Source organism: Bacillus sp. FSL R5-0585 (assembly GCF_038004545.1).
Taxonomy (GTDB): Bacteria; Bacillota; Bacilli; order Bacillales; family Bacillaceae_G; genus Bacillus_A; species Bacillus_A cereus.
Genome location: NZ_JBBORJ010000001.1, coordinates 4,162,501 through 4,219,070, shown reverse-complemented (window position 1 = coordinate 4,219,070; position 56,570 = coordinate 4,162,501). Strand labels below are relative to the sequence as shown.

Genomic DNA, 56,570 nt, shown 5'->3' with positions numbered 1-56,570 from the left:
AATCCGAAGAAGATATTATTGCAGATTTAAAGAGTGTCATGCAGCAAATTATACAACAAGAAAAATTGGCCAGAGAATTAATTGTACAAAATTCGAGTATTGAGCTTGAAGATAAGGTTTATCGTTCTTACGGTATACTAGCAAACAGTCGTTTAATTCAATCTGCAGAAGCGGCAACTTGCTTATCGGATGTACGACTTGGTATTGATCTAGGATATATAAAAGGTATATCGAGAAATATTTTGACTGAGCTAATGGTTCTTACGCAACCTGGTATTTTACAACAATACGCAGGAGGACCTTTAGGACCAGAAGAAAGAGATTATCGAAGAGCAACCTTAATCCGTGAGCGATTACGTATTGAAAAAAACTAAGCGCAAGTAGGAGGCGATTTCTATGATGTTTGGAAGATTTACAGAAAGAGCACAGAAAGTATTAGCTTTATCTCAAGAGGAAGCAATTCGCATTGGGCATAATAATATTGGAACAGAACATATTTTACTTGGGCTTGTACGCGAAGGTGAAGGAATTGCAGCAAAAGCGTTAATTGCTCTTGGATTGAGCCCGGAGAAAGTGCAAAAAGAGGTAGAAGCGTTAATTGGACGTGGAACAGAAGCTTCTCAAACTGTACATTATACACCTCGTGCTAAAAAAGTTATTGAATTGTCTATGGATGAAGCGCGTAAGCTAGGACATTCTTACGTTGGAACAGAACATATTTTACTTGGCTTAATCCGTGAAGGTGAAGGTGTAGCGGCACGTGTTTTAAATAATTTAGGCGTCAGCCTTAACAAAGCAAGACAACAAGTGTTACAACTTCTTGGAAGTAACGAGGCAAGTTCAGGTCATCAAGGTGGTTCATCGACAAATGCCAATACACCGACACTAGACAGTTTAGCGCGCGACTTAACAGTTGTTGCACGTGAGAATCGTTTGGATCCTGTTATTGGACGTAGTAAAGAAATTCAACGTGTAATTGAAGTGTTAAGCCGTAGAACAAAAAACAATCCAGTGTTAATTGGAGAGCCTGGTGTAGGTAAAACAGCAATTGCTGAAGGGTTAGCACAGCAAATCGTAAATAATGAAGTTCCTGAAACGTTAAGAGATAAGCGTGTTATGACACTAGATATGGGAACAGTGGTAGCTGGGACGAAATATCGTGGTGAGTTTGAAGATCGTTTAAAGAAAGTAATGGATGAAATACGTCAAGCAGGGAATATTATTCTATTTATTGATGAACTTCATACATTAATCGGTGCAGGTGGAGCAGAAGGTGCAATCGATGCATCAAATATTTTAAAACCATCTTTAGCACGCGGAGAATTACAATGTATTGGTGCGACAACTTTAGATGAGTATCGTAAATATATTGAAAAGGATGCAGCTTTAGAGAGACGTTTTCAGCCAATTCATGTTGATGAGCCGAGTCTAGAAGAATCAACTCAAATCTTGAAAGGTTTACGCGATCGTTATGAGGCCCATCACCGTGTGTCTATTACAGATGATGCAATTGATGCAGCTGTGAAACTTTCAGATCGTTATATTACAGATCGTTTCTTACCAGATAAAGCAATTGATTTAATTGATGAAGCTGCTTCAAAGGTTCGCTTACGTTCTTATACAACACCACCAAACTTAAAAGAGCTTGAAGTGAAGCTTGAGGAAATTCGAAAAGAAAAAGATGCGGCTGTACAAAGTCAAGAGTTTGAAAAGGCTGCTTCCTTACGTGATATGGAACAACGCTTACGTGAGAAATTAGAAGATACAAAGCGTCAGTGGAAAGAACAACAAGGAAAAGAAAATTCAGAGGTTACGGTAGAAGATATTGCAAATGTCGTTTCTACATGGACACGTATCCCTGTTTCTAAACTTGCACAAACAGAGACTGATAAATTATTAAATTTAGAATCCATTCTTCATGATCGTGTCATCGGCCAGGATGAAGCGGTAGTGGCTGTAGCGAAAGCTGTTCGTCGTGCAAGAGCAGGACTGAAAGATCCGAAACGTCCAATTGGTTCATTTATTTTCTTAGGACCAACAGGTGTAGGTAAAACAGAATTAGCAAGAGCGTTGGCAGAATCTATGTTCGGTGATGAGGATGCAATGATTCGCATTGATATGTCTGAGTATATGGAGAAACATTCAACTTCTCGCTTAGTTGGTTCTCCTCCAGGATATGTTGGGTATGAAGAAGGCGGACAATTAACAGAGAAGGTTCGTCGTAAGCCTTATTCAGTTGTCCTATTAGATGAAGTAGAGAAGGCACATCCTGATGTATTTAATATTCTACTACAGGTATTGGAAGATGGTCGTTTAACTGATTCTAAAGGACGTACAGTTGATTTCCGTAATACGATTGTTATTATGACGTCTAACGTTGGTGCTGAGGCGTTAAAACGTAACAAACATCTTGGATTTAACGTACAAGATGAAAGCCGTGATTATTCGGATATGAAAGGTAAAGTAATGGATGAGCTGAAAAAGGCATTTCGTCCAGAATTCTTAAACCGTATTGATGAAATTATCGTATTCCATATGCTTGAGAAAAAACATATTCAAGAAATTGTGACTCTTATGGTAAATCAGTTAGTGAATCGCTTAAAAGAACAAGAAATTGAATTGCAATTAACAGAAGGGGCGATTGCAGCTATTGCTGATAAAGGGTTTGATCGTGAATATGGTGCTCGTCCACTACGTAGAGCAATTCAGAAGCATGTAGAAGATAGACTATCGGAAGAACTTTTAAAAGGTGCTATTGAGAAAGGGCAAAAAGTTATCTTTGATGTAGAAGGGGAAACATTTGTCATTCATAGTGCTGAAAAGGTAAAATAAGTATAGACAAACTAAGAGGGCTACGAGATAGCCCTCTTTCTTGTACGAGAAGGTCAAATGTTTATAGATGAAAGCGAAGTGAAATATAAAAAGATATGGCTAAAAAGAAAACAAAATTCACATGTCAAGAGTGTGGTTATCAATCACCAAAATATATGGGTAAATGTCCGGGGTGTGGTCAATGGAATTCGCTTGTTGAAGAGATGGAACCAGTTGTATCATCCAGACGCCTAAATTATGCAAATGCAATTCAAACAGAAGTAACAAAACCAAGACGTCTTACAGAAGTAGAAACAAAGTCTGAGGCACGTATTGAAACAAAATTTCAGGAGTTTAACCGTGTACTAGGTGGCGGAATTGTAGATGGATCTTTAGTACTTATTGGTGGGGACCCTGGGATTGGAAAATCAACGTTATTATTACAGATTTCCTCGCAATTAGCAGATGCTTCATATGATGTATTGTATATATCAGGTGAGGAGTCAGCAAAGCAGATTAAACTTCGTGCAGATCGTTTACATGTAAATGGTAGTAATCTATTTGTTGTATCAGAGACAGATTTACAGCGTATTGCAGCACATATTGAAGAGATGAATCCTGCTTTTGTTGTTATTGATTCTATTCAAACGATACATTTACCTGAAGTGACATCAGCTCCTGGTAGTGTGGCGCAAGTACGTGAATGTACAGCAGAATTAATGAAACTTGCAAAAACAAAGGGAATCCCAATTTTCATCGTAGGGCATGTGACAAAAGAAGGGGCAATTGCGGGACCGCGTATGCTAGAACATATGGTCGATGCAGTTCTTTACTTTGAAGGAGATCGACACCATACATATCGTATTTTACGAGCTGTAAAGAATCGTTTTGGTTCTACGAATGAAATGGGTATCTTTGAAATGAAAGAACTTGGCCTTGCAGAAGTCTTAAATCCTTCTGAAATTTTCCTTGAGGAAAGACCAGTTGGAGTTGCAGGTTCAACAGTAGTTGCCTCAATGGAAGGAACAAGACCAGTTTTAGTAGAAATACAGGCATTAATTTCCCCTACTAGTTTTGGAAATCCTCGAAGAATGGCGACAGGAATTGATCATAATCGTGTCTCGCTTATTATGGCGGTACTAGAGAAAAGAACAGGTTTACTATTACAAAATCAAGATGCGTATTTAAAAGTAGCTGGTGGTTTGAAATTAGATGAACCGGCAATTGATTTAGCTGTTGCCTTAAGTATAGCTTCAAGTTTTAGAGATAAATCTACGGCACCAACTGATGCGGTAATAGGAGAAGTTGGATTAACTGGAGAAATAAGAAGAGTATCAAGAATTGAACAACGTGTACAAGAAGCAGCTAAATTAGGATTTCAACGTGCTATCATTCCTAGAAAAAATTTAGGGGGGTGGACAATTCCAGAGGGGATTGAGGTTGTAGGTGTTTCTAATTTAGGAGAAGCGCTTCGTTTGACATTAGGAGGCTAGGCTATGGAAGAAAATAAGCAACGTGTCAAAAGTATAATTAATATTTTACAGCTCGTGGCCCCGGGAACACCACTGCGCGAAGGGATAGATAATGTACTTCGTGCACAAACAGGGGGACTAATTGTTCTTGGGTATAATGAGCAGATTAAAAGCATTGTTGATGGTGGTTTTCATATTAATTGCGCATTCTCTCCTGCTAGTTTATATGAATTAGCAAAAATGGATGGAGCACTTATTTTAAATGAAACTGGAAGTAAAATTTTAATTGCAAACGCACAGTTAGTTCCGGATTCATCTATTGATTCTATTGAAACAGGTATGCGTCACCGAACAGCAGAGCGTGTAGCAAAGCAGACGGGCAGCCTTGTTGTGGCCATTTCACAAAGACGTAATGTAATTACGCTATATCAAGGGAACTTACGTTATACATTAAAAGATATAGGTGTCATTTTAACAAAAGCAAATCAAGCAATTCAAACGCTAGAAAAATATAAGGCTGTATGGAATGACGGCATTACGAATTTGGGTATTCTAGAATTTGAAGAGGTCGTTACAATGTCCGAGGTGGTTCACGTTTTACATAGTGTTGAAATGGTGCTGCGTATTAAAAATGAAATATTGAGCTATATTCATGAGTTAGGAACAGAAGGTAGGTTAATTCGTTTACAGCTTACAGAATTACTAGCTGATTTAGAGGCAGAGGCAGCATTGTTAATTAAAGATTATCACCAGGAGAAAACACAAGACCATCATCAAATCTTGAAAAAGTTACAAGATCTTGCAAATACACAACTTTTAGAGGATAGTGATTTAGTTAAATTGCTTGGCTATCCAGGACAAACAAGTTTAGAAGAAAGTGTGACACCTAGAGGGTACCGAATCACAAGCAAGATTTCTCGTGTTCCACCACTTATTATCGAGAATTTAATTAATCGATTTAAAACATTGCAAGGTGTTTGCCGAGCAACTATTAATGAATTGGATGATGTGGAAGGAATTGGAGAAGTGAGAGCGAAGAAAATACGAGAAGGTCTAAAAAGAATTCAAGAGCATCTCTATATGAGTAGACACAATTAAGAATATTACATTGATTCTATAATATAACGACACTAGAACATTTTTGGTATATGATATGATATATTGGTAAATAAAACTATTTACAAAAAAAACACGTCCGCTTTTGCATTCGGCGTTTTGATTAGCGAAACAATGGTTAATAATGAGTAGGAGGTGGTTGGATGTTAAAACGGATTGTACAGCTCTTCTTTTTAGTGATCGGGGGAGCGTTAGGGATTTACTTAATCCCCAAAATTATTAATGTATTAGATATCGGTGCGGTTCCTTTGTTGGAAGGATCGTATGTTCGTGCAATTATTGGTGCAATTATTTTATTTTTAACAACATTTTGGCTTGTAGATTATATTGTTCAACTTATTAAGCATATTGAAGAGGCTCTTGTAAAGGCGCCTGTAGCAGATGTTTTATTTGGTACATTAGGATTAATCTCTGGTCTTATTGTTGCATATTTAATTTTGATACCAATTCGTGAATTTACAATTCCAGTTATTAGTACGGTGTTGCAAGTGTTCTTCACCCTTTTACTTGGATATTTAGGATTCCAAGTAGGATTTAAAAAGAGGAATGAATTGCTAGGATTATTTACATTACCCCAACGCGGAGGTAAGAAGAAAAACAATAGTGAGAATGAAGAGGTAGAGGTCGAAGCAGAAAAATCTACGACTCATTGGAAAATTCTCGATACGAGTGTAATTATTGACGGACGTATTGCAGATATTTGCCAAACAAAGTTTTTAGAAGGAACAATTGTCATTCCGCAATTCGTATTAGAAGAGCTTCAGCATATTGCCGATTCTTCAGATGCTTTAAAGCGTAATCGTGGCCGCAGAGGGCTAGACATTTTAAATCGTATTCAAAAGGAGATGCCAATTCCGGTAGAAATTTATGAAGGCGATTTCGATGATATCCAAGAAGTAGATAGCAAGCTTGTAAAGTTGGCAAAAATCACTGGTGGAACTGTAGTAACAAACGATTTCAATTTAAACAAAGTTTCTGAATTACAAGGGGTTACGGTGTTAAACATTAATGATTTAGCTAATGCGATTAAACCAGTCGTACTCCCTGGTGAAGAATTAAGTGTTTATGTTGTGAAAGATGGTAAAGAACAAAATCAAGGTGTTGCATACTTAGATGATGGTACGATGATTGTAGTAGAAGATGGTAGAGAGTATGTGGGTTCACAACTTGACGTACTTGTTACTAGCGTATTACAAACATCGGCTGGTCGTATGATTTTCGCAAAACGTAAATTGCTAGAAAAAGCATTATAAGTAGAGGATTATCAATATGTATACATTAATTATTCCGGCAGCGGGCCAAGGAAAACGAATGGGTGCTGGTAAAAATAAGTTATTTTTACTTATAGATGAAGTACCAATTATTGTGCACACATTGCGTGCTTTTGAAAAAGATAAAGCGTGCAAAAGTATTATTATGGCAATTAACGAAGAAGAACGCCCGTATTTTGAAGAGTTAATGCAGAAGTACCAGATTGAAAAGCACGTACAATTCATTCAGGGTGGAGCCGAAAGACAAGATAGCGTCTATAACGCACTTCAGTATGCGAGTGGTGTCGAATATGTTCTTGTGCATGACGGGGCGCGCCCGTTCGTAACGAATAAAGTGATTCGCGATGTATTAACTGCAGCAGAAAAATATGGAGCTTCCATTTGTGCAGTGCCAGTAAAAGATACTGTTAAGAAAGTAGAGAAGGGTGTTGTTGTAGAAACGGTAGAGCGATCTCAACTTAACGCTGTACAAACACCACAAGGATTCTCTGTTTCTCTTTTGCTAGAAGCTCATAGAAGCGCAAAGCAAAGTTGTTTTCTTGGCACAGATGATGCAAGTCTCGTAGAACGTGTTGGGAAGCAAGTAGGTGTAGTAGAGGGGAGTTACTATAATATTAAAGTGACGACTCCGGAAGATCTATTAATTGCTGAAAGTTTCCTACGTGTTCAGAAGAAATAACATTGATGACGTGTTAATAAAGAAAAGCTCGGCAACAGCCGGGCTTTTCTTTATAAGGATAGCGATATAATATAGAGTCATAAAGCTCAGTAGTTTAGCTTAAGGAGGAAGTAAGGATGTTTCGAATTGGACAAGGTTTTGATGTACATGAATTTGCGGAAGGGCGCCCGTTGATTATCGGTGGAATTACAATTCCACACGAGAAAGGATTAATCGGCCATTCAGATGCAGATGTATTGTTACATACGATTGCTGATGCATGTTTAGGTGCGATTGCAGCAGGAGATATCGGAAAGCATTTCCCTGATACAGACCCAGCTTTTAAAGATGCAGATTCAGCTGTATTGTTACAAAAAGTTTGGGAATTTGTGCGTGAACAAGGTTACGAGTTAGGAAATTTAGATTGTACAATTATTGCTCAAAAACCAAAAATGGCACCACATATTGAGAGTATGCGTAAGCGCATTAGTGAACTGTTAGAAACGTCTATCGATAACATTAATGTAAAGGCAACAACAACAGAAAAATTAGGATTTACAGGTAGAGAAGAAGGGATTGCTTCTCAAGCGGTTGTTTTATTACAGAAAAAATAATGGTTTTTAATTCGTAAGATGGATAATCACATTTTTTTGGTGTACAATTATAGAATGTGTTGACATTAAGAATGGAAGGTGTACCAATTATGGAAAAGCAAGTGAGAGTGCGCTACGCGCCAAGTCCAACAGGACACTTACATATCGGAAATGCGCGTACGGCATTATTTAATTATTTATTTGCTCGTCATTTAGATGGCAAATTTATTATTCGTATTGAAGATACTGATGTAAAACGTAACGTGGCTGGTGGAGAAGAAAGCCAATTAAAATACTTGAAATGGCTCGGTATGGACTGGGATGAAGGTGTTGATGTTGGTGGTGAATTTGGACCATATCGCCAAACAGAGCGTTTAGATATTTATAAAAAATTATATGAAGATTTATTAGAGCGTGGTCTAGCTTATAAATGTTATATGACAGAAGAAGAGCTAGAAGCAGAGCGTGAAGGACAAATCGCTCGCGGTGAAACACCTCGTTACGCAGGTAACCACCGTGAATTAACTGAAGAACAAGTGAAAGAATTTGAAGCTGAGGGACGTATTCCAAGTATTCGTTTCCGTGTACCAGCTGATCGTGACTACACATTCAAAGATATTGTAAAAGATGAAGTTGCGTTCCATTCAAATGATTTCGGTGATTTTGTTATTGTGAAAAAGGATGGAATTCCAACTTATAACTTTGCAGTAGCAGTAGATGATCATCTAATGGAAATTACACATGTACTTCGTGGTGATGATCATATTTCAAATACACCGAAACAAATGATGATTTATGAAGCTTTCGGCTGGGATATTCCACAATTCGGTCATATGACTCTAATTGTTAATGAAAGTCGTAAAAAGTTAAGTAAGCGTGATGAATCTATTATTCAATTTATTGAGCAATATAAAGAGCTTGGGTATCTTCCAGAAGCAATCTTTAACTTTATTGCACTACTAGGTTGGTCTCCGGTAGGAGAAGAAGAAATCTTCTCTAAAGATGAGTTTATCAAAATGTTCGATGCAGCTCGTTTATCAAAATCACCTGCATTATTTGATTCTCAAAAACTAAAATGGATGAACAACCAGTATATGAAAAAGCAAGATTTAGATACGGTTGTAGAGTTAAGCTTACCGCATTTAGTGAAAGCTGGACGTGTGGGAGAAACTTTAAGCGAACAAGACCAAGCTTGGATTCGTGATGTAATTGCTTTATACCATGAACAAATGAGTTTTGGAGCTGAAATTGTAGAGCTTTCTGAAATGTTCTTTAAAGATCATGTTGATTATGAAGAAGAAGGACAAGAAGTATTAAATGGTGAACAAGTACCTGAAGTACTTCGTGCATTTGCTGGTCAAATAGAAGCTCTAGAAGCAATGGAGCCAGCAGCAATTAAGGCAGCGATTAAAGCAGTTCAAAAGGAAACAGGACATAAAGGTAAAAATTTATTTATGCCAATCCGTGTTGCAACTACAGGACAAACGCATGGTCCAGAGCTTCCGAATGCTATTGCACTTCTTGGAAAAGAAAAAGTTTTAAATCGTCTTCAAAAAGTAATTGGTTAACATTTTCTAGGTTTAGAAATATAATAAGTATACCTAAAACCTAATAAGGAAAAGCGACGAGAAGGAGAAGTAGAAAATCAGGCTTTTTACAGAGAGAACCACCTTTAGGCTGGGAGTGGTTTATAAGCGGATTTTTGAAATGCCCCTTCGAGTCTTCTGCTGAACAGCGAATTGCTTCGTGGGATGTCTTAGGCCGCAAAGTAAGCAGAAGCGGTGTACACCGTTATCATGGATGAGTTTGAGGCTTTTTTAAGCCTAAACAGAGTGGAACCGCGCTTAAAAGGCGTCTCTGTCAATATGACAGAGACGCCTTTTTTTTATACCCTGTAAATAGGTATGAATATAGAATTTATCTCCTTATATAAAGAATTAGGGGAGAAGTGATGAGTTAGGGGAGTTAGTTCGTTCGACAAAAAAGCAGCCCATAAAGGGGAGGGAACACCGATGTTTAAGAGGCTTCGGGAAGATATTGAAGTCGTTTTTGAACAGGATCCAGCGGCAAGAGGTTATTTCGAAGTCATTTTAACTTACTCTGGATTACATGCAGTTTGGGCCCATCGAATTGCACATGCTTTTTATAAAAGAAATTTTTTCTTTCTTGCACGTTTTGTTTCACAAGTGAGCCGCTTTTTTACTGGCATTGAGATCCATCCAGGAGCAACTATTGGTCGACGCTTTTTTATAGATCATGGAATGGGAGTTGTAATTGGAGAAACTTGTGAAATTGGTGATAATGTAACGATTTATCAAGGGGTTACATTAGGTGGTACAGGAAAAGAAAAAGGGAAGAGGCACCCAACAATTCAGGATAATGTATTAATTGCGACGGGTGCTAAAGTTCTTGGGTCTATTACTGTGGGAGAGAATTCTAAAATCGGAGCAGGGTCTGTCGTATTAAAAGAAGTTCCTGCACATTCTACAGTTGTAGGTATACCTGGCCGTGTCGTTATTCAAAATGGAGTAAAGATTGGTCAAGAATTAAATCACTCTGACCTTCCAGATCCGATTTTTGATAAATTAAAGGCTATGGAAGTAGAACTTGATAAATTGAAGAAACAATTGGAATTAAAGGTAGAAAGGAAGGATAAAAATGACTATTCACATTTATAATACGTTAACACGTCAAAAAGAAGAGTTTGTTCCATTAGAAGAAAATAAGGTAAAGATGTATGTATGCGGACCTACAGTTTATAACTACATTCATATTGGGAATGCAAGACCTCCTATGGTATTCGATACAGTGCGTCGTTATTTAGAATACAAAGGATACGATGTGCAATATGTATCTAACTTTACGGACGTAGATGATAAATTAATTAAAGCGGCAAATGAATTAGGTGAAGATGTACCAACGATTGCTGATCGTTTTGTTGAAGCGTACTTTGAAGATGTAACAGCACTAGGTTGCAAACACGCAACAGTTCATCCTCGTGTAACAGAAAATATGGATATCATTATTGAATTTATTCAAGAACTTGTGAATAAAGGGTATGCATATGAATCAGAGGGTGATGTGTACTTTAAGACGAAGGAATTCGAAGGTTACGGTAAATTATCACATCAACCAATCGCAGATTTACGTCACGGTGCTCGTATTGAGGTAGGGGAAAAGAAACAAGACCCTCTTGATTTTGCTTTATGGAAAGCTGCGAAAGAAGGAGAAATCTTCTGGGAAAGCCCTTGGGGGCAAGGACGTCCAGGATGGCATATTGAATGCTCAGCAATGGCGCGTAAGTACTTAGGGGATACAATTGACATTCATGCTGGTGGGCAAGACTTGGCGTTCCCGCATCATGAAAATGAAATTGCGCAGTCAGAGGCATTGACTGGAAAAACGTTTGCACGTTACTGGATGCATAATGGATATATTAATATTAACAATGAGAAGATGTCTAAATCGCTGGGTAACTTTATTTTAGTTCACGATATTATTAAGCAATACGACCCGCAGTTAATTAGATTCTTTATGTTATCAGTACACTATCGTCACCCGATTAACTTTAGTGAAGAGTTATTACAAAGTACGAATAATGGACTGGAAAGAATTAAAACAGCTTATGGAAACTTAAAGCATCGTATGGAGAGTAGTACGGATTTAACGGACCATAATGAGAAATGGTTAGCTGAAATAGAGAAATTCCAGACTGCATTTGAAGAGGCAATGAATGATGACTTTAACACTGCAAATGCAATTACCGAATTATACAACGTAGCAAATCATGCAAATCAATATTTACTTGAAGAGCATACATCTAAAGTTGTGATTGAAGCATACGTAAAACAACTGGAAACGTTATTTGATATTTTAGGATTAGAATTATCAAAAGAAGAATTACTGGATGAAGAAATTGAAGAACTTATCCAAAAGCGCATTGAAGCTCGTAAAAATCGCGATTTCGCATTGTCTGATCAAATTCGTGACGATTTAAAAGAACGTAATATTATTTTAGAAGATACCGCTCAAGGTACAAGATGGAAAAGAGGATAAGGATGATTGATGCAAAGCAATTAAACAGCTTGGCGTTAGCGTATATGGGTGATGCGGTATATGAACAATATATCCGCTATCACCTCCTTCAAAAAGGAAAAGTTCGCCCTAATCAATTACATCGCTTAGGGACGAGCTTTGTTTCAGCAAAAGCACAGGCGAAAGTTGTTTATCATTTATTAGAGACGGCATTTTTGACAGAGGAAGAAGAGGCGGTATTAAGAAGAGGGCGTAATGCAAATTCAGGTACAGTTCCGAAAAATACGGATGTACAAACATATCGACATAGTACAGCCTTTGAAGCACTAATTGGTTATCATCATTTATTAAATAATCGTGAAAGATTAGACGAAATTGTATATAAGGCAATTGCAGTTTTAGAAGAAAAGGAAGGGGGCACATCATCATGACTAGTGAATATATTATCGGACGTAACCCTGTAATTGAAGCGTTAAGATCAGGGAGAGATATTAATAAAATTTGGATCGCAGAAGGTGCTGCCAAAGGACAAGTACAAATTGTACTAGCGTTAGCGAAAGAAAATAAGATTATTTTACAACATGCACCAAAGAAAAAGTTAGATCAATTAGTTGAGGGTAATCATCAAGGTGTAATTGCTCAAGTAGCTGCATATCAGTATGCAGAGTTAGAAGATTTATTCAAAGTGGCAGAAAAACGTAATGAAGCTCCGTTCTTCTTGATTTTAGATGAGATTGAAGATCCGCATAACCTAGGTTCTATTATGCGTACTGCTGATGCAACAGGAGCTCATGGAATTATTATTCCGAAGAGAAGAGCTGTGGGACTTACCGCATCAGTTGCGAAAGCATCAACAGGAGCGATTGAATACATTCCTGTTGCGCGCGTAACAAACTTATCTCGTACAATTGATGAATTAAAAGAGCGTGGACTTTGGATTGCTGGTACAGATGCCAAAGGGAAAACGGATTACCGTAATTTAGATGGTACAATGCCGATTGGATTAGTAATTGGTAGTGAAGGAAAAGGTATGAGTCGTATTATTGGTGAAAAGTGTGATTTCTTAATCACTCTACCGATGGTTGGTAAAGTTACATCCTTAAATGCTTCAGTAGCCGCAAGTTTGTTAATGTATGAGGTATATCGTAAACGTCACGAAATTGGTAAATAAAAAATGAACGATATTTTAATCGTTGACGGTTACAACATTATCGGAGCTTGGGGAGATTTGAAGAAACTGCGGGATGTAGATTTACAATCATCAAGAGATGCGCTTATTGATAAGATGGCGGATTATCAAGGTTATACAGGTACAAAAGTGATGATAGTCTTTGATGCCTATACAGTCCATGGTATTGAAAAAAAGATGAAACAATCTCGTGTAGAAGTAATATTCACACGAAAGAATCAAACTGCAGACGAAAAGATAGAGCAACTTGCGATAGAGCTTAGAAATATAAATACACAAATATATGTTGCGACGTCTGATTATACAGAACAATGGGTTATATTTGGGCAAGGTGCCCTTCGAAAATCTGCGCGTGAATTAGAGTTGGAAGTACAAGCGATGGAACAACAAGTAAGAAGGCGCACAAAAGACACGAAAGAACAGCAGCCCGCCATGCGAAAGATATTTAGTAAAGATATTACAGAAAAATTAGAAAAATTAAGAAGAGGAGAGCGTTGAAGCATTGACGCTCTTTATCTTTTTACTGTATAATATTGCTAAATAAATAGCGGTCGGAGGGATCAAGGTGGAAGCAGGCTTCGTAAGTATAGGCGACGTTACATTTCGTGATTTAGAGGATGAGGCAATCGTTGAGTTAGTTCGAAAAGGTAATACTGACGCTCTAGAATATTTAATTCACAAGTATAAGAACTTTGTTCGTGCGAAATCAAGATCTTACTTTTTAGTGGGTGCCGATCGAGAAGACATTGTTCAAGAAGGTATGATAGGGTTGTTTAAAGCAATTCGTGATTATAAAGAGGACAAGCTGTCTTCATTCAAAGCATTTGCTGAACTATGTATCACTCGACAAATTATTACCGCTATTAAAACGGCAACAAGACAAAAACATATTCCTTTAAATTCGTATGTGTCTTTAGATAAGCCGATTTACGATGAGGAATCTGATCGAACGTTATTGGATGTTATTTCTGAAGCGAAGGTGACTGATCCTGAAGAGATGATCATTAGCCAGGAAGAATATACAGACATAGAATCAAAAATATCTGAATTATTAAGCGATTTAGAAAGGAAAGTGCTTTCTTTATATTTAGATGGTCGTTCTTATCAAGAGATTTCAGAACAGTTAAACAGGCATGTGAAATCTATTGATAACGCTTTACAAAGAGTAAAGAGAAAATTGGAACGATATATGGAAATGAGAGAAAGTACAACTTTAAATTCATAAGAAGTAACAAGTGCTACAGGTGTAAAATAAATCACCTGTTTTCTTTTGTAGAGAGTACAAAATGCATGTCATTGACATTGTCTTTTATTGTATGATACATTTTTAGGGACATAATGTTACAAGGTTGGTGTAACTAATGAGGAAAAAAGTTGTACTCTCATGTGAAGAGTGTAAAAATCGAAACTACTCTACTATGAAAGATACGAGCTCAATAGAGCGACTTGAAATAAAAAAGTTTTGTAAAACATGCAATCAGCATACAGTTCACAAGGAAACAAAATAAATAATTGAAATAATACACTGGAGGTCCCGCAGATGCGTTTAACGAACTTTTTCGGCGATGTAGGTCGCGAAATGAAAAAAGTAAGTTGGCCTAAAAAAGATGAATTACTCCGCTCAACAGCGACTGTTGTTGCTACAGTTGTGTTCTTTGCGATTTTCTTCGCAGTAGTTGATATGGGCATTTCTTCTTTAATTCGGTTAATTCTTGGTTAATTCTTGAATAAGAAGCACTTATCCATGATATAATGTTATTTATAAGAACTGTGTAAAAGCCCGGTGAACGGGTTTTTTCATTTGCGCAAAAAAATGTACGTCAGGGAGGGAAGGACGCTCGTCCTAAATGAATGGAAAAAAGTTGGTATGTTGTCCATACTTATTCTGGATATGAAAATAAAGTAAAAGCAAACCTAGAGAAACGTGTAGAATCAATGGGTATGCAAGATAAAATTTTCCGTGTTGTTGTCCCGGAAGAAGTAGAAGTAGAAATGAAAAACGGAAAAGAAAAATTAATGAAAAGAAAAGTGTTCCCAGGTTATGTATTAGTAGAATTAATCATGACTGATGACTCTTGGTATGTTGTACGTAACACGCCGGGTGTAACTGGGTTCGTTGGTTCTTCTGGTTCTGGATCTAAACCATCACCTCTATTAGAAGAGGAAGTTGTTACCATTATGAAACATATGGGAATGGATAACGAAGTGGTTGATTTCGACTTTGAACTTCATGAGACAGTACGTGTAAATGAGGGACCATTCGCAGATTATACAGGTGCTATTGAAGAAATTGATGTGGAGAAGAAAAAGGTTAGCGTGCTTGTGGACATGTTTGGTCGCGAGACTCCAGTTGAACTTGACTTCCATCAAATTGAAAAATTATAAAATGAAACTTGAAATGAATTGTAAAAAGTGATAATATCTTTTAAGTCAGTACGTCTTCGTTATCGGAGACGTTTTTTGAAAGATTTTATCCTTACAGATAAAATATGACGTGGGAGGGCAAATCACTGTCCAATTGACCACATCACGGACTTAAGGAGGTGTGTCTCGTGGCTAAAAAGGTAATTAAAATGGTAAAGCTTCAAATTCCTGCAGGTAAAGCTAACCCAGCTCCACCAGTTGGTCCAGCATTAGGACAAGCAGGTGTTAACATCATGGGCTTCTGTAAAGAGTTTAACGCTCGTACAGCAGATCAAGCTGGTCTTATCATCCCTGTTGAAATTACGGTATTTGAGGACCGTTCATTCACTTTCATTACTAAAACTCCTCCTGCTGCTGTTCTTCTTAAGAAAGTAGCTGGTATTGAGTCTGGTTCTGGTGAACCAAACCGTAATAAAGTGGCAACTGTTAAGCGTGATAAAGTACGCGAAATCGCTGAAACTAAAATGCCTGACCTAAACGCTGCTAGCGTAGAAGCTGCAATGCGTATGGTTGAAGGTACTGCACGCAGTATGGGCATCGTTATCGAAGACTAATTCGATTTGTTTTTAAAAAAGGTTGCGGGTCTGGAATTCCAATTCGCAACCTTTATTATCGTAAATGATTATCGTTTTTAAATAAATGGATGGCGCTCATCCTCAGGTTATACCTGAAAACAGGCGTAAACGTGGGAGGTTATTCCGCTAAAACCACATTCGAGGAGGAAATAAAAATGGCTAAAAGAGGTAAAAAGTACGTAGAAGCTGCAAAGCTTGTTGATCGTGCAGCTGCTTACTCTGCAACAGAAGCAGTAGAATTAGTAAAGAAAACAAACACAGCTAAATTTGATGCAACTGTAGAAGCTGCATTCCGTTTAGGCGTTGACCCTAAGAAAGCTGACCAACAAATCCGTGGTGCAGTTGTTCTTCCACACGGTACTGGTAAAGTACAACGTGTATTAGTATTTGCTAAAGGTGAAAAAGCAAAAGAAGCTGAAGCTGCTGGAGCTGACTTCGTAGGCGATACTGATTACATCGGTAAAATCCAACAAGGTTGGTTCGATTTCGATGTAGTAGTAGCAACTCCTGACATGATGGGTGAAGTTGGTAAACTTGGTCGCGTATTAGGACCTAAAGGTTTAATGCCAAACCCTAAAACTGGAACAGTTACTTTCGATGTAACTAAAGCTGTTAACGAAATCAAAGCTGGTAAAGTTGAATACCGCGTTGATAAAGCTGGTAACATCCACGTTCCAATCGGTAAAGTATCTTTCGAAGATGCTAAATTAGTAGAAAACTTCAAAACAATTGCTGACACTTTACAAAAAGTTAAGCCAGCTGCTGCAAAAGGTACTTACATGAAGAACGTAACAGTTGCTTCTACAATGGGACCTGGCGTACGTGTAGACGTTTCTACATTAGCGTAAATTTTGGAAGTTGACTTCATAAAGAAGTTTTAATATAATCATTTATGTTGTGAATTTAATTAGTGTACCGTAGACAGTAGGTGTCAATAGACTTAATTTCCTACCTAGGTGTTAATATACGAAGCGGAATCTTTTTTCTGTGACTATATGCCTCCATGTCTACAAGTTGGGCATGGAGGTTTTTAGTGCACTTTCGGTACATCTTCTATATAATCTACAGGAGGTGTAATAACATGAGCAAAGTAATCGAAACTAAACAACAAGTTGTAACTGAAATCGCGGACAAACTTCGCGCTAGTAAATCTACAATCGTTGTTGACTACCGTGGTTTAACAGTTTCTGAAGCAACAGAATTACGTAAGCAATTACGTGAAGCTGGCGTTGAGTTCAAAGTTTACAAAAACTCTCTAACTCGTCGTGCTGCAGAATCTGCTGAAATGGCTGAGTTAAATGAATTCTTAACAGGACCAAACGCAATCGCGTTCAGTAACGAGGATGTAGTTGCTCCTGCGAAAGTATTAAACGACTTCGCTAAAGATCATGAAGCTTTAGAAATTAAAGCGGGCGTAATCGAAGGTAAACTTGTAACACTTGATGAGGTTAAAGCAATCGCTACTCTTCCATCACGTGAAGGCTTACTTTCTATGCTTCTTAGCGTTCTTCAAGCTCCAATCCGTAACCTTGCACTTGCTACTAAAGCAGTTGCAGACCAAAAGGAAGAGCAAGGCGCTTAATTTTTTAAAAGATAATTACGTATTATCGATAAAACAATACAAACCTATTTAAGGGAGGATATTTACAATGACTAAAGAACAAATCATTGAAGCAGTTAAATCTATGACTGTATTAGAACTTAACGACTTAGTAAAAGCTATCGAGGAAGAATTCGGCGTAACTGCTGCTGCTCCTGTAGCTGTTGCTGGTGGCGCTGGAGAAGCTGCTGCTGAGAAAACTGAATTTGATGTGGAACTAACTAGCGCTGGTGCACAAAAAATCAAAGTTATCAAAGTTGTTCGTGAAATCACTGGTCTTGGCTTAAAAGAAGCTAAAGAATTAGTTGACAACACTCCAAAAGTAATCAAAGAAGCTGCTGCTAAAGAAGAAGCTGAAGAAATCAAAGCTAAACTTGAAGAAGTTGGCGCTGCTGTAGAAGTTAAGTAATTAACTTTTGATGCTTTAAAAAAAGCTCGCTCTCATGCGAGCTTTTTTTTTAACTGTAAAGAAAAGAGGTGGCCATATGGCAGACCATTATTTTTCTAACGACCCTTCTAGTAAAAGTGATCGTAAGCGATGGGAGTTTGCCCTTCGTGGATCTCGATTTACTTTCTTATCTGACCATGGGGTGTTCTCGAAAAACGAAGTGGACTTTGGTTCCCGTCTTTTAATTGAAGCGTTTCAAATGCCAGATATTAAAGGTGATATATTAGACGTAGGTTGCGGATACGGTCCTATTGGTTTGTCGTTAGCGAAAGAGTTTCAAGGTCGTGAAGTTCACATGGTGGATGTGAACGAGAGGGCACTTGGGCTTGCGAAAGAAAACGCCGCTAATAACAAAATCGAGAATATACGTATTTTTCAAAGTAGCGTCTATGAAAATGTAGATGGTAAGTATGCTGCTATTCTATCTAACCCTCCAATTCGTGCGGGTAAAGATATTGTACATGAGATTTTAGAAAAAGCTGTGGAGTATTTAGTTCCAGGTGGAGAACTTTGGATTGTTATTCAAAAGAAACAAGGTGCACCGTCTGCGCTAAAAAAACTAGAAGAAGTATTTTCTGAAGTTGAGGTTGTAGAAAAGAAAAAAGGATATTATATCATAAAATCAAAAAAACGTTGACGGTTATTTTTGGCTATGTTAACATTATACAATGCCAATATATGATTTTCTGCGTTGAGAAAGATGTATATTTTTGTTTCTCTTGGAAAAGATAGTAAAATCAGTAGATTATGAAACAGAATGATGGTTTTCTTATAGAAGCCATTTTTCTTTTTTGAGCAGGTAGAAAGACTCAACGTATTTATCTTTAAGAGAAAGAGACTACGCTAATAGCAGTAGTTGTATTTATTTGTGATTTTGCACAAATTTTTTTGTGCATTTATAATACTCATGATTTGAGGGGTGAAGCAGTTGACAGGTCAACTAGTTCAATACGGACGCCACCGCCAACGAAGAAGTTATGCCCGTATTAGTGAAGTATTAGAGTTACCAAATCTTATCGAAATTCAAACCTCTTCTTATCAGTGGTTTCTTGATGAGGGTTTGCGAGAAATGTTCCAAGACATTTCTCCGATTGAAGACTTTACGGGAAATCTATCGCTTGAATTTATCGACTACAGCTTAGGTGAACCTAAATACTCTGTAGACGAATGCAAAGAGCGTGATGTGACGTATGCAGCACCACTTCGTGTAAAAGTGCGTCTAATCAACAAGGAAACTGGTGAAGTAAAAGAACAAGATGTGTTCATGGGAGATTTCCCACTCATGACAGAGACTGGAACATTCGTAATTAACGGTGCAGAACGTGTTATCGTTTCCCAGTTAGTTCGCTCTCCAAGCGTATACTATAGTGGCAAAGTGGATAAAAACGGAAAACGTGGTTTTACTGCTACTGTAATTCCAAACCGCGGAGCTTGGTTAGAGTATGAGACAGATGCTAAGGATGTTGTATATGTGCGTATTGACCGTACGCGTAAACTTCCTGTAACTGTTTTGTTACGCGCATTAGGGTTTGGCTCTGATCAAGAAATCACCGAGCTTTTAGGTGATAACGAATACTTAAGCAACACATTAGAAAAAGACAACACAGATAGCACAGAAAAAGCATTGCTTGAAATTTATGAGCGTCTACGTCCTGGTGAACCACCAACGGTAGAAAATGCTAAGAGCTTACTTGTGTCTCGTTTCTTCGATCCAAAGCGCTACGATTTAGCAAATGTAGGTCGCTATAAGATCAACAAGAAGTTACACATTAAAAACAGATTGTTTAATCAACGTTTAGCTGAAACATTAGTGGATCCAGAAACTGGTGAAATTTTAGCTGCAGAAGGAACAATCTTAGATCGTCGTACACTTGATCGCATTTTACCTTACTTAGAGAAAAACATTGGATTCAAAACAGCGAAACCAATGGGTGGAGTGGTAGAAGGCGATGTTGAGCTGCAATCTATTAAGATTTATGCTCCTGAGTCGGAAGGCGAACGCGTAATTAATGTAATTGGTAATGCAAACATTACTCGTGATGTGAAACACATCACACCAGGTGATATCCTTGCTTCTATCAGTTACTTCTTCAACCTACTATACAAAGTAGGGGATACAGATGATATTGACCATTTAGGAAACCGTCGTCTGCGTTCTGTTGGAGAACTATTACAAAATCAATTCCGTATCGGTCTTTCTCGTATGGAACGTGTTGTTCGTGAGAGAATGTCGATCCAAGATACAAATGCAATTACACCACAGGCACTAATTAATATTCGTCCTGTTATTGCATCTATTAAAGAGTTCTTCGGAAGTTCTCAGTTATCTCAGTTTATGGACCAAACAAACCCATTAGCAGAGTTAACTCACAAACGAAGACTATCTGCATTAGGACCTGGTGGTTTAACGCGTGAGCGCGCAGGCTTTGAAGTGCGTGACGTTCATTACTCTCACTACGGTCGTATGTGTCCGATTGAAACACCAGAGGGACCAAACATCGGTTTGATTAACTCATTATCTTCGTTCGCGAAAGTAAATGAGTTTGGTTTCATTGAAACACCATACCGTCGTGTTGACCCAGAAACTGGTCTTGTAACAGGGCATGTTGATTACTTAACAGCAGATGAAGAAGATAACTATGTTGTAGCCCAAGCGAATATGAAATTATCTGACGAAGGTGAATTCCTAAGTGAAGATATCGTAGCTCGTTTCCGTGGTGAAAACATTGTCACAAATAGAGAACGCATCGACTACATGGATGTATCTCCAAAACAAGTAGTGTCGGCAGCGACAGCTTGTATTCCGTTCTTAGAAAACGATGACTCTAACCGCGCACTTATGGGAGCGAACATGCAACGTCAGGCGGTTCCGTTAATGAATCCGGAATCTCCGATTGTAGGTACAGGTATGGAGTACGTATCAGCAAAAGACTCAGGTGCTGCAGTAATCTGTAAACATCCTGGTGTTGTTGAGCGCGTAGAAGCACGTGAAGTTTGGGTACGTCGCTATGTAGAAGTTGACGGTCAAACAGTAAAAGGCGACTTAGATCGCTACAAAATGCAAAAATTCATTCGTTCTAACCAAGGAACTTGTTACAACCAACGTCCAATCGTAAGTGTTGGAAATGAAGTTGTAAAAGGTGAAATCCTTGCGGATGGTCCTTCTATGGAATTAGGTGAACTAGCACTTGGACGTAACGTGCTTGTTGGCTTCATGACTTGGGACGGTTATAACTACGAGGATGCGATCATCATGAGTGAGCGCCTTGTAAAAGATGATGTGTACACTTCTATTCATATTGAAGAATATGAATCAGAAGCTCGTGATACGAAGCTTGGACCAGAAGAAATTACACGTGACATTCCAAACGTTGGGGAAGACGCATTACGTAACCTTGACGAGCGCGGTATCATTCGCGTTGGTGCTGAAGTAAAAGATGGAGATTTACTTGTTGGTAAAGTAACACCTAAAGGTGTAACAGAATTAACAGCTGAAGAACGTCTATTACATGCTATCTTTGGAGAAAAAGCTCGTGAAGTACGTGATACATCACTACGTGTACCACACGGTGGTGGCGGTATTATCTTAGACGTAAAAGTATTCAACCGTGAAGATGGCGATGAATTGCCACCAGGCGTGAATCAACTTGTACGTGCATATATCGTTCAAAAACGTAAAATTTCTGAAGGTGATAAGATGGCCGGACGTCACGGTAACAAAGGTGTTATTTCTCGTATTTTACCAGAAGAAGATATGCCTTACTTACCAGACGGTACGCCAATCGATATCATGTTAAACCCATTAGGGGTACCATCTCGTATGAATATCGGTCAGGTATTAGAGCTTCATCTTGGTATGGCAGCAAGATACCTTGGTATTCACATTGCAACACCAGTATTCGATGGTGCTCGTGAGGAAGACGTTTGGGGCACAATTGAAGAAGCTGGTATGGCAAATGACGCGAAAACAATCCTGTATGACGGACGTACTGGTGAACCATTCGATAACCGCGTATCTGTTGGTGTCATGTATATGATCAAACTTGCGCACATGGTTGACGATAAACTTCATGCTCGTTCTACTGGACCATACTCACTTGTAACGCAGCAACCTCTTGGAGGTAAAGCTCAGTTCGGTGGACAGCGTTTCGGTGAGATGGAGGTTTGGGCACTTGAAGCTTACGGTGCTGCTTATACTCTTCAAGAAATCTTAACAGTGAAGTCTGATGATGTTGTTGGACGTGTTAAGACTTATGAAGCAATTGTTAAAGGCGAAAATGTTCCAGAACCAGGCGTTCCTGAATCATTCAAAGTATTGATTAAAGAGCTGCAAAGTTTAGGTATGGACGTTAAAATGATGTCTAGCGACGATACAGAAATTGAAATGCGTGATACAGAAGATGACGATGATCATCAATCAGCAGATAAATTGAATGTCGAAGTTGAGACAACTAAGGAATAATTGGGATAACCTGTAGACTAAAAGGGAGGTAGGCCCCTTGATAGATGTAAATAACTTTGAATATATGAAGATTGGACTTGCTTCACCTGACAAGATTCGTTCTTGGTCATACGGTGAAGTTAAGAAACCAGAAACTATTAACTATCGTACGTTAAAGCCTGAAAAAGATGGCTTGTTCTGCGAGCGTATTTTCGGACCACAAAAGGACTGGGAATGTCATTGCGGAAAATACAAACGTGTACGTTATAAAGGTGTAGTTTGTGATCGATGTGGCGTTGAAGTAACGCGTGCAAAAGTACGTCGTGAACGTATGGGTCATATCGAATTAGCTGCTCCTGTATCTCATATTTGGTATTTCAAAGGTATCCCGAGCCGCATGGGACTTGTCTTAGACATGTCCCCTCGCGCGCTTGAAGAAGTAATTTATTTCGCTTCTTATGTTGTAACAGAAAGTGGAGATACACCACTTGATAAGAAGCAATTACTTTCTGAAAAAGAATACCGTGCATATCGTGATCGATATGGTAGCACATTCCAAGCTGCTATGGGTGCAGAAGCAATTAAAAAGCTACTACAAGACATCGATTTAGATAAAGAAGTAGACTTCTTAAAAGAAGAATTAAAAACAGCACAAGGACAACGTCGTACTCGTGCTATTAAACGTCTAGAAGTATTAGAAGCATTCCGTAACTCTGGAAATGAACCGTCTTGGATGATCTTAGATGTTCTACCAGTAATCCCACCAGAACTACGCCCAATGGTACAGTTAGACGGTGGACGTTTTGCTACTTCTGACTTAAACGACTTATACCGTCGTGTAATTAACCGTAACAACCGTTTAAAACGTCTATTGGACTTAGGTGCACCAAGCATCATCGTTCAAAACGAAAAACGTATGTTACAAGAAGCTGTAGACGCATTAATCGATAATGGTCGTCGTGGCCGTCCAGTTACTGGGCCAGGTAACCGTCCATTAAAATCACTATCTCACATGCTTAAAGGTAAACAAGGACGTTTCCGTCAAAACTTATTAGGTAAACGTGTTGACTACTCTGGTCGTTCTGTAATCGTTGTAGGACCGAACTTAAAGATGTATCAATGTGGATTGCCAAAAGAAATGGCGCTTGAATTGTTCAAACCTTTCGTAATGAAAGAGTTAGTTGAAAAAGGATTAGCACATAACATTAAGAGTGCGAAACGTAAAATCGAGCGTGTACAACCTGAAGTTTGGGACGTTTTAGAGTCTGTGATTAAAGAACATCCAGTACTTCTAAACCGCGCACCAACACTTCACCGTCTTGGTATCCAGGCGTTTGAACCTACATTAGTAGAAGGTCGCGCAATCCGTCTTCACCCACTTGTATGTACTGCATACAACGCGGACTTTGACGGTGACCAAATGGCCGTTCACGTACCTTTATCATCAGAAGCTCAAGCTGAAGCTCGTCTTCTTATGTTAGCGGCACAAAACATCTTGAACCCGAAAGACGGTAAACCAGTTGTTACTCCATCTCAGGATATGGTATTAGGTAACTATTACTTAACACTTGAGCGTGAAGGTGCAATCGGTGAAGGTATGGTCTTCAAAGATGCAAACGAAGCATTGCTTGCATATCAAAATGGATATGTTCATCTTCATACACGTGTTGCAGTAGCTGCAAGTGCAGTAAACAACGCAACATTTACTGAAGAGCAAAAGAGTATGCTTCTATTAACAACAGTTGGTAAATTAATATTTAACGAAATCTTACCAGAGTCGTTCCCTTATATTAATGAACCAACAAATTCAAACCTTGAAAAAGAAACACCAGCGAAATATTTCGTTGAAAAAGGTGCGAACATTAAAGAAATTATTGCTAGTCGCGAAGAAGTGGCGCCATTTAGCAAGAAGATCCTTGGTAACATCATTGCGGAAGTGTTCAAACGTTTCCAAATTACAGAAACGTCTCGCATGCTTGACCGTATGAAAAACTTAGGATTCAAGTACTCTACAAAAGCTGGTATTACAGTTGGGGTATCTGACATTCTTGTATTAGGCGAAAAAGATGAAATTCTCCACGAAGCACAAGCAAAAGTAGATAATGTAATTAAACAATTCCGTCGCGGTTTAATCACGGAAGAAGAACGTTACGATCGCGTTATCTCTATTTGGAGTAATGCAAAAGATGTTATCCAAGGAAAACTGATGAAATCCTTGAATAAACGCAACCCAATCTTCATGATGAGTGACTCAGGTGCCCGTGGTAACGCATCTAACTTTACTCAGCTTGCTGGTATGCGTGGTCTTATGGCCAATCCATCTGGTCGTATCATCGAACTTCCAATCAAATCGAGTTTCCGTGAAGGTTTAACAGTACTTGAGTACTTCATCTCTACGCATGGTGCGCGTAAAGGTCTTGCCGATACAGCACTTAAAACTGCCGATTCTGGTTACTTAACACGTCGTCTTGTTGACGTTGCACAAGATGTAATCGTTCGTGAAGATGATTGTGGAACAGATCGCGGTTTATTAATTGGTGCGATTAAAGAGGGTAATGAAGTTATCGAGTCATTATATGATCGTCTTGTTGGACGTTTTGCAAGAAAAACTGTAAAACATCCTGAAACAGGTGAAGTATTAGTTGCTGAAAATCAATTAATTACTGAAGATATCGCTCATATCGTTGAAAATTCGGGTGTTGAAACTGTAAACATTCGTTCAGCGTTTACGTGTAACACTCGCCACGGTGTATGTAAGAAGTGTTACGGTCGTAACTTAGCAACTGGAACAGACGTAGAAGTAGGAGAAGCGGTAGGTATTATCGCAGCTCAATCTATCGGTGAGCCAGGTACACAGTTAACGATGCGTACATTCCATACAGGTGGGGTTGCCGGAGATGATATCACTCAAGGTTTACCTCGTATCCAAGAGATCTTCGAAGCTCGTAATCCGAAAGGTCAGGCAGTGATCAGTGAAATCGACGGTGTTATCGCAGCGATCAACGACGTTAAAGATCGCCAAGAAGTAGTTGTACAGGGTGAAGTTGAAGCTCGTACGTATGCTATTCCTTACGGTGCTCGTCTGAAAGTAACTCCAGGACAGCCAATTAGCCACGGTAAAGAGTTAACAGAAGGTTCTATTGATCCGAAAGAATTACTAAAAGTAACGGACATTACGGCGGTTCAAGAATACTTATTACGTGAAGTTCAAAAAGTATACCGTATGCAAGGGGTAGAAATTGGTGACAAACACGTAGAAGTAATGGTACGTCAAATGTTACGTAAAGTTCGTGTAAGTGATGCAGGTGAAACGGATGTATTACCAGGAACATTACTAGATATCCATCAGTTCACTGATGCGAATGCTAAGGTCTTACTGCAAGGTAAGCAACCAGCAACAGCTAGACCTGTTCTACTTGGTATTACAAAAGCTTCACTTGAAACAGATTCATTCTTATCTGCAGCATCGTTCCAAGAAACAACTCGTGTCTTAACTGATGCAGCAATTAAGGGTAAACGTGATGAACTTCTAGGATTAAAAGAAAATGTTATTATCGGTAAACTTGTTCCTGCTGGAACAGGTATGAATCGTTATCGCAAAGTGGATCTTGTAAAAACAACACAAGATGACATGAATGTAGAAAACGATGAGGTTTATGTGGAACAGTAAAATTTTCCGGCATAAATTTTGTATAAAAACAATTAATCTTAGTTGACATTGTATGAGTCAAAATGTTACTATAATCAAGGTTGCTCCTGAACGATGCTTTGGAGGATATTTATATGTCTTATCAAAAAGTATCAACTGCTGAAAATGTAGTCGTTGGTCATAAACGCACATTGGAAGCAATCAAACATGGTACAGTTAAAGAAGTTGTCATCGCAGAGGATGCTGACATGCGGTTAACCCATGCTATCATTCGTGTTGCAATGCAATATAACGTGCCCATAACAAAAGTTGAATCAGTTCGTAAGCTTGGTAAAGCTTCGGGGATTCAAGTGGGAGCTTCAGCAATAGGAATAATAAGTTAAAACTGTTTTTGTGAGGAGAGAGCATTTGCTCTTCCTTGCAAAAACTTTGTTTTCAACTAATAATGAACCACCTGGATATGTGGTCATACAAACATGCGAAGGGAGGATAATCAAATGCCTACTATTAACCAATTAGTGAGAAATGGTCGTACTGATAAAGTATGGAAATCTAAATCACCTGCGTTAAACAAAGGTTTTAACTCTTTAAAGAAAAAATCAACTGATATCTCTGCACCTCAAAAACGTGGTGTATGTACTCGTGTTGGTACAATGACTCCAAAGAAACCTAACTCAGCGTTACGTAAATACGCTCGTGTACGTTTAACAAACGGTATCGAGGTTACAGCTTACATCCCAGGTATCGGTCATAACCTACAAGAGCATAGCGTAGTATTAATTCGCGGTGGTCGTGTAAAGGATTTACCGGGGGTACGTTACCACATCGTTCGTGGTGCGCTTGACACAGCTGGTGTTGACAAACGTATGCAAGGACGTTCTAAATATGGTACTAAGAGACCAAAACCTGCTAAAAAATAATTACTTTAAAATGAAAGGAGGAACTCAATATGCCTCGTAAAGGACCTGTTGCGAAACGTGACGTGTTACCAGATCCAATGTACAATTCGAAGCTAGTAACACGCCTTATCAACAAAATGATGGTTGACGGTAAAAAAGGTAAATCTCAAACAATTCTTTATAATGCGTTCGATATCGTAAACGAACGTACTGGTAAAGAGCCAATGGAAGTATTCGAGCAAGCTCTTAAGAACATCATGCCTGTTCTTGAAGTACGCGCTCGTCGTGTTGGTGGTGCTAACTACCAAGTTCCAGTTGAGGTTCGTCCAGAACGCCGTACAACTTTAGGTCTTCGTTGGTTAGTAAACTACGCTCGTCTTCGTGGTGAAAAAACTATGGAAGAGCGTCTTGCTAACGAAATCTTAGATGCAGCTAACAACGCTGGTGCATCTGTTAAGAAACGTGAAGACACTCATAAAATGGCAGAAGCTAACAAAGCATTTGCTCATTACCGTTGGTAGGATTCAACGTAAAATAAATGTAAGCATAAACCGCTTTATTTGTCGCTTATGGAAGTGTGGAGAGGGAGAATGCCTCTCCCTTTCATCGGGCGCTCGTTTTACATAATGAGAGTACTGGACATACTGACATGTGTAACAATATAAAGTGGCTTTTTTGCTACTTAAAATAAAAAAATCCAATCCATATATGGAAGGAGCAAGACACCAAATGGCAAGAGAGTTCTCTTTAGAAAACACTCGTAATATTGGTATCATGGCTCACATCGATGCTGGTAAAACAACAGCAACTGAGCGTATTCTGTACTACACAGGACGTATTCATAAAATCGGTGAAACTCACGAAGGTGCATCTCAGATGGACTGGATGGAGCAAGAGCAAGAGCGTGGTATCACAATTACTTCTGCTGCAACTACAGCACAATGGAAAGGTCATCGTGTAAACATAATTGATACTCCAGGACACGTAGATTTCACAGTAGAAGTAGAACGTTCTTTACGCGTACTTGATGGCGCTGTAGCAGTACTTGATGCGCAATCTGGTGTAGAACCACAAACAGAAACTGTTTGGCGTCAGGCTACTACTTACGGCGTACCTCGTATCGTATTCGTTAACAAAATGGATAAGATCGGTGCAGATTTCTTATACTCTGTAGGAACAATCCACGATCGTTTACAAGCAAACGCACATCCAATTCAGTTACCAATCGGTGCTGAAGATGAGTTCAATGGTATCATTGACCTTGTTGAAGAGTGTGCTTACATGTACGGTAACGATTTAGGAACAGACATTCAACGTGTTGAAATTCCTGAAGAGCACAAAGAATTAGCTGAAGAATACCGTGGAAAACTTATTGAAGCGGTAGCTGAGCTTGATGAAGAAATGATGATGAAGTACCTAGAAGGTGAAGAAATCACTGTAGAAGAGCTTAAAGCTGGTATCCGTAAGGCTACAACTTCTGTAGAATTCTTCCCAGTAATCTGTGGTTCTGCATTCAAAAACAAAGGTGTTCAAATTCTGTTAGACGCAGTTATCGACTACCTTCCATCTCCACTAGATGTACCTGCTATTAAAGGTACTCTACCGGATACAGATGAAGAAGTAGAACGTAAGTCTAGCGATGAAGAACCATTCGCAGCTTTAGCATTCAAAATCATGACTGACCCTTATGTTGGTAAGTTAACGTTCTTCCGTGTGTACTCTGGTGTGTTAAACTCTGGATCATACGTGAAAAACTCAACTAAAGGTAAGCGTGAGCGTGTAGGTCGTATCCTACAAATGCACGCTAACAGCCGTGAAGAGATTTCAACAGTTTACGCTGGTGATATCGCTGCTGCTGTAGGTTTAAAAGATACTACTACTGGTGATACTCTTTGTGACGAGAAGAGCCTTGTTATCCTTGAGTCTATGGAATTCCCAGAGCCAGTTATCTCTGTAGCTATCGAACCAAAATCTAAAGCTGACCAAGATAAAATGGGTACAGCATTATCTAAGCTTTCTGAAGAAGATCCAACATTCCGTGCTCACACTGACCAAGAAACTGGCCAAACTATCATCGCTGGTATGGGTGAACTTCACCTTGATATCATCGTTGACCGTATGCGCCGTGAATTCAAAGTGGAAGCAAACGTTGGTGCTCCTCAGGTAGCATACCGTGAGACTTTCCGCGCTGCTGCGAAAGTTGAAGGTAAGTTCGCTCGTCAATCTGGTGGTCGTGGACAATTCGGTCACGTTTGGATTGAGTTTGAACCTAACGAAGAAGGTAAAGGATTCGAATTCGAAAACAAGATCGTCGGTGGTGTAGTTCCTCGTGAATACATCCCAGCTGTTGGAGCAGGTCTTGAAGATGCACTTAAAAATGGTGTACTAGCTGGTTATCCACTAGTTGACATTAAAGCTGCATTAGTTGACGGATCTTACCATGATGTCGATTCATCTGAGATGGCGTTCAAAATCGCTGCATCTATGGCACTTAAAGCTGCGGTTTCTAAATGTAGCCCAGTAATTCTTGAGCCAATGATGAAAGTTGAAGTTGTAATTCCTGAAGAGTACATGGGTGACATTATGGGTGACGTAACATCTCGTCGTGGACGTGTAGAAGGTATGGAAGCTCGCGGTAACGCACAAGTTGTTCGCGCTATGGTTCCACTTTCTGAAATGTTCGGTTATGCAACGTCATTACGTTCTAACACTCAAGGACGCGGAACATTCTCTATGGTGTTTGACCACTATGAAGAAGTACCAAAGTCTGTTTCTGAAGAAATTATCAAAAAAAATAAAGGTGAATAATTGATTTTTATCGATTGTTCAAGTATAACTACTTATGTAAGCTTAGAAAGTGGGACGTAAGTTTCACTTTCTAGTCTAAATATAAAATAACCTATATAAACTAAGGAGGAATTTAGAATGGCTAAAGCTAAATTCGAACGTTCTAAACCCCATGTTAACATCGGTACAATCGGCCACGTTGACCATGGTAAAACTACATTAACTGCTGCGATCACTACAGTTCTTGCAAAAGCTGGTGGTGCTGAAGCACGCGGATACGATCAAATCGATGCTGCTCCAGAAGAAAGAGAGCGCGGTATCACAATCTCAACTGCACACGTTGAGTACGAAACTGAAACTCGTCACTATGCACACGTTGACTGCCCAGGTCACGCTGACTATGTTAAAAACATGATCACTGGTGCTGCTCAAATGGACGGCGGTATCTTAGTAGTATCTGCTGCTGATGGCCCAATGCCTCAAACACGTGAGCACATCCTTCTTTCTCGTCAAGTAGGTGTTCCTTACATCGTTGTATTCTTAAACAAATGCGACATGGTAGATGACGAAGAATTATTAGAATTAGTAGAAATGGAAGTTCGCGACCTATTATCTGAATACGGATTCCCAGGCGACGACATTCCTGTAATCAAAGGTTCTGCTCTTAAAGCTCTTCAAGGAGAAGCTGATTGGGAAGCAAAAATCATTGAATTAATGGCTGAAGTTGATGCTTACATCCCAACTCCAGAACGTGAAACTGACAAACCATTCTTAATGCCTGTAGAGGACGTATTCTCTATCACAGGTCGTGGTACAGTTGCTACTGGTCGTGTTGAGCGCGGTATCGTTAAAGTTGGTGACGTAGTAGAAATCATCGGTCTTGCTGAAGAAAATGCTTCTACAACTGTAACTGGTGTAGAGATGTTCCGTAAACTTCTTGACCAAGCTCAAGCTGGAGACAACATCGGTGCTTTACTTCGTGGGGTTGCTCGTGAAGACATCCAACGTGGACAAGTACTTGCAAAAAGCGGTTCTGTAAAAGCTCACGCTAAATTCAAAGCTGAAGTTTTCGTATTATCTAAAGAAGAAGGTGGACGTCACACTCCATTCTTCGCTAACTACCGTCCTCAGTTCTACTTCCGTACAACTGACGTAACTGGTATCATCCAATTACCAGAAGGTACTGAAATGGTAATGCCTGGTGACAACATCGAAATGACTATCGAACTTATCGCTCCAATCGCTATCGAAGAGGGAACTAAATTCTCTATTCGTGAAGGTGGACGTACAGTAGGTTACGGTGTAGTTGCTACTATCGTTGAGTAATCTTAACTGATATAAAAAAACCTAAGGGATTTCCCTTAGGTTTTTTGTTTGTGTTTATACAAGAGAGAAGAGAGTATTTTTTTGTTTTGACGAGTTTCTTCTATAGTAATATAAAAAAACAAAAGATAATCCAGAAACTGTAAAATGAATTCTGTTAGATGAAAACTTGAAATTCTTTAAAGTGCCATGTATAATAGCAAAAGTAGAGAAAAGCGGATGCAAACAAAAAGATGCTTGCATCTAGACGAATAACATTGTATAATAGACAATGTTGGTCTTTGACTGCGATGAAGTGGAAGGTTGCTGACACACCCGGCCGCTTTGCCATGGCATGGTGTGGGGAAATTTCCATGGAGAAGGTCTATTTTAGAAATAGGCGAACGAAGGAGGGAAAATAATGGCAAAAGAAAAAATTCGTATCCGTTTAAAAGCTTACGATCACCGTATTCTTGATCAGTCAGCTGAGAAAATTGTAGAAACAGCTAAGCGTTCTGGGGCAACAGTTTCTGGTCCGATCCCATTACCAACTGAAAAAACTGTTTACACAATTCTTCGTGCTGTTCATAAGTACAAAGATTCTCGTGAGCAATTCGAAATGCGCACGCACAAACGTCTAATCGACATCGTGAGTCCTACTCCACAAACAGTAGATTCATTAATGCGTTTAGACTTACCATCTGGTGTAGATATCGAAATCAAACTATAATTTATATAACTTAAAAATGTAGGAGGTGTAACTCATGACCAAAGGAATCTTAGGAAGAAAGATCGGTATGACTCAAGTATTTGCTGAGAACGGTGAGTTAATCCCAGTAACAGTTATCGCTGCTAATCCAAACGTTGTTCTTCAAAAGAAAACAACTGAAACTGATGGCTACAATGCAATCCAGTTAGGATTTGAAGATAAACGTGAAAAGTTAACTAACAAACCTGAACAAGGCCACACTGCTAAAGCATCTACAACTCCTAAGCGCTTCATTCGCGAAATCCGCGATGCAGACGTGGACGGATTAGAGGTTGGTCAAGAGGTAAAAGTTGACGTATTCGCTACAGGTGAAATCGTTGATGTAACAGGAATTTCTAAAGGTAAAGGTTTCCAAGGTGTTATCAAACGCCACGGACAATCTCGCGGACCTATGTCTCATGGTTCTCGCTATCACCGTCGTCCAGGTTCAATGGGCCCAGTTGCTCCGAACCGTGTATTCAAAGGCAAAAAACTTGCTGGACGTATGGGTGGAGACCAAGTTACTATCCAAAACTTAGAAATCGTTCAAGTTGACACTGAGCGCAACTTATTACTAGTAAAAGGTAACGTTCCAGGTGCTAAGAAATCTCTTGTAGTTGTTCAAGGCGCTGTGAAGGTTAGCAAATAATTCACAATAGGAAGGAGGAATTCCAATGCCAAAAGTTACTGTATATAACCAAACTGGTTCACAGGTTGGTGAAATCGAATTAGCTGAAGCTATTTTCGGTATCGAACCAAATGAAGCTGTACTTTTCGAGGCTGTAATGATGCAACGTGCATCTTTACGTCAAGGTACACACAAAGTAAAAACTCGCTCTGAAGTTCGCGGTGGTGGTCGTAAACCATGGCGTCAAAAAGGAACTGGACGTGCTCGTCAAGGGTCTATCCGCTCTCCTCAATGGCGTGGTGGTGGTACGGTATTCGGACCTACACCAAGAAGCTATGCGTACAAACTTCCTAAGAAAGTTCGTCGTTTAGCAATCAAATCTGCATTAGCTACTAAAGTAGTTGAGAACAACATTGTAGTTCTTGAGGACCTAGTGTTAAATGCACCAAAAACAAAAGATATGCTAGCAGTACTTAAAGGATTAACTGTTGAGAAGAAAGCTCTTATCGTAACTGCTGATGCAAACGAATCTGTAGAGTTATCTGCTCGCAATATCCCTGGAGTAACAGTAATCACTGCTGATGGCGTAAACGTTTTAGACGTGCTTCATCATGATAAGCTAATCATGACAAAAGCGGCAGTGGAAAAAGTAGAGGAGGTGCTTGCATAATGAGAGATCCTCGTGATATCATTAAGCGCCCAGTTATCACTGAACGTTCTATGGAAATGATGGCTGAAAAAAAATACACGTTCGATGTGGACGTTAAATCTAATAAAACAGAAGTTAAAGATGCTCTTGAAGCGATCTTTGGTGTTAAAGTAGAAAAAGTGAACATCATGAACTACAAGCCGAAAGCAAAACGCGTTGGTCGTCACGCTGGTTTTACTAGCCGTCGTCGTAAAGCAATCGTTAAGCTAACTGCTGACAGCAAAGAAATCGAAATCTTCCAAGGCGTTTAATTCTTACTAAAGAAGGAGGGAAATTGAGATGGGAATCAAAAAGTATAATCCAACTACTAACGGTCGTCGTAATATGACTACGAATGATTTCGCTGAAATCACGACTGATAGACCCGAAAAGTCATTACTTGCTCCTTTAAGCAAGAAGGCTGGTCGTAATAACCAAGGTAAAATCACTGTACGTCATCAAGGTGGCGGACATAAGCGTCAATACCGTATCATCGACTTTAAGCGTAACAAAGATGGAATTCCAGGACGCGTTGCTACGATCGAATACGATCCAAACCGCTCTGCGAATATCGCATTAATTAACTACGTTGACGGTGAAAAACGTTACATTCTTGCTCCTAAATCTTTAGAAGTAGGTATGGAAGTTATGTCTGGCCCAGAAGCTGACATTAAAATCGGTAACGCATTACCATTAATCAACATTCCAGTAGGTACTGTTGTTCATAACATCGAGCTTAAGCCTGGTCGTGGCGGACAATTAGTTCGTTCTGCTGGTACATCTGCTCAAGTACTTGGTAAAGAAGGTAAATACGTACTTGTACGTTTAACTTCTGGTGAAGTACGTCTTGTATTATCTGCTTGTCGTGCTTCAATCGGTCAAGTAGGTAACGAACAACACGAACTTATCAAAATCGGTAAAGCAGGTCGCTCTCGCTGGTTAGGTAAACGCCCAACAGTTCGTGGTTCTGTAATGAACCCTGTTGATCACCCACACGGTGGTGGTGAAGGACGTTCTCCAATCGGACGTAAGTCTCCAATGTCTCCATGGGGTAAACCAACTCTTGGATTCAAGACTCGTAAGAAAAACAAAGCGTCTGACAAATTTATCGTTCGTCGTCGTAAAAAATAATGGGATTGTAGTACGGTTCATTTCTAGAACCGTACGCCAATCACGAAGGGAGGCACCAAAATGGCTCGTAGCTTAAAAAAAGGACCATTTGTCGATGATCACTTAATGAGCAAAATGGAAAAATTAGTTGCATCTGAGCAAAAACAAGTTGTTAAAACTTGGTCTCGCCGTTCAACAATCTTCCCTCAGTTCATCGGACACACAATCGCTGTATATGATGGTCGTAAACACGTACCTGTGTACATCACTGAGGATATGGTTGGCCATAAGTTAGGTGAATTCGCACCAACTCGTACGTACAAAGGTCACCTTGCTGACGATAAGAAAACTAGAAGATAATGAGAGGAGGCACTTCAATGCAAGCTAAAGCAGTAGCGAGAACAGTTCGTATTGCTCCTCGTAAAGTTCGTTTAGTAGTAGACTTAATCCGAGGTAAGCAAGTGGGTGAAGCGATTGCTATCCTTAACCACACACCAAAAACTGCTTCTCCAGTTGTAGAAAAAGTTTTAAAATCTGCAATCGCAAATGCAGAGCACAATTATGAGATGGACATTAACAACCTAGTTGTAGAAAAAGTTTTCGTTGACGAAGGTCCAACGTTAAAACGTTTCCGTCCACGTGCAATGGGTCGTGCAAGCCAAATTAACAAACGCACAAGCCACATCACAGTTGTGGTATCAGAAAAGAAGGAGGGATAATCGATGGGTCAAAAGGTTAATCCAATTGGTCTTCGTGTCGGCGTTATCCGTGACTGGGAATCTCGTTGGTTCGCTGAGAAAGATTACGCTACATTATTACATGAAGACATCAAAATCCGTGAGTACATTAATGTACGCTTAAAAGATTCTGCTGTTGCTAAAGTAGAAATCGAACGTGCAGCAAATCGTGTAAATGTTACAATTCACACTGCAAAACCTGGTATGGTAATTGGTAAAGGTGGTACTGAAGTTGAAGCACTTCGTAAAGCTCTTAACCAATTAACAGGCAAGCGTGTACACATCAACATTTTAGAAGTTAAGAGAGCTGATCTTAACGCTAAATTAGTAGGCGAAAACATCGCTCGTCAATTAGAAAACCGTGTATCATTCCGTCGTGCACAAAAGCAAGTTATTCAACGTGCTATGCGTGCAGGTGCTAAAGGTATTAAAACACAGGTTTCTGGTCGTCTTGGCGGAGCTGATATCGCTCGTGCAGAATCTTACAGTGAAGGAACTGTTCCACTTCATACACTTCGCGCTGATATTGACTATGCAGCAGTTGAAGCTGATACAACATACGGTAAATTAGGCGTAAAAGTATGGATCTACCGTGGAGAAGTCCTTCCTACAAAAAAGAAAGCTTCTGAGGAAGGAGGAAAATAATATGTTAATGCCAAAACGCGTAAAATATCGTAGAGAGCATCGTGGTAAAATGCGTGGTCGTGCTAAAGGCGGAACTGAAATTGCTTTCGGTGAATTCGGTTTACAAGCACAAGCTGCTTCATGGATTACAAACCGTCAAATCGAAGCTGCTCGTCGTGCAATGACTCGTTACATGAAACGTGGCGGTAAAGTATGGATTAAAATTTTCCCTTCTAAACCTTACACTGCAAAACCTCTAGAAGTACGTATGGGTTCCGGTAAAGGGGCACCAGAAGGCTGGGTAGCAGTAGTAAAACCTGGGAAAATTATGTTCGAAATCGCGGGTGTATCTGAAGAGGTAGCACGCGAAGCATTACGTCTTGCAGCTCACAAGTTACCTGTGAAATGTAAATTCGTAAAACGTGAAGAAAATGGTGGTGAATCTAATGAAAACTAATGATATTCGTGAATTAACCACTGCCGAAATCGAAACAAAAGTTAAAGCTTTAAAGGAAGAGTTGTTTAATCTTCGCTTCCAACTTGCTACAGGACAATTAGAGAATCCAACTCGCATTCGTGAAGTGCGTAAAGCAATTGCTCGTATGAAAACTGTAGTTCGTGAAAGAGAGATCGGAATTAATCGATAAATTGAGGGGAGGTTTGCATAGTGAGCGAACGTAACCAACGCAAAGTTTATACTGGTCGTGTAGTGTCTGACAAAATGGACAAAACGATTACAGTTTTAGTTGAAACTTACAAAACTCATTCCTTGTACGGAAAACGTGTTAAGTATTCTAAGAAGTACAAAGCCCATGATGAGCAAAACCAAGCGAAACTTGGCGATATCGTTAAAATCATGGAAACTCGCCCGCTTTCTGCTACTAAGCGTTTCCGTTTAGTTGAAATCGTTGAAGAAGCGGTTATTATCTAAATAGACGAATCGGAATTTTTAGTCCGAAGGGAGGTTTCATAACATGATCCAACAAGAATCTCGTTTGAAAGTTGCTGACAACTCTGGTGCACGTGAACTTTTAACAATTAAAGTATTAGGCGGCTCTGGTCGTAAATATGCTAACATTGGTGACATTATCGTTGCTACGGTAAAACAAGCAACACCAGGTGGCGTTGTTAAAAAAGGTGACGTTGTTAAAGCAGTAGTAGTACGTACGAAGAGCGGAGCTCGTCGTCCGGACGGTTCTTACATCAAATTTGATGAAAACGCAGCGGTTATCATTAAAGACGATAAGAGCCCACGTGGTACTCGTATCTTCGGACCAGTAGCTCGTGAATTACGTGATAGCAACTTCATGAAGATCGTTTCTTTAGCTCCAGAAGTTCTATAATTTAAGGTATTGCCTTGCTAAGGAGGTGCAGAATTAAGATGCATGTAAAAAAAGGTGATAAAGTACAGGTAATCACTGGTAAAGACAAAGGAAAACAAGGCGTTATCCTTGTGGCTTTCCCAAAGCAAAACCGTGTTATCGTTGAGGGTGTCAATATCGTTAAGAAGCACTCTAAGCCATCTCAATTAAATCCACAAGGTGGAATTATTACTAAAGAAGCACCTATTCACGTTTCTAACGTTATGATTTTAGATCCGAAAACAGGTGAACCTACTCGCGTAGGCTTCAAAGTAGAAGATGGTAAAAAAGTTCGTATTGCAAAAAAATCTGGTGAATTATTAGATAAATAATTTTCTTAAGAAAGGAGGTCACTTCATTGAATCGCCTTAAAGAGAAGTTCCAAAAGGAAATTACTCCTGCTCTAGTGAGCAAGTTTAACTATAAATCTGTAATGCAGGTACCAAAAATCGAAAAGATCGTAATCAACACTGGTGTTGGTGACGCGGTATCTAACTCAAAAGCGTTAGACAACGCAGTAGAAGAATTAACACAAATCACAGGTCAAAAACCTGTTGTAACTCGTGCTAAAAAATCAATCGCTGGTTTCCGTCTTCGTGAAGGTATGCCAATCGGTGCGAAAGTAACTTTACGCGGCGAGCAAATGTATGAGTTCTTCGACAAATTAGTATCAGTTTCTTTACCACGTGTACGTGATTTCCGTGGTGTTTCTAAGAAATCATTCGATGGTCGTGGAAACTATACATTAGGTGTTAAAGAGCAACTTATTTTCCCTGAGATTGATTATGATAAAGTAAGCAAAGTCCGCGGTATGGACATCGTAATCGTTACTACAGCGAAAACTGATGAAGAAGCTCGTGAACTGTTAACACAATTCGGTATGCCATTCCAAAAATAATGGAAGCCAACGCTAAGTAGAGGAGGCGAAAACGTGGCTAAAAAATCTATGATAGCGAAACAAAAGCGTACTCCTAAGTTTAAAGTACAAGAGTATACACGTTGCGAACGCTGCGGTCGTCCGCATTCTGTATACCGCAAATTTAAACTTTGCCGTATTTGTTTCCGTGAACTTGCATATAAAGGTCAAATTCCTGGTGTTAAAAAAGCTAGTTGGTAAAACCCACAAATGGGAAGGAGGTAAAACACATGGTGATGACAGATCCAATTGCAGACATGCTTACTCGCATCCGTAATGCGAACATGGTACGTCATGAGAAATTAGAGGTTCCTGCTTCTAAAATCAAAAAAGAGATCGCTGAACTTTTAAAACGTGAAGGTTTCATTCGTGATGTAGAATACATCGAGGATAACAAACAAGGTATCCTTCGTATTTTCCTGAAATATGGTGCAAACAATGAACGTGTAATCACTGGATTAAAACGTATCAGTAAACCTGGCTTACGCGTTTACGCTAAAGCTGACGAAGTACCACGTGTACTTAACGGATTAGGTATCGCTCTTGTTTCTACATCTAAGGGAGTAATGACAGACAAAGACGCTCGTCAATTACAAACTGGTGGAGAAGTAGTAGCATACGTTTGGTAATATATATTTAAAACGAACGGAGGTGTGACCACATGTCTCGTATTGGTAAAAAGATTCTTGAAATCCCTGCAGGTGTTACTATTACAGTTGCAGAAGACAATACTGTAACAGTAAAAGGCCCTAAAGGTGAATTAACTCGTACTTTCAATGCTGATATGCTTATCAAAATTGAAGAGAATACATTAACAGTTGAGCGTCCATCTGAACAGAAGGAACACCGTGCATTACACGGTACAACTCGTGCTTTAATCGGAAACATGGTTGAAGGTGTAACTGAAGGTTTCGCACGCGGACTTGAATTAGTCGGTGTTGGTTACCGTGCTCAAAAACAAGGTGATAAACTTGTATTAAGCGTAGGTTATTCTCATCCAGTAGAAATGACTCCGGAAGCAGGTCTTGAAGTTGAAGTACCTGCACCAACTAAGATCGTAATTAAAGGTATCGACAAGCAACGTGTTGGCGAATTCGCTGCTAACATCCGTGCTGTACGTGCTCCTGAGCCTTACAAAGGTAAAGGTATTCGTTACGAAGGCGAAGTTGTTCGTCGTAAAGAAGGTAAAACTGCTAAGTAAACCCGTTAGGTGAGAGAAAGGAGTGACAAGAATGATCACTAAAGCTGATAAAAATGCGACTCGTAAGAAAAGACATGCACGTGTACGTGCTAAACTTACTGGTACTGCAGAGCGTCCACGTTTAAACGTGTTCCGTTCTAACCAACATATTTACGCTCAAGTTATTGATGATGTGAATGGTGTAACGTTAGTAAGTGCATCTACTCTTGATAAAGACCTTGCTCTTAACGGTACTAGCAATATTGAAGCTGCTACGAAAGTTGGAGAATCAGTTGCTAAGCGTGCTGTAGAGAAAGGCGTTAAAGAAGTAGTATTTGATCGCGGTGGTTACTTATACCATGGCCGTGTTAAAGCTCTAGCTGAAGCTGCTCGTGAGGCTGGATTACAATTTTAATGGTCAAAGGAGGGAAAATTGATGCATCGCATTGACCCAAGTAAATTAGAACTTGAAGAACGTGTAGTTACGATAAATCGTGTCGCGAAAGTTGTTAAGGGTGGTCGTCGTTTCCGCTTTGCTGCACTAGTTGTAGTTGGCGATAAAAACGGTCATGTTGGATTCGGTACTGGTAAAGCACAAGAGGTACCAGACGCAATCCGTAAAGCTATCGAAGACGCTAAGAAAAACTTAATCGCTGTACCATTAGTTGGTACAACAATTCCACACACAATCAACGGTCATTTTGGCGCTGGTGAAGTATTCTTAAAACCTGCTGCTGAGGGTACTGGTGTTATTGCTGGTGGACCTGTTCGTGCGGTCCTTGAATTAGCTGGTGTACAAGATATTCTTTCGAAATCTCTTGGTTCTAACACACCAATCAACATGATTCGCGCTACTGTGAACGGATTAAGCGAACTTAAGCGCGCTGAAGATGTTGCAAAATTACGCGGTAAATCTGTAGAAGAGCTACTAGGTTAAGGAGGGAAAACAAATGGCGAAAAAGTTAGAAATTACCCTCACTCGTAGTGTAATTGGTCGTCCACAAGATCAACGTGCGACGGTAGAAGCTTTAGGTCTTAAAAAGTTGAATTCAACTGTAGTTAAGGAAGAAACTCCTGCTATTCTTGGTATGATCAACAAAGTTTCTCACCTTGTAACTGTAAAAGAAGCTTAAGGATAACTCATTAATATAAGGAGGTGCCTGGGAATGAAACTTCATGAATTAAAACCTGCAGAAGGTTCTCGTAAAGTACGTAACCGTGTCGGTCGTGGTATCGGTTCTGGTAACGGTAAAACTGCTGGTAAAGGTCATAAAGGACAAAACGCACGTTCTGGCGGCGGTGTTCGTCTTGGCTTCGAAGGTGGTCAAACTCCATTATTCCGTCGTTTACCAAAACGCGGCTTCACAAACATTAACCGTAAAGAGTTTGCTATTGTAAACTTATCAACGTTAAATCGTTTTGAAGATGGTACAGAAGTAACACCTGAATTATTGCTGGAAACTGGCGTTATCAGCAAGTTAAACGACGGTGTTAAAGTTCTTGCAAGCGGAGCAGTAGAGAAAAAACTAACTGTTAAAGCGCACAAGTTCTCTTCAAGTGCTAAAGAAGCAATTGAAGCAGCTGGCGGATCAGTTGAGGTGATCTAATGTTTCGTACAATCTCCAACTTTATGCGCGTTGCTGAGATAAGACGTAAAATATTATTCACTTTAGCGATGTTAATCGTATTCAGGATTGGCACGTTTATCCCCGTGCCATTTACAAATGGAGACGTACTGAAGGCACAAGATCAATTAAATGCTTTAGGTATTCTAAATACATTTGGCGGTGGAGCCTTGAAAAACTTCTCCATCTTTGCGATGGGAATCATGCCGTATATTACAGCATCCATCATCGTGCAATTATTGCAGATGGATGTTGTTCCTAAATTTTCGGAATGGTCGAAGCAAGGTGAAATGGGCCGTCGTAAATTAACGCAATTCACGCGTTACTTTACAATTGTTCTTGCGTTTATTCAGGGGTTTGGTATGTCAATCGGTTTTAACGGTATGGTAGGTGGACAATTAATTTTGAATCCAGGTTGGAGCACTTATTTATACATTGCTACGGTACTGACTGCTGGTACTGCATTTTTAATGTGGTTAGGTGAACAGATTACAGCTAAAGGTGTAGGTAATGGTATTTCCATCCTTATCTTTGGCGGTATTGCCGCAGCGATCCCAAGTGTTATATCTCAAGTGTATCAGCAACAGTTTCAAAATATCGGAGATCAATTGTTCATGAGTATCGTTAAAGTTGCATTGATTTTACTAGCTGTGCTAGCAGTTATTGTGGGTGTTATTTTCATTCAACAGGCTGTTAGAAAGATCCCAATTCAATATGCGAAGCGTGTAACAGGAGGAAATGGTGGTTATGCTGGAGCACAAAACACACATTTACCGCTTAAGGTAAATAGTGCTGGTGTTATTCCAGTAATTTTTGCTGTTTCATTCTTAATTACGCCTCCGACTATTGCACAGTTCTTCCCGAAACATGATGTATCGCAGTGGATTATTGCAAACTTTAACTATTCTCACCCAGTGGGAATGATCATATATGTTGCGCTCATTGTAGCCTTCACATATTTCTATGCATTTGTTCAGGTTAATCCAGAGCAAATGTCAGAGAATCTAAACAAGCAAGGTGGATATGTTCCAGGTATTCGTCCGGGTAAGAATACGGAACAATATCTAACAAAAATCTTGTATCGTTTGACCTTTGTAGGATCAATTTTCCTAGCAGCGATTGCAATCTTACCAGTTATCTTTACGAAATTGGGAAATCTTCCTCCATCTGCACAGATCGGTGGAACGAGTATGTTAATCGTTGTCGGCGTTGCTTTAGAAACAATGAAGCAGCTAGAAAGCCAACTGGTAAAACGCCATTACAAAGGGTTTATCAAGCAGTGAGTAAGTGGGAAGAATTGTCTTCCCTACATGCTCATGTACTCTGAGGGGGAACAAGGATGAACTTAATTTTAATGGGGCTTCCTGGTGCTGGTAAAGGTACACAAGCCGAACAGATTGTTGCCAAGTATAACATCCCTCACATTTCAACAGGAGACATGTTCCGTGCAGCTATGAAGGCTGAAACTGAAATGGGTCTACAAGCAAAATCTTTTATTGATAAAGGTGCACTTGTTCCAGATGAAGTTACAATCGGAATCGTTCGTGAACGTTTAAGTCAAGACGACTGCGTAAGAGGTTTCTTACTAGACGGTTTCCCACGAACTGTTGCACAAGCATCAGCTCTTGAAGAAATTATGAAAGATCTTGGCAAAAAAATCGACTATGTTTTAAACATTAATGTGGATTCAGGGTTGTTATTAAAACGCCTTACAGGCCGTCGCATTTGTAAAGAGTGCGGTGCGACTTACCACTTAGAATTCAATCCACCAGCAAAAGCTGATGTGTGCGATAAATGTGGTGGCGAATTATATCAACGCTCTGATGACAATGAAGAAACTGTAGCAAATCGTTTAGATGTAAATATTAAGCAAACAAAACCTTTGCTTGATTTCTACGAAGAGCTTGGTTACTTACAAAGCATTAATGGTGAGCAAGATATCAATAAAGTATTTGCTGATATCGATGTTCTCATCGGAGGCTTAGCGTAATGATAATCTGCAAAACTCCTCGCGAGATAGAAATCATGCGAGAAGCTGGCAGGATCGTTGCTTTGACTCATCAAGAGTTGAAACAGCACATTACTCCAGGAATTACAACGAAAGAGCTCGATCAAATAGCGGAAAAGACGATTCAAAAATATGGTGCTACGCCATCTTTTAAAGGATACAACGGATTTCCGGGGAGCATATGTGCTTCTGTAAATGAAGAGCTTGTACACGGAATTCCAGGGAAGCGCAAGCTCAAAGAGGGCGATATCATCAGTATCGATATTGGTGCGAAATACAATGGGTACCATGGAGATTCTGCATGGACGTATCCAGTTGGAAACATTTCTGAATCTGTTCAAAAGCTACTTGATGTCACAGAAAAATCGTTGTATCTTGGTCTAGAACAAGTAAAACCAGGCGAGAGATTATCAAATATCTCACATGCGGTTCAAACCCATGCTGAAGAGAATGGATTCTCGATCGTTAGGGAGTATGTTGGTCACGGAATCGGGCAAGACTTACATGAGGACCCTCAAATCCCGCACTATGGTCCACCAAATAGAGGCCCTAGACTAAAGCCGGGAATGGTCATCTGTGTTGAGCCGATGGTGAATCAAGGAAGACGATATGTAAAAACACTATCTGATGACTGGACAGTGGTAACGGTAGATGGTAAATGGTGTGCCCATTTTGAGCACACGATTGCTCTTACAGAAGCAGGATACGAAATCCTTACCACTTTATAAGTAGCTGGCTCTCCGGGATTTCAGAGCAGTGTAAAATGTTACTGATTTGAAGAAGGGAGAACTATTGAATGGCTAAAGATGATGTAATTGAAGTCGAAGGTACCGTTCTTGAAACGTTGCCAAATGCTATGTTCAAAGTAGAATTAGAGAATGGGCATGTCGTATTGGCTCACGTTTCTGGTAAAATCCGTATGAACTTCATTCGTATTTTACCAGGAGACAAAGTTACGGTAGAATTATCTCCGTACGATTTAAATCGTGGTCGTATTACGTACCGTTTTAAATAATATAGCACTCCGTAATCTTTAAGGAGGTTCGAGACATGAAAGTAAGACCGTCAGTTAAACCAATCTGCGAAAAATGTAAAGTTATTCGTAGACGTGGAAAAGTAATGGTTATTTGTGAAAACCCTAAACATAAACAAAAACAAGGTTAATCAGAAGGAGGTGCATTCGTAATGGCACGTATCGCAGGTGTAGATATTCCTCGAGACAAACGCGTTGTTATTTCTTTAACTTACGTATTCGGCATTGGTCGCACAACTGCTGAAAAAATTCTTGCTGAAGCAGGTATTTCTGAAGAAACACGAGTTCGTGATTTAACGGAAGACGAATTAGGACGTATCCGTGATATCATCGATCGTATTAAAGTTGAGGGAGACCTTCGTCGTGAAGTATCTCTTAACATCAAACGTCTAATGGAGATCGGTTCTTACCGTGGTCTTCGTCACCGTCGTGGTTTACCAGTTCGTGGTCAAAACTCTAAAAACAATGCTCGTACACGTAAAGGTCCACGTCGTACAGTAGCAAATAAAAAGAAATAATAAGTAAAGGAGGTTGAACTAACAATGGCACGTAAAACAAACACTCGTAAAAAACGTGTGAAAAAGAATATTGAAGCTGGTATAGCTCATATTCGTTCTACTTTCAACAACACAATCGTAACACTTACAGATACTCACGGTAACGCACTTTCTTGGTCTAGTGCTGGTGCACTTGGTTTCCGTGGATCTCGTAAATCTACTCCATTCGCTGCGCAAATGGCTGCTGAAACTGCTGCTAAAGCTGCAATGGAACACGGTTTAAAAACTTTAGAGGTTACTGTTAAAGGTCCTGGTGCTGGTCGTGAAGCTGCAATTCGTGCTCTTCAAGCTGCAGGTCTAGAAGTAACAGCAATTAGAGATGTTACTCCAGTTCCTCATAATGGATGTCGTCCACCAAAACGTCGTCGTGTGTAATTTTTCTGTATAGAATTTTCCCTTTTGTCTATAATGGATATGATGCATTATCGAGAAATTTCGTACAGAAACATCGCTTGTTGTGCACAATCGGGAACTGCCTAAGGGGGACTTTCGGTTAGACAGGGGTTATACCTTTGTTTAACCGGGGTTTCGACGTTTTGAAGGAGGGTTTAGTTAATGATTGAAATCGAAAAGCCGAAAATCGAAACGGTTGAACTTAACGAAGATGCTAAATATGGTAAATTCGTAATTGAACCGCTTGAGCGTGGATATGGTACTACTTTGGGTAACTCCTTACGTCGTATTCTTTTATCCTCACTCCCTGGTGCCGCTGTTACTGCTATCCAAATCGATGGCGTATTACATGAATTTTCAACAGTTGAGGGCGTAGTAGAAGACGTTACGACGATCATCTTAAACTTGAAAAAGTTAGCTCTTAAAATCTACTCTGAAGAAGAGAAGACGTTGGAAATTGATGTACAGGGCGAAGGTATTGTCACAGCTGCTGATATTACTCACGATAGTGATGTAGAAATCTTAAATCCAGATTTACACATTGCAACGTTAGCAAAAGATGCGCATTTCCGCGTGCGTTTAACTGCAAAGCGTGGCCGTGGGTATACGCCAGCTGATGCAAATAAAAGCGAAGATCAACCAATAGGAGTAATTCCTATTGATTCTATTTATACTCCAGTATCACGTGTGACTTACCAAGTGGAAAAGACACGTGTCGGACAAGTGGCTAATTATGATAAGCTTACGCTTGATGTATGGACGGATGGAAGCATCGGGCCAAAAGAAGCTATCTCTTTAGGTGCCAAAATCTTAACTGAGCATTTAAATATCTTTGTTGGTTTAACTGATGAAGCACAAAATGCTGAGATTATGGTCGAGAAGGAAGAAGATCAAAAAGAGAAAGTTCTTGAGATGACTATCGAAGAACTAGACCTTTCTGTTCGTTCTTATAATTGCCTAAAACGTGCAGGAATTAATACTGTACAAGAGCTTGCGAACAAAACAGAAGAAGATATGATGAAAGTTCGTAACTTAGGACGTAAATCCTTAGAAGAAGTTAAACATAAACTTGAGGAATTAGGTTTAGGTTTACGTAAAGACGACTGAGGATTTAAACCCATCAACAAAGGAGGGAACTACGAATGGCATACAGAAAATTAGGCCGTACAAGTGCGCAACGTAAAGCTATGTTACGTGATTTAGCTACTGATTTAATTATCAACGAGCGCATCCAAACGACAGAAACTCGTGCAAAAGAACTTCGTTCTGTAGTGGAAAAAATGATCACTTTAGGTAAACGCGGAGATCTTCATGCTCGTCGTCAAGCAGCAGCTTTCATTCGCAATGAAGTAGCTAACGCTGAGACTGGTCAAGATGCACTTCAAAAACTATTCGCTGATGTAGCTCCACGCTATGCTGAGCGCCAAGGCGGATACACTCGTATTGCAAAAATTGGTCCACGTCGCGGAGACGCAGCACCAATGGTAATTATCGAGTTAGTATAATGATAATTAAAAGGGCAGGACAGTTCTTTTCAAGAAACTGGTCATGGCCCTTTTTTTTAAATATAAAAATAGGCTAACTTGGCGAAGGAAAGGGTGCCTTCTATTGAAAAAAGAGAAACTTCGGATAGAAAATATATCATTTCAATATCCTGGGGCAGCCACTTATGCATTAAAAGATGTTTCATTTTCCTTATATGAGGGAGAATGGGTATCTATTATTGGACAAAACGGTTCAGGAAAGTCTACACTTGCAAAATTATTGAATGGTTTGTTTTTGCCAGAAGCAGGGACTATTACAGTAAATGATACAATGGTTTTATCAGAGGAAACGGTATGGGATGTTCGAAAACAAATTGGAATGGTATTTCAAAATCCAGATAATCAATTTGTTGGAACGACAGTGCAAGATGATGTTGTATTTGGCTTGGAGAATATCGGAATGCCAAGAGAACAAATGATTGAAAGATTAGAACAGGCCTTGCAACTTGTCCGTATGGAAGATTTTCTTAATGATGAGCCTCATTCCTTATCTGGTGGGCAAAAGCAGCGAGTGGCAATAGCAGGCGTTTTAGCACTTCAACCATCTATTTTAATATTAGATGAAGCAACGTCAATGTTAGACCCTCAAGGGAGACGTGAAGTAGTAGAAACGGTTAGACAACTTGTTACTCAAAAAGGTATTACCGTGTTATCAATTACGCACGATTTAGAAGAAGCGGCACAGTCAGATCGTGTCATTATTTTAAATAAGGGAGAAATATTAGAGGAAGGGACTCCAGAAAAAATTTTCAAATCCTCTCATATGCTCCAAGAAATTGGCTTAGATGTACCGTTTTCGGTGAAAATAGCAGAATTATTAAAAAGAAATGAAATTCTCTTGCAAAATACGCATCTTACAATGGAAAGCTTGGTGAACGAACTTTGGAGATTACATTCCAAAAAGTAGAACATCGTTATCAATATAAAACTCCATTTGAAAGACGCGCACTTTATGATGTAGACGTGTCGTTTCCAAGTGGGGGCTATTATGCCATTATCGGTCATACTGGTTCAGGAAAGTCGACGATGATTCAACATTTAAATGGTTTATTGCAGCCGACAAATGGTACAGTTCAAATTGGTGAACATTTGATTTCGGCAGGAAAGAAAGAAAAAAAGCTAAAGCCACTACGTAAGAAAGTAGGGGTTGTCTTTCAATTCCCAGAACATCAGTTGTTTGAAGAGACTGTGGAGAAAGATATTTGTTTCGGCCCTACTAATTTTGGAGTATCTGTAGACGAAGCAAGGCAAAAGGCTAGAAAGGCAATTGAACTTGTAGGGCTAGAACCAGAACTGTTAGCACGTTCTCCGTTCGAATTAAGTGGTGGACAAATGAGACGTGTTGCTATAGCGGGTGTACTGGCAATGGAACCTGAAGTGCTTGTATTAGATGAACCTACAGCAGGACTAGATCCAAAAGGGCAGAACGAACTTATGGAGATGTTTTATAAGTTGCACAAGGAGAAAGGTCTTACAGTCATCCTTGTAACGCATAATATGGAGGATGCTGCTCAGTATGCGGAGCAGATTGTAGTTATGTATAAAGGAACGGTCTTTTTGCAAGGAAGTGCAGAGGAAGTATTTTCACATGCTGATGAACTAGAGAAAATTGGTGTGGATCTTCCTATGTCATTAAAGTATAAACGTGCAATTGAAGAGAAGTTTGGTATTTCAATTCCAAAGGCTACCTTATCTTTAGAGGATCTTACTCATGAAGTTGTGCAGGTGTTACGAAAAGGTGGTCATGAATCATGCAGCAGTTGATTATTGGGAGATATATCCCGGGGAATTCACTTATTCATCAACTTGATCCACGTACGAAGCTGCTGATTGTCTTTTTATATGTATTTGTTGTTTTCTTAGCAAATAATGCGATTTCATATGGATTTTTATTTTTATATGCACTCATTGCTTTATTTTTTGCAAAAGTGCCGATTCGTTATGTACTTTCGGGCTTAAAACCAATTTTATGGATTTTTCTTTTTACATTTTTCCTGCATATTTTTACAAATAAAGAGGGGGATGTACTATTCCAGCTTGGTTGGTTTTCGATATATGAAAAAGGATTAGAGCAAGGGATATACATTTCTGTACGATTCTTCGTTATTATTTTAATGACGACATTATTAACGTTAACGACGACACCTATTGAAATTACAGATGGTTTGGAGACGTTATTAAAGCCGTTGAAGCGTATAAAGGTTCCTGTTCATGAAATCGCATTAATGATGTCAATTTCTCTTCGTTTTATCCCGACATTAATGGATGAAACGAGTAAAATAATGAAAGCACAAGCGTCACGTGGTATTGATTTTGCCGGGGGACCGATAAAAGATAGAATAAAAGCTATTATTTCACTGCTCGTTCCTCTGTTTATCAGTGCTTTTAAGCGTGCAGAGGACTTAGCCATTGCGATGGAAGCTCGTGGATATCAAAGTGGTGAAGGACGTACTAAATTTAGGCAACTACGCTGGAAAACAAGCGATACAGTAACGATTGTCAGCTTATTTTGTTTAGCTTGTATTTTGGCATGGGTGCGATCGTAATGGAGAATAGAGAAATGGATAGAATAAAATGTACGGTTGCATATGATGGCATGCATTTTTGTGGTTATCAAATTCAGCCGAACCATCGTACTGTTCAACAGGAGATAGAAAAAGCATTGCAGAAATTGCATAAGGGAGAACTTGTTCGTGTTCAGGCATCTGGTAGAACAGATTCTACAGTTCATGCAAAAGGACAAGTAATACACTTTGATACTCCTTTGTCTCTTGAAGAATGGCAATGGATTAATGCTTTAAACACAATGTTGCCAGATGATATTGTTATTAGGCAAGTAGAGAAAAAAACAGAAGAATTTCATGCACGTTACGGTGTTGAGAAAAAAGAATATCGTTATCGTGTATTATTATCAAAGACTGCGGATGTATTCCGTAGAAATTACGTATATCAATATCCATACCCGCTCGAAATCAACTCTATAAGAAAAGCAATTCCTTATTTTATTGGAACACATGATTTCACTTCTTTTTGTTCGGCAAAAACTGACAAAAAAGATAAAGTGCGAACAATTTATGAAATCGAGTTAATTGAACAAAATGATGAAATAATTTTTCGTTTTGTAGGTAATGGATTTTTATATAATATGGTCAGAATTATTGTTGGTACGTTACTTAGCGTAGGGCAAGGAAAGCTTGATCCTGATAGCATTCCAGAGATTTTAGCGAAACAAAATCGTCAGTTTGCTGGAAAGATGGCTCCAGGTCATGGGCTTTACTTATGGGAGGTAAACTATAACAACTAATCCTGGTGTAACATTTGCTTGACATTAGAAACTCAAAAGTATATCATAACATATGGTATTGTTTCTAAAACCACGATTAGCCCCGGAAGGAAATCGTGTTTAAGATAAACAATAGATTTTTTCTATGGAAAAGATAACGAGGAGGGAAACACATGCGTACGACTTTTATGGCAAAAGCTAACGAAGTTGAGCGTAAATGGTATGTGGTTGATGCTGAAGGTCAAACTTTAGGTCGCCTTGCTAGTGAAGTAGCATCCATTTTACGTGGTAAAAACAAACCTACATTTACACCACACGTTGACACGGGTGATCATGTAATTATTATTAACGCTGAGAAAATTCATTTAACAGGTAATAAATTAAACGATAAAATTTACTACCGTCACACTAACCACCCAGGTGGACTTAAGCAAAGAACAGCTCTTGAAATGCGTACAAACTACCCTGTACAAATGTTAGAGCTTGCAATTAAAGGCATGCTTCCAAAAGGACGCTTAGGCCGTCAAGTTTCTAAGAAACTTAACGTGTATGCTGGAGCAGAGCATCCACACCAAGCACAAAAACCAGAAGTTTACGAACTTCGCGGATAATTAATTAAAGGAGGGCTTACTTTGGCACAGGTTCAATACTATGGCACTGGACGTCGTAAGAGTTCAGTAGCGCGCGTACGCCTAGTTCCAGGCGAAGGACGCGTTATCATTAACGGTCGTGATTTTGAAAACTATATCCCATTTGCTGCATTACGTGAAGTAGTGAAACAACCTCTAGTTGCAACAGAAACTTTAGGTAACTACGATGTACTTGTAAACGTAAATGGTGGTGGATACACTGGTCAAGCTGGTGCTATTCGTCACGGTATTTCTCGCGCTTTATTAAAAGCTGATCCAGAATACCGTCTAACATTAAAACGTGCAGGTCTATTAACTCGTGACGCACGTATGAAAGAGCGTAAAAAATACGGTCTTAAAGGCGCACGTCGTGCACCTCAGTTCTCAAAACGTTAATTTTTGCGAACTACAAACCCCAACCATTTTGGTTGGGGTTTTTTTATGTTTCATTCCTCTTTTGCAATTTTTATAGCTTGGAATATTTTAGTGCTCCCGCCACGCGTATGCTTCTTCTTTAGAAGTTTAGACTAATACGTATTAGGGAGGTTTATATGTACTATGAATGTCATTGTCAGCTTACAAGAAAAACAAAAAGAAAAGCAGTTAAAATACGAGCGGAAGATGTTGCGGGAATTATCATTAAAAACATTGCGTTCAAATATTCGTGATGCCTTTCAAATGCAAGAGCTTCATCGTCAGTATGAAGATTACTGTATTGAATTAGGGATAGAATCGTATTTATTAGGAGCGAGATACAGTAAATTTGGTTATTATGGTGAATCGTTTTTTGATGTGAAATATAGAGCTTTAGAAGAAGAACAACAATTAACTGAAACGCTATTTCAATTTTTAACGAGTATGACTATGCGAGAAATAAAGTTGAAAGATGAGGAGTTACTTTTTGAATCTTGTCAGCAGTTTATAGGATTGTGGTGGCAAGAAGGGTATGAAAAAGGTGAAAGAAGATATCGATTAAAGCTTCATTAAGACAAGCATAAACTTTCCTCTTGTCCCATATAAGTAATTAGAGGGACTAGCTGGAGGAGGAAAGGTATGAAGAGAATTCGAATTATCTCTTTTGCACTCGCTGCGGTTGTATTGTTTTTTTTAGTCAAGCAAGAATTTCAAATTACAAAATCGTGGCGAGCTTGGAATTTACCCTTATCAGGGAAAGTAATTGTATTAGATGCTGGGCATGGTGGACCAGATGGAGGGGCTGTTGGTGGAAAGGATATTATAGAAAAGGATATTACGCTTGAAATTACAAAAAAGGTACAAGACTATTTACAAGAACAAGGTGCACTAGTTATTTTAACGCGTGAGGGAGATTATGATTTAGCTAACAAAGATACAAAGTCATATAGTAGACGTAAAGCAGAGGATTTAAAAAAACGTGTAGAAATCATCAATAAACCTGATGTAGACTTTTTTGCAAGTATTCATTTAAATGCTTTAACTAGTAGTGGATCGAAAGGCGCACAAACGTTCTATTACCGCTCTTCGATTGAAAATGAACGTGCTGCAAAATTTATACAGGCTGAATTGAGAACAAGTTTAGAGAACACGAATCGTTCTGCTAAGACAATTTCGCATGTATATTTATTAAAGTATTCTAAAACACCAGGTGCTTTAATTGAAGCTGGCTTTTTATCGAATGTGAACGAAAGGTATATGTTAAATTCGGAGAAATATCAGCAAAAGGTAGCAGCTGCAATATACCGTGGTATATTACGTTATTTCACGGAAAAAGGAAATCCTCCAGAATAAGGAGGATTTTTTTGAGCTTCTCTCGTTAACGAAGTTTTCGGAAAATATGTTATACTGGAAATGTAAACGCATTTATTTCAAGGATAAGCAGAGATAAATTCAATTAACATTACGTTATTTTTCATACAGGGGGCTGGGCTAATTATGGTAACGAAAGAGCAAGTGGTTGAAGCGTTAGAAGGGATTGTAGATCCGTTTTTACATAAAACATTAAAAGAAACAAGTGCAATTAAAGAGGTAACAGTCAAGCCAGAGAAGGAACATGTGAGTGTCAAAATTGCAATCGTAAAAACCGGTACAGCGGAACAAATGCAGTTGCAGTCTGGAATTGTAAAGTTAGTAAAAGAACTTGGGGCAGCAACAGTTGGACTTCGTTTTGCAGAATTTACAGAAGAGGAATTAGCTCAGTTTGCACCGGAACAAGAAGAAGAGCAAAGTGAATCTTTATTGTCACCTAATTCAAAAACAACATTCTTAGCAGTAGCGAGTGGAAAAGGTGGCGTGGGAAAATCAACTGTTTCCGTTAACCTTGCAGTTGCTTTAGCTCGTTTAGGAAAAAAAGTTGGTATTATTGATGCGGACATTTACGGTTTTAGTGTGCCAGACATGATGGGGATAGAAAAACGTCCTATCGTAAGAGGTGACAAGATAATTCCGGTGGAACGTTTAGGTGTAAAGGTAATCTCGATGGGCTTCTTTGTAGAGGATAATGCACCAGTTATTTGGAGAGGACCTATGCTTGGGAAAATGTTAAACCACTTCTTCACAGAAGTAGAATGGGGCGATTTAGATTATTTAGTACTAGATTTGCCACCAGGCACAGGTGATGTTGCGTTAGATGTGCACTCAATGTTGCCATCTTGCAAAGAGATTATTGTAACGACGCCTCATCCAACAGCTGCGTTTGTAGCAGCGCGTGCTGGAGCGATGGCATTGCGCACTGAACATAGTATTCTTGGTGTTGTTGAGAATATGGCATATTTTGAAAGTAAGGTAACTGGTGAGAAAGAATATGTATTTGGAAAAGGCGGAGGAGATAAGTTAGCTACCGAATTACAAACGAATGTTCTTGGTCGTATTCCACTGCAACAACCCGATTGGAATAAAGAAGACTTTGCTCCTTCAGTATATGAAGATACACATACAACGGGCATTATTTATAGTAAAATAGCTGAAACAGTAATTGATAAAACAGCTGTTACACAAAAATAAAGTGAAACTTTAATCAGTGGGGTTCACCTGTTACTGACAACAATAAGGCTTTTGTTGCTAGTAAACCTTTCGCTTAATTAGAGGGGTCCATTTTGTCTGTTAATAGCAAGATAAAGTAATAACGAGTGAACAATATATAAATTGTCCACTCGTTATTATAGTTATTATTTTTTACTGTTCTTCCTTCTTGTCGCCTTGAGAACCACTGTCACCGCCTGCTTCTTTCTTACCAGATCCGCCTTTTTCAGCTTTTTGCACACCTTTACTAATGATATCAATCATCTTGGCTTGGAAGAGTGGACTTTCAGCAGTTTCTGTTAGTACTTGTTGTAGATATTGACGGTATTCTTTACTCTTCATTGTTTGTAACATCATTTTTTCTACTTCAGGATTTTTCATAATTTCTATAACGCCTGCTTGGTATTCAGGGTCTTTTAATAAGGTTTTCATTAATTGAGTTTGTTCTTTCCCCATACTTTTAGCAAATTTTGATGAGAACTCAGGATCTTTAAAGAGCTTTTCCCAGAATTGTTGCCCTTTATCGGATACCATGGCATCTTCAATCGTTTTCTTTACTACTGTTTCATCTAGTATGAGTGCTTGTTTCATTTTTTCATCAGTTAATACATCTTGAATAGCTTTCTTACCTTGATCTGTTTTTAAAATATCAACAATCATTTTCTTTGTTTGATCGTAATCTAGTTCGGATTTCGTTTCTTTTCCTTGTGCGCATGCTGCAAGTGCGATAAGTAGAAAAGAAGAAACGAAAATGAATAGCATCCGTTTCATAAGTTGGAACTCCTTTCAGCACAGTTCTCTCTTTTTAATATAAATATCTTTAAGGAATTTATACATGAACATGGCTAGCTTTTTGAAATTGTCATTGATACAATTTAATTAGAAATATAAGGATAATGGGGGATGTGTTGTGAATAGCCGCAAGTGGGTACGACTATTTTTAACGACGTTGTTTCTTGGTGGGATTAGCACAGTTATTATTGGTTTTGTTTTGGAGTGGGACAAGTACAATAAATTTTTTCAAAATTTCGACGGTAAGGAGATTTTAGCAGTATCTTTCTGGCTGATGGGTGTAGGATTTATTTTTAGTGTTATAAGTCAAATGGGATTCTTTGCATATTTAACAATCCACCGTTTTGGACTAGGGATGTTTCGCTCATCTTCTTTATGGAATGCAGTCCAGCTCTTCTTTATTGCATTCGTATTATTTGATTTTGTGTATTTAAGATCTGTACTTATTGCAAATGGGGAAGTCTCGTTAGGGAATAATATACTTGTTGCTGGAATGTTATTTGTGTTTGGAGCAATTGTTGCTTATGTAAAAAGTAAAGAAACAAATAAAAAAGCATTTGTGCCAGCTCTGTTCTTTATGGTTGTTGTAACGATCCTTGAATGGGTACCCGCGCTTCGGATTAATGATACAGATTGGTTATATTTAATGGTTATACCGCTATTGTTATGTAATGCATATCAATTACTTGTATTACATCGTTTAATCGGAAAAACAAGTAAATCAGCTTAATAGAGAGGTTTTATACAACAGCAGTTATAATGTTGTAAATGGTATGATTAAAAAAGCTCTACCACCTTCTTGAAAGGTAGTAGAGCTTTTTATGCGTGAAGAGTAGTAGGGAAGAAGCTACTTCACATCTTCACTTTTCGTACTTGTGTTGGAAATAAGTTGTGAAACGGATATTTGCTCATATCCATCACTTTTTATTTTTTGCAGGAGCAGCGGTAAAGCTCTATTTGTTTGAAGGGCAGAATCGGATGCGTGTAATAACACGATATCTCCACCTTTCAAATTATTAGAGACAGTGGAAACGATGTTATTTACACCTGGGTTTTTCCAATCGTTTGAATTATTACTCCAATGCACGACGGTGTATCCAAGTGATTCTGCGATTTTAAGGGTTGCTTTGTTAAATTCGCCACTAGGTGGACGTAACAGCTTGACTTGTTTTACACCAAGTTTCGTAAAAACATCTTGTGCTCGTAAAAGGTCTCGTCTTATTTCATTTGTCTCTAGAGAAGTATAGGATGTGTAATTGTACCCCATACTACCGATTTCGTGTCCATCTTTCATGATTCGCTCTACAATATCGGGGTGTCTTTCGGCCCATGCAGCAGAAAGGAAGAAGGTTGCATTCTTAATTTCTTTTTCTTTAAGAGTATCTAGGATTGGAATTGCTTTTTTGTCTCCCCAACTAATATCAAACGTAAATGCAACTTGCTTTTTAGCGGTGTCTCCTTTGTAAATTACTTTAGGGCCTGTAGCAGTTGAAAAAGCAGATTCATGTGAATATGTTTTTAAAAAGAGTAGCCATGCTGTAAATAAGGACAGTATCACTATTAAGCTAATGTGTTTAAAATTTCTCTTACTCGTAATAAAAAAGAAAAACATAATATTACGCCCCTTTGTCCAATCCTTTTCAGTTACATATATGCTGGAAATATAAAAAAGAGAACAAAGGATTAATATCGTAAGTAGTGGATATAATGGATGATAGGATTGTGATAATTGAAAATGAGCGGAACGTTTATTGTTGCGTAAGGAATTATTGAGGTGATTGTTTGCTTGGGCTGATGTTGACAAAAGAAGAGAGAAAAGAAATGGAATACATATTGAAGAGAGAATTAGAGGAACTTTTATTTGATTTTGAAGATGAGCGTATTCATGAAGTTGTAAAAAAAGCTATGGAAGAAAGATATAAAATCATTTTCTGTTTATTCCGGAGAGTAGCTAACACAGAAGAATGTATTCGTTATGTAAGAAAAAGAATTTTTTATTAAAAAGTGTTGACGTTAATAGTTTGTATATGTTAAATTAATAACCGTCGCTGATGCGGAAACGCAGAAAACGACAAAAAGAAATTGAAAAACTTAGTTGACATTAACTAACGAAGATGTTAACATAAGGAAGTCGCAAATGAGCGACCAAGTAGTTCTTTGAAAACTGAACGAAACAAACAACGTGAAACGTCAATTTTTATTTTAGATGCTAGACAAACTAACTTTATTGGAGAGTTTGATCCTGGCTCAGGATGAACGCTGGCGGCGTGCCTAATACATGCAAGTCGAGCGAATGGATTAAGAGCTTGCTCTTATGAAGTTAGCGGCGGACGGGTGAGTAACACGTGGGTAACCTGCCCATAAGACTGGGATAACTCCGGGAAACCGGGGCTAATACCGGATAACATTTTGAACCGCATGGTTCGAAATTGAAAGGCGGCTTCGGC

General features: G+C 39.0%; 72 protein-coding genes, 1 rRNA gene and 2 other annotated features (2 of these 75 only partly in view). Of the genes, 71 read left to right on the top strand and 2 right to left on the bottom strand.

Annotation, left to right across the window (positions count from 1 at the left end):
• From MKY38_RS21800 to MKY38_RS21465, 68 genes are all read left to right on the top strand, one after another.
• Window positions 1-374 carry the final stretch of a protein arginine kinase gene (locus tag MKY38_RS21800; RefSeq protein ID WP_000050842.1) on the top strand. 691 nt of this gene lie to the left of the window's left edge, so only the last 374 of its 1,065 coding nucleotides appear in the window; the start codon falls outside the window, past its left edge; its stop codon occupies window positions 372-374.
• Between the two features lie 22 nt (window positions 375-396).
• A complete protein-coding gene (gene clpC / locus MKY38_RS21795) occupies window positions 397-2,832 on the top strand; it encodes an ATP-dependent protease ATP-binding subunit ClpC (protein WP_000971184.1) in 2,436 nt (811 codons plus the stop codon).
• A gap of 95 nt (window positions 2,833-2,927) precedes the next feature.
• Entirely contained in the window at window positions 2,928-4,304 is a 1,377-nt protein-coding gene (gene radA / locus MKY38_RS21790) for a DNA repair protein RadA (RefSeq protein WP_001085202.1), read from the top strand.
• A gap of 3 nt (window positions 4,305-4,307) precedes the next feature.
• Window positions 4,308-5,381, top strand: coding sequence for a DNA integrity scanning diadenylate cyclase DisA (disA, locus tag MKY38_RS21785; RefSeq protein ID WP_000392158.1), 1,074 nt, complete (start codon window positions 4,308-4,310; stop codon window positions 5,379-5,381).
• A gap of 161 nt (window positions 5,382-5,542) precedes the next feature.
• On the top strand, window positions 5,543-6,652 hold the full coding sequence (locus tag MKY38_RS21780) for a PIN/TRAM domain-containing protein (protein WP_000919677.1): 1,110 nt from the start codon (window positions 5,543-5,545) through the stop codon (window positions 6,650-6,652).
• 16 nt (window positions 6,653-6,668) lie between these two features.
• Entirely contained in the window at window positions 6,669-7,349 is a 681-nt protein-coding gene (ispD, locus tag MKY38_RS21775) for a 2-C-methyl-D-erythritol 4-phosphate cytidylyltransferase (RefSeq protein ID WP_000288283.1), read from the top strand.
• A gap of 116 nt (window positions 7,350-7,465) precedes the next feature.
• On the top strand, window positions 7,466-7,942 hold the full coding sequence (gene ispF, locus MKY38_RS21770; protein ID WP_000488386.1) for a 2-C-methyl-D-erythritol 2,4-cyclodiphosphate synthase: 477 nt from the start codon (window positions 7,466-7,468) through the stop codon (window positions 7,940-7,942).
• 89 nt (window positions 7,943-8,031) lie between these two features.
• Window positions 8,032-9,489 carry a glutamate--tRNA ligase gene (gene gltX / locus MKY38_RS21765; RefSeq protein WP_000415143.1) on the top strand — a complete coding sequence of 486 codons (1,458 nt, stop codon included), beginning with the start codon at window positions 8,032-8,034 and terminating at the stop codon, window positions 9,487-9,489.
• Between the two features lie 47 nt (window positions 9,490-9,536).
• Window positions 9,537-9,783 (top strand) — a binding site (T-box leader).
• Between the two features lie 150 nt (window positions 9,784-9,933).
• On the top strand, window positions 9,934-10,599 hold the full coding sequence (gene cysE / locus MKY38_RS21760; RefSeq protein ID WP_000476497.1) for a serine O-acetyltransferase: 666 nt from the start codon (window positions 9,934-9,936) through the stop codon (window positions 10,597-10,599).
• Window positions 10,580-11,977 carry a cysteine--tRNA ligase gene (cysS, locus tag MKY38_RS21755; RefSeq protein ID WP_000152276.1) on the top strand — a complete coding sequence of 466 codons (1,398 nt, stop codon included), beginning with the start codon at window positions 10,580-10,582 and terminating at the stop codon, window positions 11,975-11,977. Before cysE ends, cysS begins: the two co-directional genes overlap by 20 nt.
• A gap of 2 nt (window positions 11,978-11,979) precedes the next feature.
• A complete protein-coding gene (locus MKY38_RS21750; RefSeq protein WP_000564261.1) occupies window positions 11,980-12,387 on the top strand; it encodes a Mini-ribonuclease 3 in 408 nt (135 codons plus the stop codon).
• A complete protein-coding gene (gene rlmB / locus MKY38_RS21745) occupies window positions 12,384-13,127 on the top strand; it encodes a 23S rRNA (guanosine(2251)-2'-O)-methyltransferase RlmB (RefSeq protein ID WP_065223391.1) in 744 nt (247 codons plus the stop codon). Before MKY38_RS21750 ends, rlmB begins: the two co-directional genes overlap by 4 nt.
• Window positions 13,128-13,130: 3 nt before the next feature.
• The gene (locus MKY38_RS21740) at window positions 13,131-13,643 is read left to right on the top strand and encodes an NYN domain-containing protein (RefSeq protein ID WP_000997886.1); all 513 of its coding nucleotides are present in this window, start codon (window positions 13,131-13,133) and stop codon (window positions 13,641-13,643) included.
• Window positions 13,644-13,710: 67 nt separating this feature from the next.
• On the top strand, window positions 13,711-14,370 hold the full coding sequence (locus tag MKY38_RS21735; RefSeq protein ID WP_000387193.1) for an RNA polymerase sporulation sigma factor SigH: 660 nt from the start codon (window positions 13,711-13,713) through the stop codon (window positions 14,368-14,370).
• A gap of 136 nt (window positions 14,371-14,506) precedes the next feature.
• A complete protein-coding gene (gene rpmG / locus MKY38_RS21730) occupies window positions 14,507-14,653 on the top strand; it encodes a 50S ribosomal protein L33 (protein WP_014481927.1) in 147 nt (48 codons plus the stop codon).
• 32 nt (window positions 14,654-14,685) lie between these two features.
• Window positions 14,686-14,865, top strand: coding sequence for a preprotein translocase subunit SecE (secE, locus tag MKY38_RS21725; protein ID WP_001241323.1), 180 nt, complete (start codon window positions 14,686-14,688; stop codon window positions 14,863-14,865).
• 131 nt (window positions 14,866-14,996) lie between these two features.
• Window positions 14,997-15,530, top strand: a complete 534-nt coding sequence (nusG, locus tag MKY38_RS21720; RefSeq protein ID WP_000415794.1) for a transcription termination/antitermination protein NusG — start codon at window positions 14,997-14,999, stop codon at window positions 15,528-15,530.
• A gap of 167 nt (window positions 15,531-15,697) precedes the next feature.
• A complete protein-coding gene (rplK, locus tag MKY38_RS21715; protein WP_001085872.1) occupies window positions 15,698-16,123 on the top strand; it encodes a 50S ribosomal protein L11 in 426 nt (141 codons plus the stop codon).
• 176 nt (window positions 16,124-16,299) lie between these two features.
• The gene (rplA, locus tag MKY38_RS21710) at window positions 16,300-16,992 is read left to right on the top strand and encodes a 50S ribosomal protein L1 (RefSeq protein WP_001987630.1); all 693 of its coding nucleotides are present in this window, start codon (window positions 16,300-16,302) and stop codon (window positions 16,990-16,992) included.
• Window positions 16,993-17,041: 49 nt separating this feature from the next.
• Window positions 17,042-17,186 (top strand) — a sequence feature (ribosomal protein L10 leader region).
• A gap of 39 nt (window positions 17,187-17,225) precedes the next feature.
• On the top strand, window positions 17,226-17,726 hold the full coding sequence (gene rplJ, locus MKY38_RS21705; protein WP_000048716.1) for a 50S ribosomal protein L10: 501 nt from the start codon (window positions 17,226-17,228) through the stop codon (window positions 17,724-17,726).
• Between the two features lie 67 nt (window positions 17,727-17,793).
• A complete protein-coding gene (rplL, locus tag MKY38_RS21700; protein WP_000159736.1) occupies window positions 17,794-18,153 on the top strand; it encodes a 50S ribosomal protein L7/L12 in 360 nt (119 codons plus the stop codon).
• Between the two features lie 76 nt (window positions 18,154-18,229).
• Complete coding sequence (locus MKY38_RS21695) at window positions 18,230-18,829, top strand: class I SAM-dependent methyltransferase (protein WP_000763263.1); 600 nt, start codon at window positions 18,230-18,232, stop codon at window positions 18,827-18,829.
• 291 nt (window positions 18,830-19,120) lie between these two features.
• On the top strand, window positions 19,121-22,654 hold the full coding sequence (gene rpoB / locus MKY38_RS21690) for a DNA-directed RNA polymerase subunit beta (RefSeq protein WP_000147553.1): 3,534 nt from the start codon (window positions 19,121-19,123) through the stop codon (window positions 22,652-22,654).
• Window positions 22,655-22,691: 37 nt separating this feature from the next.
• Complete coding sequence (gene rpoC, locus MKY38_RS21685) at window positions 22,692-26,303, top strand: DNA-directed RNA polymerase subunit beta' (RefSeq protein ID WP_000567939.1); 3,612 nt, start codon at window positions 22,692-22,694, stop codon at window positions 26,301-26,303.
• A 113-nt stretch (window positions 26,304-26,416) separates the two neighbouring features.
• A complete protein-coding gene (locus tag MKY38_RS21680; RefSeq protein WP_065223392.1) occupies window positions 26,417-26,665 on the top strand; it encodes a ribosomal L7Ae/L30e/S12e/Gadd45 family protein in 249 nt (82 codons plus the stop codon).
• 114 nt (window positions 26,666-26,779) lie between these two features.
• On the top strand, window positions 26,780-27,202 hold the full coding sequence (rpsL, locus tag MKY38_RS21675) for a 30S ribosomal protein S12 (protein ID WP_001142341.1): 423 nt from the start codon (window positions 26,780-26,782) through the stop codon (window positions 27,200-27,202).
• 29 nt (window positions 27,203-27,231) lie between these two features.
• Window positions 27,232-27,702 carry a 30S ribosomal protein S7 gene (rpsG, locus tag MKY38_RS21670; RefSeq protein ID WP_001137491.1) on the top strand — a complete coding sequence of 157 codons (471 nt, stop codon included), beginning with the start codon at window positions 27,232-27,234 and terminating at the stop codon, window positions 27,700-27,702.
• Between the two features lie 208 nt (window positions 27,703-27,910).
• A complete protein-coding gene (fusA, locus tag MKY38_RS21665; RefSeq protein ID WP_000090370.1) occupies window positions 27,911-29,989 on the top strand; it encodes an elongation factor G in 2,079 nt (692 codons plus the stop codon).
• 117 nt (window positions 29,990-30,106) lie between these two features.
• The gene (gene tuf, locus MKY38_RS21660; RefSeq protein ID WP_001029614.1) at window positions 30,107-31,294 is read left to right on the top strand and encodes an elongation factor Tu; all 1,188 of its coding nucleotides are present in this window, start codon (window positions 30,107-30,109) and stop codon (window positions 31,292-31,294) included.
• A gap of 397 nt (window positions 31,295-31,691) precedes the next feature.
• Window positions 31,692-32,000 carry a 30S ribosomal protein S10 gene (gene rpsJ, locus MKY38_RS21655; RefSeq protein WP_001040596.1) on the top strand — a complete coding sequence of 103 codons (309 nt, stop codon included), beginning with the start codon at window positions 31,692-31,694 and terminating at the stop codon, window positions 31,998-32,000.
• 34 nt (window positions 32,001-32,034) lie between these two features.
• A complete protein-coding gene (rplC, locus tag MKY38_RS21650; protein ID WP_000160207.1) occupies window positions 32,035-32,667 on the top strand; it encodes a 50S ribosomal protein L3 in 633 nt (210 codons plus the stop codon).
• 25 nt (window positions 32,668-32,692) lie between these two features.
• Window positions 32,693-33,316: a 50S ribosomal protein L4 gene (gene rplD, locus MKY38_RS21645; RefSeq protein WP_001127258.1), complete on the top strand. Its 624-nt coding sequence runs from the start codon at window positions 32,693-32,695 to the stop codon at window positions 33,314-33,316.
• Window positions 33,316-33,606 carry a 50S ribosomal protein L23 gene (gene rplW, locus MKY38_RS21640; protein WP_001205558.1) on the top strand — a complete coding sequence of 97 codons (291 nt, stop codon included), beginning with the start codon at window positions 33,316-33,318 and terminating at the stop codon, window positions 33,604-33,606. The genes rplD and rplW overlap by 1 nt, the downstream gene beginning before the upstream one ends.
• A 28-nt stretch (window positions 33,607-33,634) precedes the next feature.
• Window positions 33,635-34,465, top strand: a complete 831-nt coding sequence (rplB, locus tag MKY38_RS21635) for a 50S ribosomal protein L2 (protein WP_000511583.1) — start codon at window positions 33,635-33,637, stop codon at window positions 34,463-34,465.
• 60 nt (window positions 34,466-34,525) lie between these two features.
• A complete protein-coding gene (gene rpsS, locus MKY38_RS21630; RefSeq protein ID WP_000124454.1) occupies window positions 34,526-34,804 on the top strand; it encodes a 30S ribosomal protein S19 in 279 nt (92 codons plus the stop codon).
• A 17-nt stretch (window positions 34,805-34,821) separates the two neighbouring features.
• On the top strand, window positions 34,822-35,163 hold the full coding sequence (gene rplV, locus MKY38_RS21625) for a 50S ribosomal protein L22 (protein ID WP_001148024.1): 342 nt from the start codon (window positions 34,822-34,824) through the stop codon (window positions 35,161-35,163).
• A gap of 3 nt (window positions 35,164-35,166) precedes the next feature.
• Window positions 35,167-35,826, top strand: a complete 660-nt coding sequence (rpsC, locus tag MKY38_RS21620) for a 30S ribosomal protein S3 (RefSeq protein WP_000529956.1) — start codon at window positions 35,167-35,169, stop codon at window positions 35,824-35,826.
• A gap of 1 nt (window position 35,827) precedes the next feature.
• Window positions 35,828-36,262, top strand: coding sequence for a 50S ribosomal protein L16 (gene rplP / locus MKY38_RS21615; RefSeq protein WP_000928969.1), 435 nt, complete (start codon window positions 35,828-35,830; stop codon window positions 36,260-36,262).
• Window positions 36,252-36,452, top strand: coding sequence for a 50S ribosomal protein L29 (gene rpmC, locus MKY38_RS21610; protein WP_000855718.1), 201 nt, complete (start codon window positions 36,252-36,254; stop codon window positions 36,450-36,452). The genes rplP and rpmC overlap by 11 nt, the downstream gene beginning before the upstream one ends.
• A 20-nt stretch (window positions 36,453-36,472) precedes the next feature.
• Window positions 36,473-36,736, top strand: coding sequence for a 30S ribosomal protein S17 (gene rpsQ / locus MKY38_RS21605; protein ID WP_000004106.1), 264 nt, complete (start codon window positions 36,473-36,475; stop codon window positions 36,734-36,736).
• Window positions 36,737-36,779: 43 nt separating this feature from the next.
• On the top strand, window positions 36,780-37,148 hold the full coding sequence (gene rplN / locus MKY38_RS21600; protein WP_000615912.1) for a 50S ribosomal protein L14: 369 nt from the start codon (window positions 36,780-36,782) through the stop codon (window positions 37,146-37,148).
• A 38-nt stretch (window positions 37,149-37,186) separates the two neighbouring features.
• Complete coding sequence (rplX, locus tag MKY38_RS21595) at window positions 37,187-37,498, top strand: 50S ribosomal protein L24 (RefSeq protein ID WP_000558200.1); 312 nt, start codon at window positions 37,187-37,189, stop codon at window positions 37,496-37,498.
• Between the two features lie 26 nt (window positions 37,499-37,524).
• Entirely contained in the window at window positions 37,525-38,064 is a 540-nt protein-coding gene (rplE, locus tag MKY38_RS21590) for a 50S ribosomal protein L5 (protein ID WP_001080831.1), read from the top strand.
• A 33-nt stretch (window positions 38,065-38,097) separates the two neighbouring features.
• Entirely contained in the window at window positions 38,098-38,283 is a 186-nt protein-coding gene (rpsN, locus tag MKY38_RS21585; RefSeq protein ID WP_001085700.1) for a 30S ribosomal protein S14, read from the top strand.
• Window positions 38,284-38,312: 29 nt separating this feature from the next.
• Entirely contained in the window at window positions 38,313-38,711 is a 399-nt protein-coding gene (gene rpsH / locus MKY38_RS21580; RefSeq protein WP_000245511.1) for a 30S ribosomal protein S8, read from the top strand.
• A 32-nt stretch (window positions 38,712-38,743) separates the two neighbouring features.
• On the top strand, window positions 38,744-39,283 hold the full coding sequence (rplF, locus tag MKY38_RS21575) for a 50S ribosomal protein L6 (protein ID WP_000086558.1): 540 nt from the start codon (window positions 38,744-38,746) through the stop codon (window positions 39,281-39,283).
• Window positions 39,284-39,314: 31 nt separating this feature from the next.
• On the top strand, window positions 39,315-39,677 hold the full coding sequence (rplR, locus tag MKY38_RS21570) for a 50S ribosomal protein L18 (protein ID WP_000628816.1): 363 nt from the start codon (window positions 39,315-39,317) through the stop codon (window positions 39,675-39,677).
• A 21-nt stretch (window positions 39,678-39,698) separates the two neighbouring features.
• Window positions 39,699-40,199 (top strand): 30S ribosomal protein S5, encoded by a 501-nt coding sequence (gene rpsE, locus MKY38_RS21565; protein ID WP_000554646.1) that lies wholly within the window; start codon window positions 39,699-39,701, stop codon window positions 40,197-40,199.
• Between the two features lie 13 nt (window positions 40,200-40,212).
• On the top strand, window positions 40,213-40,395 hold the full coding sequence (rpmD, locus tag MKY38_RS21560) for a 50S ribosomal protein L30 (RefSeq protein WP_001085234.1): 183 nt from the start codon (window positions 40,213-40,215) through the stop codon (window positions 40,393-40,395).
• A 33-nt stretch (window positions 40,396-40,428) separates the two neighbouring features.
• Entirely contained in the window at window positions 40,429-40,869 is a 441-nt protein-coding gene (gene rplO / locus MKY38_RS21555; RefSeq protein WP_000766081.1) for a 50S ribosomal protein L15, read from the top strand.
• The gene (secY, locus tag MKY38_RS21550; protein ID WP_000490117.1) at window positions 40,869-42,170 is read left to right on the top strand and encodes a preprotein translocase subunit SecY; all 1,302 of its coding nucleotides are present in this window, start codon (window positions 40,869-40,871) and stop codon (window positions 42,168-42,170) included. Before rplO ends, secY begins: the two co-directional genes overlap by 1 nt.
• A gap of 56 nt (window positions 42,171-42,226) precedes the next feature.
• Window positions 42,227-42,877 carry an adenylate kinase gene (locus tag MKY38_RS21545; RefSeq protein ID WP_001048989.1) on the top strand — a complete coding sequence of 217 codons (651 nt, stop codon included), beginning with the start codon at window positions 42,227-42,229 and terminating at the stop codon, window positions 42,875-42,877.
• Entirely contained in the window at window positions 42,877-43,623 is a 747-nt protein-coding gene (gene map / locus MKY38_RS21540; protein ID WP_000582539.1) for a type I methionyl aminopeptidase, read from the top strand. The genes MKY38_RS21545 and map overlap by 1 nt, the downstream gene beginning before the upstream one ends.
• A gap of 68 nt (window positions 43,624-43,691) precedes the next feature.
• Window positions 43,692-43,910, top strand: coding sequence for a translation initiation factor IF-1 (gene infA / locus MKY38_RS21535; protein WP_001029884.1), 219 nt, complete (start codon window positions 43,692-43,694; stop codon window positions 43,908-43,910).
• Between the two features lie 35 nt (window positions 43,911-43,945).
• Window positions 43,946-44,059 (top strand): 50S ribosomal protein L36, encoded by a 114-nt coding sequence (gene rpmJ, locus MKY38_RS21530; protein WP_000868344.1) that lies wholly within the window; start codon window positions 43,946-43,948, stop codon window positions 44,057-44,059.
• Between the two features lie 21 nt (window positions 44,060-44,080).
• A complete protein-coding gene (gene rpsM, locus MKY38_RS21525) occupies window positions 44,081-44,446 on the top strand; it encodes a 30S ribosomal protein S13 (protein ID WP_000090788.1) in 366 nt (121 codons plus the stop codon).
• A 24-nt stretch (window positions 44,447-44,470) separates the two neighbouring features.
• Complete coding sequence (gene rpsK / locus MKY38_RS21520; protein ID WP_000101798.1) at window positions 44,471-44,860, top strand: 30S ribosomal protein S11; 390 nt, start codon at window positions 44,471-44,473, stop codon at window positions 44,858-44,860.
• A 180-nt stretch (window positions 44,861-45,040) separates the two neighbouring features.
• A complete protein-coding gene (locus MKY38_RS21515) occupies window positions 45,041-45,985 on the top strand; it encodes a DNA-directed RNA polymerase subunit alpha (RefSeq protein ID WP_000569643.1) in 945 nt (314 codons plus the stop codon).
• Window positions 45,986-46,020: 35 nt separating this feature from the next.
• Entirely contained in the window at window positions 46,021-46,383 is a 363-nt protein-coding gene (gene rplQ, locus MKY38_RS21510; RefSeq protein WP_000331490.1) for a 50S ribosomal protein L17, read from the top strand.
• 103 nt (window positions 46,384-46,486) lie between these two features.
• A complete protein-coding gene (locus MKY38_RS21505) occupies window positions 46,487-47,329 on the top strand; it encodes an energy-coupling factor ABC transporter ATP-binding protein (protein WP_000711757.1) in 843 nt (280 codons plus the stop codon).
• Window positions 47,305-48,186: an energy-coupling factor ABC transporter ATP-binding protein gene (locus MKY38_RS21500; protein WP_065223393.1), complete on the top strand. Its 882-nt coding sequence runs from the start codon at window positions 47,305-47,307 to the stop codon at window positions 48,184-48,186. The genes MKY38_RS21505 and MKY38_RS21500 overlap by 25 nt, the downstream gene beginning before the upstream one ends.
• Window positions 48,174-48,968 carry an energy-coupling factor transporter transmembrane component T family protein gene (locus MKY38_RS21495; RefSeq protein WP_065223394.1) on the top strand — a complete coding sequence of 265 codons (795 nt, stop codon included), beginning with the start codon at window positions 48,174-48,176 and terminating at the stop codon, window positions 48,966-48,968. Before MKY38_RS21500 ends, MKY38_RS21495 begins: the two co-directional genes overlap by 13 nt.
• Window positions 48,969-48,982: 14 nt before the next feature.
• Window positions 48,983-49,726 carry a tRNA pseudouridine(38-40) synthase TruA gene (gene truA, locus MKY38_RS21490; protein ID WP_002098927.1) on the top strand — a complete coding sequence of 248 codons (744 nt, stop codon included), beginning with the start codon at window positions 48,983-48,985 and terminating at the stop codon, window positions 49,724-49,726.
• Between the two features lie 152 nt (window positions 49,727-49,878).
• Entirely contained in the window at window positions 49,879-50,316 is a 438-nt protein-coding gene (rplM, locus tag MKY38_RS21485) for a 50S ribosomal protein L13 (protein ID WP_001260793.1), read from the top strand.
• Window positions 50,317-50,337: 21 nt separating this feature from the next.
• Entirely contained in the window at window positions 50,338-50,730 is a 393-nt protein-coding gene (gene rpsI / locus MKY38_RS21480) for a 30S ribosomal protein S9 (RefSeq protein ID WP_000079986.1), read from the top strand.
• A 162-nt stretch (window positions 50,731-50,892) separates the two neighbouring features.
• The gene (locus MKY38_RS21475; RefSeq protein WP_001101005.1) at window positions 50,893-51,321 is read left to right on the top strand and encodes a DUF2521 family protein; all 429 of its coding nucleotides are present in this window, start codon (window positions 50,893-50,895) and stop codon (window positions 51,319-51,321) included.
• Window positions 51,322-51,387: 66 nt separating this feature from the next.
• Window positions 51,388-52,101 (top strand): N-acetylmuramoyl-L-alanine amidase CwlD, encoded by a 714-nt coding sequence (gene cwlD, locus MKY38_RS21470; RefSeq protein ID WP_000822439.1) that lies wholly within the window; start codon window positions 51,388-51,390, stop codon window positions 52,099-52,101.
• A gap of 144 nt (window positions 52,102-52,245) precedes the next feature.
• Window positions 52,246-53,313 carry an Mrp/NBP35 family ATP-binding protein gene (locus tag MKY38_RS21465; RefSeq protein WP_000256628.1) on the top strand — a complete coding sequence of 356 codons (1,068 nt, stop codon included), beginning with the start codon at window positions 52,246-52,248 and terminating at the stop codon, window positions 53,311-53,313.
• A gap of 171 nt (window positions 53,314-53,484) precedes the next feature.
• Here MKY38_RS21465 and gerD read toward each other — a convergent pair whose 3' ends face one another.
• A complete protein-coding gene (gerD, locus tag MKY38_RS21460; protein WP_065223395.1) occupies window positions 53,485-54,102 on the bottom strand; it encodes a spore germination lipoprotein GerD in 618 nt (205 codons plus the stop codon).
• A 139-nt stretch (window positions 54,103-54,241) separates the two neighbouring features.
• Here gerD and kbaA point away from each other — a divergent pair, with 139 nt between their 5' ends.
• Entirely contained in the window at window positions 54,242-54,853 is a 612-nt protein-coding gene (kbaA, locus tag MKY38_RS21455; RefSeq protein ID WP_001088527.1) for a KinB signaling pathway activation protein KbaA, read from the top strand.
• A gap of 117 nt (window positions 54,854-54,970) precedes the next feature.
• Here the strand turns inward: kbaA and pdaB are convergent, their stop codons facing one another.
• Entirely contained in the window at window positions 54,971-55,735 is a 765-nt protein-coding gene (gene pdaB, locus MKY38_RS21450; RefSeq protein ID WP_000464703.1) for a polysaccharide deacetylase family sporulation protein PdaB, read from the bottom strand.
• Window positions 55,736-55,905: 170 nt separating this feature from the next.
• On the opposite strand from pdaB, the gene MKY38_RS21445 reads away from it, so the two are divergent.
• Window positions 55,906-56,124 carry a hypothetical protein gene (locus MKY38_RS21445; protein ID WP_000901147.1) on the top strand — a complete coding sequence of 73 codons (219 nt, stop codon included), beginning with the start codon at window positions 55,906-55,908 and terminating at the stop codon, window positions 56,122-56,124.
• A gap of 223 nt (window positions 56,125-56,347) precedes the next feature.
• Window positions 56,348-56,570: ribosomal RNA gene (locus MKY38_RS21440) — 16S ribosomal RNA — on the top strand; it runs 1,329 nt beyond the window's last position.

Coding starts and splice junctions, on each gene's coding strand:
- rpmG (WP_014481927.1), top strand. CDS start 14,507: ATGAGGAAAAAAGTTGTACTCTCATGTGAAGAGTGTAAAAATCGAAAC.
- rpsK (WP_000101798.1), top strand. CDS start 44,471: ATGGCACGTAAAACAAACACTCGTAAAAAACGTGTGAAAAAGAATATT.
- disA (WP_000392158.1), top strand. CDS start 4,308: ATGGAAGAAAATAAGCAACGTGTCAAAAGTATAATTAATATTTTACAG.
- rplR (WP_000628816.1), top strand. CDS start 39,315: ATGATCACTAAAGCTGATAAAAATGCGACTCGTAAGAAAAGACATGCA.
- rpsG (WP_001137491.1), top strand. CDS start 27,232: ATGCCTCGTAAAGGACCTGTTGCGAAACGTGACGTGTTACCAGATCCA.
- rplB (WP_000511583.1), top strand. CDS start 33,635: ATGGGAATCAAAAAGTATAATCCAACTACTAACGGTCGTCGTAATATG.
- fusA (WP_000090370.1), top strand. CDS start 27,911: ATGGCAAGAGAGTTCTCTTTAGAAAACACTCGTAATATTGGTATCATG.
- rplD (WP_001127258.1), top strand. CDS start 32,693: ATGCCAAAAGTTACTGTATATAACCAAACTGGTTCACAGGTTGGTGAA.
- rpsE (WP_000554646.1), top strand. CDS start 39,699: ATGCATCGCATTGACCCAAGTAAATTAGAACTTGAAGAACGTGTAGTT.
- nusG (WP_000415794.1), top strand. CDS start 14,997: ATGGAAAAAAGTTGGTATGTTGTCCATACTTATTCTGGATATGAAAAT.
- gerD (WP_065223395.1), bottom strand. CDS start 54,102: ATGAAACGGATGCTATTCATTTTCGTTTCTTCTTTTCTACTTATCGCA.
- MKY38_RS21680 (WP_065223392.1), top strand. CDS start 26,417: ATGTCTTATCAAAAAGTATCAACTGCTGAAAATGTAGTCGTTGGTCAT.
- rplW (WP_001205558.1), top strand. CDS start 33,316: ATGAGAGATCCTCGTGATATCATTAAGCGCCCAGTTATCACTGAACGT.
- rplJ (WP_000048716.1), top strand. CDS start 17,226: ATGAGCAAAGTAATCGAAACTAAACAACAAGTTGTAACTGAAATCGCG.
- secE (WP_001241323.1), top strand. CDS start 14,686: ATGCGTTTAACGAACTTTTTCGGCGATGTAGGTCGCGAAATGAAAAAA.
- truA (WP_002098927.1), top strand. CDS start 48,983: ATGGATAGAATAAAATGTACGGTTGCATATGATGGCATGCATTTTTGT.
- MKY38_RS21465 (WP_000256628.1), top strand. CDS start 52,246: ATGGTAACGAAAGAGCAAGTGGTTGAAGCGTTAGAAGGGATTGTAGAT.
- rpmJ (WP_000868344.1), top strand. CDS start 43,946: ATGAAAGTAAGACCGTCAGTTAAACCAATCTGCGAAAAATGTAAAGTT.
- rplX (WP_000558200.1), top strand. CDS start 37,187: ATGCATGTAAAAAAAGGTGATAAAGTACAGGTAATCACTGGTAAAGAC.
- rplO (WP_000766081.1), top strand. CDS start 40,429: ATGAAACTTCATGAATTAAAACCTGCAGAAGGTTCTCGTAAAGTACGT.
- MKY38_RS21515 (WP_000569643.1), top strand. CDS start 45,041: ATGATTGAAATCGAAAAGCCGAAAATCGAAACGGTTGAACTTAACGAA.
- secY (WP_000490117.1), top strand. CDS start 40,869: ATGTTTCGTACAATCTCCAACTTTATGCGCGTTGCTGAGATAAGACGT.
- MKY38_RS21740 (WP_000997886.1), top strand. CDS start 13,131: ATGAACGATATTTTAATCGTTGACGGTTACAACATTATCGGAGCTTGG.
- rpsC (WP_000529956.1), top strand. CDS start 35,167: ATGGGTCAAAAGGTTAATCCAATTGGTCTTCGTGTCGGCGTTATCCGT.
- rpmD (WP_001085234.1), top strand. CDS start 40,213: ATGGCGAAAAAGTTAGAAATTACCCTCACTCGTAGTGTAATTGGTCGT.
- infA (WP_001029884.1), top strand. CDS start 43,692: ATGGCTAAAGATGATGTAATTGAAGTCGAAGGTACCGTTCTTGAAACG.
- rplF (WP_000086558.1), top strand. CDS start 38,744: ATGTCTCGTATTGGTAAAAAGATTCTTGAAATCCCTGCAGGTGTTACT.
- ispF (WP_000488386.1), top strand. CDS start 7,466: ATGTTTCGAATTGGACAAGGTTTTGATGTACATGAATTTGCGGAAGGG.
- cysE (WP_000476497.1), top strand. CDS start 9,934: ATGTTTAAGAGGCTTCGGGAAGATATTGAAGTCGTTTTTGAACAGGAT.
- rpmC (WP_000855718.1), top strand. CDS start 36,252: ATGAAAACTAATGATATTCGTGAATTAACCACTGCCGAAATCGAAACA.
- tuf (WP_001029614.1), top strand. CDS start 30,107: ATGGCTAAAGCTAAATTCGAACGTTCTAAACCCCATGTTAACATCGGT.
- rplM (WP_001260793.1), top strand. CDS start 49,879: ATGCGTACGACTTTTATGGCAAAAGCTAACGAAGTTGAGCGTAAATGG.
- radA (WP_001085202.1), top strand. CDS start 2,928: ATGGCTAAAAAGAAAACAAAATTCACATGTCAAGAGTGTGGTTATCAA.
- rplC (WP_000160207.1), top strand. CDS start 32,035: ATGACCAAAGGAATCTTAGGAAGAAAGATCGGTATGACTCAAGTATTT.
- pdaB (WP_000464703.1), bottom strand. CDS start 55,735: ATGTTTTTCTTTTTTATTACGAGTAAGAGAAATTTTAAACACATTAGC.
- rpsM (WP_000090788.1), top strand. CDS start 44,081: ATGGCACGTATCGCAGGTGTAGATATTCCTCGAGACAAACGCGTTGTT.
- MKY38_RS21475 (WP_001101005.1), top strand. CDS start 50,893: ATGAATGTCATTGTCAGCTTACAAGAAAAACAAAAAGAAAAGCAGTTA.
- MKY38_RS21545 (WP_001048989.1), top strand. CDS start 42,227: ATGAACTTAATTTTAATGGGGCTTCCTGGTGCTGGTAAAGGTACACAA.
- rplN (WP_000615912.1), top strand. CDS start 36,780: ATGATCCAACAAGAATCTCGTTTGAAAGTTGCTGACAACTCTGGTGCA.
- clpC (WP_000971184.1), top strand. CDS start 397: ATGATGTTTGGAAGATTTACAGAAAGAGCACAGAAAGTATTAGCTTTA.
- cysS (WP_000152276.1), top strand. CDS start 10,580: ATGACTATTCACATTTATAATACGTTAACACGTCAAAAAGAAGAGTTT.
- rpsJ (WP_001040596.1), top strand. CDS start 31,692: ATGGCAAAAGAAAAAATTCGTATCCGTTTAAAAGCTTACGATCACCGT.
- rplP (WP_000928969.1), top strand. CDS start 35,828: ATGTTAATGCCAAAACGCGTAAAATATCGTAGAGAGCATCGTGGTAAA.
- MKY38_RS21750 (WP_000564261.1), top strand. CDS start 11,980: ATGATTGATGCAAAGCAATTAAACAGCTTGGCGTTAGCGTATATGGGT.
- MKY38_RS21495 (WP_065223394.1), top strand. CDS start 48,174: ATGCAGCAGTTGATTATTGGGAGATATATCCCGGGGAATTCACTTATT.
- rpsH (WP_000245511.1), top strand. CDS start 38,313: ATGGTGATGACAGATCCAATTGCAGACATGCTTACTCGCATCCGTAAT.
- MKY38_RS21695 (WP_000763263.1), top strand. CDS start 18,230: ATGGCAGACCATTATTTTTCTAACGACCCTTCTAGTAAAAGTGATCGT.
- rpsL (WP_001142341.1), top strand. CDS start 26,780: ATGCCTACTATTAACCAATTAGTGAGAAATGGTCGTACTGATAAAGTA.
- gltX (WP_000415143.1), top strand. CDS start 8,032: ATGGAAAAGCAAGTGAGAGTGCGCTACGCGCCAAGTCCAACAGGACAC.
- rplL (WP_000159736.1), top strand. CDS start 17,794: ATGACTAAAGAACAAATCATTGAAGCAGTTAAATCTATGACTGTATTA.
- rplQ (WP_000331490.1), top strand. CDS start 46,021: ATGGCATACAGAAAATTAGGCCGTACAAGTGCGCAACGTAAAGCTATG.
- rplV (WP_001148024.1), top strand. CDS start 34,822: ATGCAAGCTAAAGCAGTAGCGAGAACAGTTCGTATTGCTCCTCGTAAA.
- ispD (WP_000288283.1), top strand. CDS start 6,669: ATGTATACATTAATTATTCCGGCAGCGGGCCAAGGAAAACGAATGGGT.
- rpsS (WP_000124454.1), top strand. CDS start 34,526: ATGGCTCGTAGCTTAAAAAAAGGACCATTTGTCGATGATCACTTAATG.
- rlmB (WP_065223391.1), top strand. CDS start 12,384: ATGACTAGTGAATATATTATCGGACGTAACCCTGTAATTGAAGCGTTA.
- cwlD (WP_000822439.1), top strand. CDS start 51,388: ATGAAGAGAATTCGAATTATCTCTTTTGCACTCGCTGCGGTTGTATTG.
- rplA (WP_001987630.1), top strand. CDS start 16,300: ATGGCTAAAAGAGGTAAAAAGTACGTAGAAGCTGCAAAGCTTGTTGAT.
- map (WP_000582539.1), top strand. CDS start 42,877: ATGATAATCTGCAAAACTCCTCGCGAGATAGAAATCATGCGAGAAGCT.
- MKY38_RS21780 (WP_000919677.1), top strand. CDS start 5,543: ATGTTAAAACGGATTGTACAGCTCTTCTTTTTAGTGATCGGGGGAGCG.